Annotated in this window: 45 protein-coding genes and 1 other RNA gene; 15 read left to right on the top strand and 31 right to left on the bottom strand. The window is 63.6% G+C overall.

Features of this window, described 5'->3' with window-relative positions:
* Both cqsA and sppA read right to left on the bottom strand, forming a co-directional pair.
* Window positions 1-1,088, bottom strand: a 1,088-nt coding sequence (gene cqsA, locus AC52Q4_RS06125; RefSeq protein ID WP_495535919.1) for an alpha-hydroxyketone-type quorum-sensing autoinducer synthase, incomplete at its 3' end; no start/stop codon positions are given.
* A gap of 471 nt (window positions 1,089-1,559) precedes the next feature.
* Complete coding sequence (gene sppA / locus AC52Q4_RS06130; protein ID WP_495535920.1) at window positions 1,560-3,413, bottom strand: signal peptide peptidase SppA; 1,854 nt, start codon at window positions 3,411-3,413, stop codon at window positions 1,560-1,562.
* 763 nt (window positions 3,414-4,176) lie between these two features.
* Here sppA and AC52Q4_RS06135 point away from each other — a divergent pair.
* From AC52Q4_RS06135 to AC52Q4_RS06155, 5 genes are all read left to right on the top strand, one after another.
* The gene (locus AC52Q4_RS06135) at window positions 4,177-5,358 is read left to right on the top strand and encodes an MFS transporter (RefSeq protein ID WP_495535921.1); all 1,182 of its coding nucleotides are present in this window, start codon (window positions 4,177-4,179) and stop codon (window positions 5,356-5,358) included.
* Window positions 5,359-5,447: 89 nt separating this feature from the next.
* Entirely contained in the window at window positions 5,448-7,220 is a 1,773-nt protein-coding gene (locus AC52Q4_RS06140) for an IucA/IucC family protein (RefSeq protein WP_495535922.1), read from the top strand.
* The gene (locus AC52Q4_RS06145; protein ID WP_495535923.1) at window positions 7,217-8,209 is read left to right on the top strand and encodes a GNAT family N-acetyltransferase; all 993 of its coding nucleotides are present in this window, start codon (window positions 7,217-7,219) and stop codon (window positions 8,207-8,209) included. Before AC52Q4_RS06140 ends, AC52Q4_RS06145 begins: the two co-directional genes overlap by 4 nt.
* Entirely contained in the window at window positions 8,206-9,987 is a 1,782-nt protein-coding gene (locus AC52Q4_RS06150; RefSeq protein ID WP_495535924.1) for an IucA/IucC family protein, read from the top strand. Before AC52Q4_RS06145 ends, AC52Q4_RS06150 begins: the two co-directional genes overlap by 4 nt.
* Window positions 9,980-11,302, top strand: a complete 1,323-nt coding sequence (locus AC52Q4_RS06155) for a lysine N(6)-hydroxylase/L-ornithine N(5)-oxygenase family protein (protein WP_495535925.1) — start codon at window positions 9,980-9,982, stop codon at window positions 11,300-11,302. Before AC52Q4_RS06150 ends, AC52Q4_RS06155 begins: the two co-directional genes overlap by 8 nt.
* A gap of 99 nt (window positions 11,303-11,401) precedes the next feature.
* Here AC52Q4_RS06155 and AC52Q4_RS06160 read toward each other — a convergent pair whose 3' ends face one another.
* Window positions 11,402-12,202, bottom strand: a complete 801-nt coding sequence (locus tag AC52Q4_RS06160) for a calcium-binding protein (RefSeq protein ID WP_495535926.1) — start codon at window positions 12,200-12,202, stop codon at window positions 11,402-11,404.
* A gap of 483 nt (window positions 12,203-12,685) precedes the next feature.
* Here AC52Q4_RS06160 and AC52Q4_RS06165 point away from each other — a divergent pair, with 483 nt between their 5' ends.
* From AC52Q4_RS06165 to AC52Q4_RS06175, 3 genes are read left to right on the top strand one after another with little or no spacing between them, the layout of a single operon-like run.
* A complete protein-coding gene (locus AC52Q4_RS06165) occupies window positions 12,686-15,145 on the top strand; it encodes a TonB-dependent receptor (RefSeq protein WP_495535927.1) in 2,460 nt (819 codons plus the stop codon).
* Window positions 15,146-15,161: 16 nt separating this feature from the next.
* On the top strand, window positions 15,162-16,334 hold the full coding sequence (locus tag AC52Q4_RS06170) for a PepSY-associated TM helix domain-containing protein (protein ID WP_495535928.1): 1,173 nt from the start codon (window positions 15,162-15,164) through the stop codon (window positions 16,332-16,334).
* Window positions 16,331-16,516 (top strand): hypothetical protein, encoded by a 186-nt coding sequence (locus tag AC52Q4_RS06175; RefSeq protein ID WP_495535929.1) that lies wholly within the window; start codon window positions 16,331-16,333, stop codon window positions 16,514-16,516. The genes AC52Q4_RS06170 and AC52Q4_RS06175 overlap by 4 nt, the downstream gene beginning before the upstream one ends.
* Window positions 16,517-16,598: 82 nt before the next feature.
* On the opposite strand, the gene AC52Q4_RS06180 is transcribed toward AC52Q4_RS06175, so the two are convergent.
* The 6 genes from AC52Q4_RS06180 to AC52Q4_RS06205 form a co-directional block, all read right to left on the bottom strand.
* Entirely contained in the window at window positions 16,599-17,966 is a 1,368-nt protein-coding gene (locus AC52Q4_RS06180) for an HlyD family type I secretion periplasmic adaptor subunit (RefSeq protein WP_495535930.1), read from the bottom strand.
* Window positions 17,967-19,745: a type I secretion system permease/ATPase gene (locus AC52Q4_RS06185; protein ID WP_495535931.1), complete on the bottom strand. Its 1,779-nt coding sequence runs from the start codon at window positions 19,743-19,745 to the stop codon at window positions 17,967-17,969.
* A 615-nt stretch (window positions 19,746-20,360) separates the two neighbouring features.
* Complete coding sequence (locus AC52Q4_RS06190) at window positions 20,361-21,608, bottom strand: aspartate aminotransferase family protein (protein WP_495535932.1); 1,248 nt, start codon at window positions 21,606-21,608, stop codon at window positions 20,361-20,363.
* Window positions 21,609-21,644: 36 nt separating this feature from the next.
* Window positions 21,645-22,979, bottom strand: coding sequence for an N-succinylarginine dihydrolase (astB, locus tag AC52Q4_RS06195; RefSeq protein ID WP_495535933.1), 1,335 nt, complete (start codon window positions 22,977-22,979; stop codon window positions 21,645-21,647).
* Window positions 22,976-24,451 carry a succinylglutamate-semialdehyde dehydrogenase gene (gene astD / locus AC52Q4_RS06200; RefSeq protein WP_495535934.1) on the bottom strand — a complete coding sequence of 492 codons (1,476 nt, stop codon included), beginning with the start codon at window positions 24,449-24,451 and terminating at the stop codon, window positions 22,976-22,978. Before astD ends, astB begins: the two co-directional genes overlap by 4 nt.
* Window positions 24,424-25,206 carry an ABC transporter substrate-binding protein gene (locus AC52Q4_RS06205; RefSeq protein ID WP_495535935.1) on the bottom strand — a complete coding sequence of 261 codons (783 nt, stop codon included), beginning with the start codon at window positions 25,204-25,206 and terminating at the stop codon, window positions 24,424-24,426. Before AC52Q4_RS06205 ends, astD begins: the two co-directional genes overlap by 28 nt.
* A gap of 459 nt (window positions 25,207-25,665) precedes the next feature.
* Here AC52Q4_RS06205 and pilB point away from each other — a divergent pair, with 459 nt between their 5' ends.
* The 6 genes from pilB to AC52Q4_RS06235 all read left to right on the top strand — a co-directional run bounded on the left by pilB (window position 25,666) and on the right by AC52Q4_RS06235 (window position 31,372).
* The gene (gene pilB / locus AC52Q4_RS06210) at window positions 25,666-27,381 is read left to right on the top strand and encodes a type IV-A pilus assembly ATPase PilB (protein ID WP_495535936.1); all 1,716 of its coding nucleotides are present in this window, start codon (window positions 25,666-25,668) and stop codon (window positions 27,379-27,381) included.
* Between the two features lie 4 nt (window positions 27,382-27,385).
* Window positions 27,386-28,615, top strand: a complete 1,230-nt coding sequence (locus tag AC52Q4_RS06215; protein WP_495535937.1) for a type II secretion system F family protein — start codon at window positions 27,386-27,388, stop codon at window positions 28,613-28,615.
* A 38-nt stretch (window positions 28,616-28,653) separates the two neighbouring features.
* Window positions 28,654-29,556 (top strand): prepilin peptidase, encoded by a 903-nt coding sequence (locus AC52Q4_RS06220; RefSeq protein ID WP_495535938.1) that lies wholly within the window; start codon window positions 28,654-28,656, stop codon window positions 29,554-29,556.
* 128 nt (window positions 29,557-29,684) lie between these two features.
* Entirely contained in the window at window positions 29,685-30,284 is a 600-nt protein-coding gene (gene coaE / locus AC52Q4_RS06225; RefSeq protein ID WP_495535939.1) for a dephospho-CoA kinase, read from the top strand.
* A gap of 67 nt (window positions 30,285-30,351) precedes the next feature.
* Window positions 30,352-31,140, top strand: coding sequence for a cell division protein ZapD (zapD, locus tag AC52Q4_RS06230; protein WP_495535940.1), 789 nt, complete (start codon window positions 30,352-30,354; stop codon window positions 31,138-31,140).
* 19 nt (window positions 31,141-31,159) lie between these two features.
* Window positions 31,160-31,372, top strand: coding sequence for a DNA gyrase inhibitor YacG (locus AC52Q4_RS06235; RefSeq protein WP_495535941.1), 213 nt, complete (start codon window positions 31,160-31,162; stop codon window positions 31,370-31,372).
* 27 nt (window positions 31,373-31,399) lie between these two features.
* Here AC52Q4_RS06235 and AC52Q4_RS06240 read toward each other — a convergent pair whose 3' ends face one another.
* The 3 genes from AC52Q4_RS06240 to secA are packed head-to-tail and all read right to left on the bottom strand — an operon-like array spanning window position 31,400 to window position 36,374.
* Window positions 31,400-32,383: a Nudix family hydrolase gene (locus AC52Q4_RS06240; RefSeq protein ID WP_495535942.1), complete on the bottom strand. Its 984-nt coding sequence runs from the start codon at window positions 32,381-32,383 to the stop codon at window positions 31,400-31,402.
* Between the two features lie 40 nt (window positions 32,384-32,423).
* Window positions 32,424-33,641 (bottom strand): bifunctional glutamate N-acetyltransferase/amino-acid acetyltransferase ArgJ, encoded by a 1,218-nt coding sequence (argJ, locus tag AC52Q4_RS06245; protein ID WP_495535965.1) that lies wholly within the window; start codon window positions 33,639-33,641, stop codon window positions 32,424-32,426.
* Between the two features lie 15 nt (window positions 33,642-33,656).
* Window positions 33,657-36,374, bottom strand: a complete 2,718-nt coding sequence (gene secA, locus AC52Q4_RS06250; protein WP_495535943.1) for a preprotein translocase subunit SecA — start codon at window positions 36,372-36,374, stop codon at window positions 33,657-33,659.
* Between the two features lie 163 nt (window positions 36,375-36,537).
* Between secA and AC52Q4_RS06255 the strand changes: the two genes are divergently transcribed.
* Window positions 36,538-37,005, top strand: a complete 468-nt coding sequence (locus tag AC52Q4_RS06255) for a DciA family protein (protein ID WP_495535944.1) — start codon at window positions 36,538-36,540, stop codon at window positions 37,003-37,005.
* Between the two features lie 5 nt (window positions 37,006-37,010).
* Here the strand turns inward: AC52Q4_RS06255 and lpxC are convergent, their stop codons facing one another.
* The 19 genes from lpxC to rsmI form a co-directional block, all read right to left on the bottom strand.
* Window positions 37,011-37,919: a UDP-3-O-acyl-N-acetylglucosamine deacetylase gene (lpxC, locus tag AC52Q4_RS06260; protein WP_495535945.1), complete on the bottom strand. Its 909-nt coding sequence runs from the start codon at window positions 37,917-37,919 to the stop codon at window positions 37,011-37,013.
* Between the two features lie 255 nt (window positions 37,920-38,174).
* Window positions 38,175-39,317 (bottom strand): cell division protein FtsZ, encoded by a 1,143-nt coding sequence (ftsZ, locus tag AC52Q4_RS06265; protein ID WP_495535946.1) that lies wholly within the window; start codon window positions 39,315-39,317, stop codon window positions 38,175-38,177.
* A gap of 60 nt (window positions 39,318-39,377) precedes the next feature.
* The gene (ftsA, locus tag AC52Q4_RS06270; RefSeq protein ID WP_495535947.1) at window positions 39,378-40,616 is read right to left on the bottom strand and encodes a cell division protein FtsA; all 1,239 of its coding nucleotides are present in this window, start codon (window positions 40,614-40,616) and stop codon (window positions 39,378-39,380) included.
* A gap of 133 nt (window positions 40,617-40,749) precedes the next feature.
* Window positions 40,750-41,550 (bottom strand): cell division protein FtsQ/DivIB, encoded by an 801-nt coding sequence (locus AC52Q4_RS06275; RefSeq protein WP_495535948.1) that lies wholly within the window; start codon window positions 41,548-41,550, stop codon window positions 40,750-40,752.
* Window positions 41,547-42,488, bottom strand: a complete 942-nt coding sequence (locus tag AC52Q4_RS06280; protein ID WP_495535949.1) for a D-alanine--D-alanine ligase — start codon at window positions 42,486-42,488, stop codon at window positions 41,547-41,549. The genes AC52Q4_RS06275 and AC52Q4_RS06280 overlap by 4 nt, the downstream gene beginning before the upstream one ends.
* The gene (murB, locus tag AC52Q4_RS06285; protein ID WP_495535950.1) at window positions 42,481-43,383 is read right to left on the bottom strand and encodes a UDP-N-acetylmuramate dehydrogenase; all 903 of its coding nucleotides are present in this window, start codon (window positions 43,381-43,383) and stop codon (window positions 42,481-42,483) included. Before murB ends, AC52Q4_RS06280 begins: the two co-directional genes overlap by 8 nt.
* Window positions 43,380-44,828, bottom strand: coding sequence for a UDP-N-acetylmuramate--L-alanine ligase (murC, locus tag AC52Q4_RS06290; RefSeq protein ID WP_495535951.1), 1,449 nt, complete (start codon window positions 44,826-44,828; stop codon window positions 43,380-43,382). The genes murB and murC overlap by 4 nt, the downstream gene beginning before the upstream one ends.
* Window positions 44,825-45,910, bottom strand: coding sequence for an undecaprenyldiphospho-muramoylpentapeptide beta-N-acetylglucosaminyltransferase (murG, locus tag AC52Q4_RS06295; protein WP_495535952.1), 1,086 nt, complete (start codon window positions 45,908-45,910; stop codon window positions 44,825-44,827). Before murG ends, murC begins: the two co-directional genes overlap by 4 nt.
* On the bottom strand, window positions 45,907-47,109 hold the full coding sequence (gene ftsW / locus AC52Q4_RS06300) for a putative lipid II flippase FtsW (RefSeq protein WP_495535953.1): 1,203 nt from the start codon (window positions 47,107-47,109) through the stop codon (window positions 45,907-45,909). Before ftsW ends, murG begins: the two co-directional genes overlap by 4 nt.
* Window positions 47,102-48,439, bottom strand: coding sequence for a UDP-N-acetylmuramoyl-L-alanine--D-glutamate ligase (murD, locus tag AC52Q4_RS06305; protein WP_495535954.1), 1,338 nt, complete (start codon window positions 48,437-48,439; stop codon window positions 47,102-47,104). Before murD ends, ftsW begins: the two co-directional genes overlap by 8 nt.
* Window positions 48,440-48,455: 16 nt before the next feature.
* Window positions 48,456-49,538 carry a phospho-N-acetylmuramoyl-pentapeptide-transferase gene (mraY, locus tag AC52Q4_RS06310; RefSeq protein ID WP_495535955.1) on the bottom strand — a complete coding sequence of 361 codons (1,083 nt, stop codon included), beginning with the start codon at window positions 49,536-49,538 and terminating at the stop codon, window positions 48,456-48,458.
* Between the two features lie 2 nt (window positions 49,539-49,540).
* Entirely contained in the window at window positions 49,541-50,902 is a 1,362-nt protein-coding gene (locus AC52Q4_RS06315) for a UDP-N-acetylmuramoyl-tripeptide--D-alanyl-D-alanine ligase (protein WP_495535956.1), read from the bottom strand.
* A complete protein-coding gene (locus AC52Q4_RS06320) occupies window positions 50,902-52,416 on the bottom strand; it encodes a UDP-N-acetylmuramoyl-L-alanyl-D-glutamate--2,6-diaminopimelate ligase (RefSeq protein ID WP_495535957.1) in 1,515 nt (504 codons plus the stop codon). Before AC52Q4_RS06320 ends, AC52Q4_RS06315 begins: the two co-directional genes overlap by 1 nt.
* Window positions 52,413-54,143 (bottom strand): peptidoglycan D,D-transpeptidase FtsI family protein, encoded by a 1,731-nt coding sequence (locus tag AC52Q4_RS06325; RefSeq protein WP_495535958.1) that lies wholly within the window; start codon window positions 54,141-54,143, stop codon window positions 52,413-52,415. The genes AC52Q4_RS06320 and AC52Q4_RS06325 overlap by 4 nt, the downstream gene beginning before the upstream one ends.
* A gap of 45 nt (window positions 54,144-54,188) precedes the next feature.
* The gene (gene ftsL, locus AC52Q4_RS06330) at window positions 54,189-54,467 is read right to left on the bottom strand and encodes a cell division protein FtsL (protein ID WP_495535959.1); all 279 of its coding nucleotides are present in this window, start codon (window positions 54,465-54,467) and stop codon (window positions 54,189-54,191) included.
* Window positions 54,464-55,375: a 16S rRNA (cytosine(1402)-N(4))-methyltransferase RsmH gene (rsmH, locus tag AC52Q4_RS06335; protein WP_495535966.1), complete on the bottom strand. Its 912-nt coding sequence runs from the start codon at window positions 55,373-55,375 to the stop codon at window positions 54,464-54,466. Before rsmH ends, ftsL begins: the two co-directional genes overlap by 4 nt.
* 34 nt (window positions 55,376-55,409) lie before the next feature.
* Complete coding sequence (mraZ, locus tag AC52Q4_RS06340) at window positions 55,410-55,862, bottom strand: division/cell wall cluster transcriptional repressor MraZ (RefSeq protein WP_495535960.1); 453 nt, start codon at window positions 55,860-55,862, stop codon at window positions 55,410-55,412.
* A 293-nt stretch (window positions 55,863-56,155) separates the two neighbouring features.
* An RNA gene (gene rnpB / locus AC52Q4_RS06345) (RNase P RNA component class A) lies at window positions 56,156-56,509 on the bottom strand.
* Between the two features lie 44 nt (window positions 56,510-56,553).
* Window positions 56,554-57,420 (bottom strand): 16S rRNA (cytidine(1402)-2'-O)-methyltransferase, encoded by an 867-nt coding sequence (gene rsmI / locus AC52Q4_RS06350; protein ID WP_495535961.1) that lies wholly within the window; start codon window positions 57,418-57,420, stop codon window positions 56,554-56,556.
* Window positions 57,421-57,671: the final 251 nt, after the last annotated feature.

Below are 57,671 nucleotides of genomic sequence, written 5' to 3' on the forward strand. Positions count from 1 at the left end.
GGAGCACAGAAAACCCAGCCGACGATTCCTCTCGATCCCACCGCGTCCCGCAGCACTAGGGTTCGCGGCACCGCACCCGACGCGAGGCCAATCATTTCCGATCGACTCTCTAAGTTGTACCCGACCCGCTTGAGCTCATAGCGCAAATATTGGGCATTGCTGTGTAGCCGCTGCCGACGCCATTCCTCCCGGCGAATCACCTCCAATGCGGCACGCAGACCGGCGACTTCGTGCGGAAGCAGCGTAGAGCTAAAGATCGCCGGACGCGCGGTACACCGGAAATATTCGGCAAAGCGCTGCGAACAGGTAATCAGGCCGGCGCGCCCAGCAAAAGCCTTGGCGAGGCTCGCGGTGCGGAAATGAACCTGATCGCTCAGGCCGCAGGCCGCTACCAGACCCGCGCCATTCGGCCCATGGGTTCCCAGGGAGTGCGACTCATCCACCACCAGCACACAGCCGTAGCGCCTGCCGAGGCCGACGATCTCCGGTAGTGGCGCCATATCGCCGGTCGTACTATAGATTGAGTCCACCACGATGATGCCGGGACCGTGATGCCGGATCTGCCGCTCCAGATGATCCGCATCGTTATGCCGAAACGGACGAGCCGGAGCACCGGCGCACAAGATCCCCTGATGCAGCGACATGTGGGCAAGCATATCCACGTACACGGGCACGGATGCATCGGCAATCGCCTGGATCAAGCCGACATTGGCGCACCAGCCCGACTGGCACAGTACCGTGGCCTCACTGTCAAGGTAATGGGCGAACTCGGCCTCGAGCTTTGGCTGTGGCTCATCTCCCTGGAGGAAGATCGCGGACATCAGCAGACCGTTGCCGGCGCGCTCGATCGCCTCCGTCTGGGCACGCAGGATAGCCGGATGCCGGGCAATGGATAGATAGTCGTTGCTCTGAAGCAACACCGAGTCGCTACCCGGCCGCCGCCCGCGCATGATATGTCCGCCACGCCAGGACTTCTCGACCCGCTCGCGGTAGTACGCCTCGATGCGATCCTTGAGGAAAGCCGGCTCCCACGCGGGTTCATCCCAGGCCCCTCCTGCGCGAAGCTCTGCATAAGCCGTCTGGATCATAAGCGCCTCCGTAACTGGCCCGCCTCACGGCCGCGAAAGTGCCGTGAACGGAACGGATCCATTTGCTTGCGACGATGGGGGGCGGTGCCAAGGGTATGGATATCTTTATACTTCTGCGTTTTTCGTGGTCGGGCCAACAACAGCGAGCGACGTCAAGAGAATATGCACTCGACTGTTCCGTTTGCCCGATCAATGCGTCCGCATGGCCTCTTCAGCCGCTCTCCCTCGGCTCGACCACGGGGACAGACTGACCTTTCTCCCTCACGGGGTCATAGGCTAGGTAAGTGTGAACTGTTAAAGAGTGACGTAATCCCTATCTTCAGCATGGGAGGTCTTCCGTGATCACCGATTGTGGGCGGTGACACGCGAACCACGGCGGCCGCACCCAGAGGACGAGGGCTGACCATGCGAGGGCTCAAGGGGATGGAAAGATCCGGGCTCGCCTACGCGTTCACAGAACGCTGCCGATCATCAACGAACGCCCCGATCGTCGAGCCGCGGCCAACAGGGACAATAGGCATACGCGCCCTGCGGGTCCTGCAGCCATACGAGCGGCATGATTTCCTGCTCCAGAGGTACCAACGCCTTCAGCCAATCCGCCACGCCCAAGTCCGTCGCTGCGAGCCGATTCTGAGCTCGCGCGACGAACCGCTGCAGCATACGCTCCCCGAAGCTCCTGGTGGCTGGCACCGGGACCAGCACGAATCGGCCTTTCTGCAATCCCGCAAAACCGGCGGCGGCGGCGGCGGCCTGATCCAAACCGCCCAAGCGGTCCACCAGACCCACGCGCTTGGCGTCCCGACCGGCCCAGACACGTCCCTGGGCGATTCGGTCCACGGCATCGACATCCATACCGCGTGCCTGAGCGACGAGGCGAATGAAGCGCTGATAGCCTTTTTCGATAACCAATTGAACAACGCGCGCGCCCTCCGAGCTCAATGCCCGATCCGGGCGCATTGCTCCGGTAAGCGTGTGCGTACCTACGCCATCGGTGTGAATCCCCAGCTTTTGCAGAGAACTCTCGATATTGGGAAGCAAGCCGAAAATCCCGATCGAGCCGGTCAGGGTGCTGGCCTGGGCCCAGATCTGATCGGCGCTCATCGCCGCCCAGTACCCGCCCGAGGCCGCCACCGCTGACATGGACACCACCACGGGCTTGCCGGCATCGCGAGTTGCAGCCACTTCGCGGCGAATCACCTCGCTTGCCGTGGCGCTGCCGCCGGGGCTGTTTATGCGGAGGACCAACGCGGCGATGCTGTCATCGCGACGCGCATTACGGATTTGATAGGCCACGGTGTCGCCGCCCACGACGCCGGGTTTGCTCTCACCATCGGCGATCGGACCCTCCATCACCACCAAACCCACCTTGCCGGACCGATCGTCTGCCTCGAGCCCGCCGGTTGCCGCCAGATAGCCACGATTGTCGATCTCTCGGAAGCCACCGGTTTGCGGGTCCACGCCCACGATGCTCGCCACTTCGTCCCGCAGCTCAGCCGGCGTGACGAGCTTGTCGACCAGCCCGGCCGAGCGCGCCAGTGCCGCGGTATCACCATCGTGCGCCGCCAGCTCCGCAGGCAGGCTGTCGATGTAACGATCGACAGCGCTCGGTGATAAACCACGCGCCTGCGCCACATCGGTCTTGTAGACATCCCACAGCGTCTGCAACCAAGCCAGATTGTCCCGGCGTGCCTGCGGCGACATGTCGTTGCGCATGAACGGCTCTACCGCCGCCTTGTACTCGCCCACACGAAATACGTGAACCTTGACCCCGAGCTCTTCGAGGCCCTCCTTGAAGTAGTGCTGATATACACCGAATCCTTGCAGCGCGACTGCACCCATGGGGTCGAGATAGACCTTGTTCGCCAAGGCGGCCAGGTAGTACTGCGGCTGGGTATAGGACTGGGCATAGGCAATCAGCTTCTTGCCGCTGGAGCGGAAATCGCGGATTGCGCTCGCCAGCTCCTGCAGCTGCGCCATACCGACCTGGTTCAGCTCGTCGAGGCGCAGCACGGCCATGGAGATGCGTGGGTCTTGCGCCGCGCGCCGCAGCGTCACGACCAGGCCACGCAGGAGCGTTTGCTGCGGCTTGTCTTCGACCATGCGCCTCATCAGCACCCCCGGACCGAGCTCGCTGTGCTCCACGACATCGCCCTGCGGTGCCCAGAGCAGCGCGACATGCTCGCCCACGCGAGGCGCCGGCGGACCGTGGAGGGTAAAGAATACAAGCGCCACAAACAGCAGGATGGACAGGACGAGCAGCGCACGCCATACCCCGACGATTAAATACCAGAGCGTGGCAAAGATCCGCTTAATGATAGCGGCCATCAGTCTCTCTCCTATTGCCGGGCACGGTGAACTCGCGGCGGCAAGCCCCGCTAAGCTCAATTCGTCGGCGACGGCGCCGTTTATTGTTCAAATCGATGGCTCGAAGCGTCGGTGGCCGGCATGGCGGGAGCGCCCTGCCGGCACAGACGATCAGCACGCATGCAACCTGCGCCCGTGTCGCGCGCTGACGGCCCAGGCGCCTTGTCGGCGGCGGCCGCCCGCGGCCGACGACACTTGAATTAGCGGCTTCGTCATACCTTGCCGCAGCCCACGGACCGTCACACCGTAGCGTCGCGACAACACCCAGGCAATATGCTCTCGCTTTTTAGGCTTTGGCCAGGCCTCGACATCGCGTTGCCGCCTCGCGGAGCGTCGCCCGCTTCGACCGGGGCCCATAGGGGTGCTCAGGGCATCATCGCAATGGCAGACCAATGACCCTCTTGCCGACGGCGGCGAGCGTTCCGAACGGCTGTCTCGGAAAGCACGGCCAGCGCGCACGCAGCGCTTGAAGCACCGGGCTGAAGCGTAACCACCACGCCGTGACCCGAGTAATCGAACGCCGATGCACGGCTTAGCAGACGCTCAAGCAATGCCGCACGAGCGCTTCCGCCTCGCACCAGGCGCTGTCTTGTCCGCCGGAGCAGCGGGAAGGAAGTATCAATCGCAGTGCGTAACCAAAAGAGTTATGGTAATACTACTGACTCGTATTCGCGCTGTTTCCGCAACCCTATGCCCTTGACGTTCCAACCCACCCTGGCAACCGATGCCCAAAACCACTACCCCCGCCTCGCCGATCGCCCTCACCTTACCGGCCGCTTGCACCGGGGCAACGCAGAGCCTGTTGATCATCGCTCTGCCCACGATGCTCGCTCTGAGCGAATTGCAGGTCGGGCAACTGACGCCGTTGCTCGGACTCGCGGCTGTGGGATATCTCTTTGGCGGCTATGCGTGGCCACGGCGGGCCGCGCGAGGTCAACGGCGTCGGCTTTTAGCCCGTCTCCTGTTTGCCGCGACAATCAGTCAGGCGTTGTTTGTCGCGGCCCTGCTCGCTGGCACCTCCGGCATGATCGGCGCGGCGGCGATGGCCTCCGCACTTTTCGGCACACGCCTTGCCTACGCGCTTACGGCATCCGGCATCTTTCCCACCGTGCAAGCCTGGCTGCTTACCGAGCACCCCGCGCAAGCACGTCATGCCGCACTGACAGCCATGAGCGCCACGGTCAACACCGCCCGCGTACTCATACCCCTTGTAACGGCCGGACTGGCGATGTTTTGGCCCGCGAGCGTACTCGTTCTCCTGGTCGCGCTGCCCCTTGCCGCGCAACTGCTCTTGCCGCATGAACATGAATGCGCGGAGATGGCAGCTGTGGCGCCTGGTGGACGGATGCGGCACTTGCCCGAAACCAGCGTCGTCGTTCCAACGGCCCTAGCCCATATGAGCCTCGGGCTCGCGGAATTCATCATCGGTCCCTATCTCACCGCCGAATGGGGCATCTCACTTGAGCGCGCACCGGCGTATACGGCGTTATTCCTCGCCGCGGCCGCCGCCTGCATGGTGGCAAGCCAGATCGCAAGCCTTCGCCTGCGTCCTGAACCCGCCGCGCTGCTCATCTGGGCCCCGCTCGGCATGGCGCTGGGCGCGGGTTTCGCTGTCTACTGGCCAGCGGCTTTACCTCTTGGACTGGCACTCATCGCGGTTGCATTCGCGCTATTGATACCGGCGTTAGCCGCTGGTGCCACCGCCGGCCGAAGGCCAGATACGCAGGCATCCACCAGCGCCGACCTTTACATTGCCCGTATTCTCGGTCACCTGCTCGGCGTGACGGCCGCGGGCCCGTTGTTCGAGCTGGCACCACGCCTACCGCTCGGCGCGGCCGCAGCGCTCGCGCTCATGGTCGTCCTAAGCGGCACGGCCTTACGGCGAACCTTGGCCCTCGGTGCGTGAGCCAGCGGAATTGACGCGGCACCACGGAGCAGCGCTAAGCGGTGTTGATATTGTAATCACGAATGCATTGTATTATCGTTTTTCCCTTCATGCGCGTAACCGTCCAACAGAGTATGCCGATCGCCAACGCATCGAGAAACAGCCGCGTCGGCCAGCACGACACCGCCGATGCCCTCACGCGCCGCGGCTTCCTCAACGCGCTGTTGCGCGAATACAAACATTGGCACACCTCGCCGGACGGTGCCGCGCTGTCTCTTGTTTTGGGTGACGCTGAGCGAATCACCATACCCGTGGTCTATTGGTCCCGGGTGGGCCGACACGTACTCGGCACACCACGCGATGCCGCGGGGCGGGCCCTGGACGTCACGGCCCTGGCCGCACTCGTCTGCCGCACTCCCGCGTTGGCGGATACGCTGCCGCTGGCCGCAGATCGCTTCTGCGCGGACGTCGGCGCGAGTGTCGCCACGCTGGAAGCTGCCCTCGTCCATCGGCATCAAGCACATGGCAACGACTTCCTCGCGGGCGAGCAACAGCTGCTCGTGGGTCATGCCGTTCATCCCGCGCCGCGGGCTCGCTTCGGCTTCACCAGCGAGGATCATCAACGCTACGCGCCAGAGTTCGGGGGGCGCTTCCCGCTTTATTGGTTTGCCGTCGCCCCAACGGCGATCTGGCAGAGCGCAGCACCTGGCCATGATCCGCAAGCGGCCGCGGCCGCGCTGGTGGCGAGCGATCCACGCCTGACCCGCCTGCGGGCAAACCTGCCCAGCGGCTGGACCCTTCTGCCGGCGCATCCCTGGCAAGCCCGCCGGCTACTTGCGCATCCCCGTGTGCAAGCGCTCATCGCAGCGGGGCAAGCGCGTGCGCTCGCCGAGGCCGGTGCCCCGTGGGCGGCCACGTCCTCGGTGCGAGCGCTTTATCGGCGCAGCGCGCCATGGATGCTGAAATTCTCGCTCTCGGCCCGGCTGACCAACTCCGAGCGCGTGCTCACCTCCAGCGAAGTCGCGCGAGGATTCTCCGTGCACGCGCTGCTCGATGCCGGCTTGCGCGAGCGACTGGCCCAACTGGCGCCCAGCCTGGGCATCATCGGCGAGCCCGCCGCGCTGGCGCTCGACGACGGCCGCGGCACTCCCCTGGCCGAAAGCTTCACCGTGCTGCGCGAGAACCCGTTTCACGGCGAACGCGGCGCGGGCGTCGTCATGCTCGCGACGCTGTGCGAGCCCGAGGTTCACGCAGGCGGCACACCCCGGCTTGTGCAATTCGTGCACGAACTCGCCGCCGCACAGAATATTCCAAACTCGCAAGCCGCCCGTGTCTGGTTCGCAGCATTGGTCGAGGTACTGGTCGCGCCCCTGATTGAAATCGCGGGGCAATATGGGCTGCTGTTCAGCGCTCACCAGCAGAATACGCTGCTGCGCCTGCAGGACGGGCTCCCGGTCGGCGCCTATTACCGCGACTGCCAGGGTACCGCCTACAATGAGCGACACGCCGAGATGCTCGCCGCTATCTGGCCTGCCTTCGCCGCCGAAACCGGCAATCTGCTCGCTCCGGCCACGGCCGCCGGGTTATTCGGCTATTACCTCTTCGTCAATAACGTATTCGCGGTGATCGGCGCACTCGGCGAGGCGGGGTTGATCCCCGAGCCCACCTTACTCGCGGATCTGCGAGCGCGGCTGCACGCCTTGACGGCTACCCCCACGCTCTGCCCGGCGGTGCGCAACCACCTGCTCACCGCGCCATCACTTTGGTCCAAGGGCAATTTCCTCGCCTGCCTGACACGTTTCGACGAGGCCGCGGCGGGCGCTCACCGCCTGGTGCGCTACTTCGATTTCCCCAACCCGCTCAGCAAGGAGACTGCCGCATGAGCACAGGCGCCGCCACGGCGACACCGAAGGCCTCGGCCACCCCTGACCTGGACCCAACCCCCTGGGTGGAGCGCCGCAAGTCGGGGCGGATCACGACGTACCGCTTCGACGAGGCCGAGGCTCAGCTACAGCGTAACGCGGCCGGCTACGAGGTCCATCTTGCCAGCGCGCCGCACCAGCTGAACGCGGCGTTGCTCTCCGCCATATTCTGCGACCACCCGGAGGCGGCGGCAGTCCAATTGCGCGGCGACGAGCCTCACGCACTGCACGCCGCCGGCTTCATCGCCCAACCGGAGACCGTCGCCGCCTGCCCACGCGCCGGCTTTTTCCAGTTGCCCTGGCTCTGGCATGCCATGGGCGTCCACCCGGCGCTGCCCCCTCTGCCGGGCGAGGCAACTCATCCACCCCGGCCGGCACAGCCGCAGGGCACGGTCTATCAGCGCCATGACCCCGTGATCGGCGCGCAGCTCGGCTTTCGCGTGATCGACCCGGACATCGATCTGGCACGATTCCATGCCTGGATGAACCAGGGCCGCGTGGCCTATTACTGGGAGAAGGCCTGGAACGAGTCGGCGCTCCATGACTACCTACTCGAGCTTGCCGCCACGCCTCACACCTTCGGCCTGATCGCCTTGATGGACGGCGAGCCCATTGGCTATTTCGAGCCCTACTGGACGTTGGAGGACCGCCTCGGGCCATACTATGAAGCCGAGTCTTGGGACCGCGGCTGGCACGGCCTCATCGGCAGCCGACGTCATCTCGGGCGTACACGTACCCACGCCTGGGCCCGCGCCTTGTTTCATTACCTCTTCCTGGACGACCCGCGCACGCAGCGGGTGGTCGGCGAGCCGCGCGTTGACAACTCCAAGCTGGTCAAAGCCCTCGAGCCGTTGGGCTGCAGCGTCGATTTTGCCTTCGATTTTCCCCACAAACGGGCTTGGCTGATGCGCTGCGAGCGCCGGCGCTTCTTCGCTGAGGGGGGGCTGTGACGGCCGCCAGCGACCCGCTCGCGGCGTTCACGCCGCATCGCTGGGAACGCGTCAACCGACGTCTCGTCACGCGAATGCTCGCCGAATTCACCTATGAGGGACTGTTGAGCGCAACCGCCTCCGGCGACGGCTGGCGCATCCGCCTGGGCACGTCAGGCTACGTTTTCACGGCGGTACGCGGGCTTTGGGGGCAGTTGCGCATCGACCCGCCAAGCGTGGAGCGTCAACCGAGCGCCGGTCCCATTCGCGTAACGACACTGATGTGCGATCTTGCCACGGCCCTGGATCTTGACGGCGCCACGACCGGCAATTGGCTGCACGAGCTGCAACACACGCTGCTCGCCGATCTGCAGATCGATGCGCGTCGCGCAACGTTACGCCTGGCCGACCTCGATGATATCGAGCAGCAAGCCTTGCTCTCGGGGCATCCCAAGCTGGTGGCGTCGAAGGGACGCATTGGCTGGGGGCTCGAGGAACTCGCGCAGTTCGCGCCGGAATCAGGAAAAGCCGTCCAATTGCACTGGCTCGCGGTGGCGCGCACCCTAGCGAGCGAGGCGCCCGGCCACACAGTCGATCACTGGGGCTTGCCCCCTGGCTGGTTGGATGAGAAGAGCCGGGAAGGGCTCACCCACCAAGCGACCAATGCGGGTGCCGATCCGCAACGCTACCGACTGCTGCCGGTCCACCCGTGGCAGTGGCAGCGCTGGGTGATGCCTTTGTATGCAGACGCGCTCGCCAGCGGCGAGATCATCTCGCTGGGACCCGCCGGGCCGGCGATGCGGCCACTGCTCTCGCTGCGCACCTTCGCGGATGCCCACACCCCTGAGCGCGCGCACGTCAAGTTGCCGCTCACCATCCGCAACACCTCCTGTTACCGCGGCCTTCCCGGTGAGTCGCTCAAAGCGGGAATTCGCTTGTCCGAGTGGCTGGCCACGCTCGCCCGCAATGACCCGGCACTCTATCCGCGGCTGCGGGTACAGTGCGAGGTGGCGGCCGTGCACGTGCCTCACACGGCCTATCAATCGCTCCCCGGCGCCCCGTACCGATTCCATGAGAGCCTGGGCGCCGCCTGGCGCGAAGCTCCCGCCACGCATCTCGCCGCGGGCGAGCGAGCCGTGCTGCTCGCCACCCTGGCCGAATGCGAAGCCGACGGGACGCCGGTGCTCGCGGCCTGGTGCCGGGAGGCCGGCTGCTCGGTTGAAACATGGGTCGGCGCGCTGTTTCGCAACGTCACCGCACCGCTCTATCATCTGTTGTGCGCGTACGGCGTGGGTTTCATTGCCCACGGCCAGAATGTGGCCGTGATCCTCCGCCATGGGTTCCCCGCAGGCGCCCTGATCAAGGACTTTCACGGTGATCTGCGCCTCGCCGAGGACGCCCCCGCCAATGGCTTGGATACGGCAACGATGAGCGCCGTGAAACGTCTCTCAGCCGAATACCTGAAACACGACCTCTATACCGGCCACCTGGTCACGGCGCTGCGTTTCGTCGGCGACGCGCTCGCCACGAGCGGCCTGCTCGGCGAGGAGCGCTTCTACGGAGCGCTCGCGCGCATTCTGCGCGAGCACGAGGCCAGGCATCCTGAACTCGCGCAGGCGTTTCGGCGCTACGACCTGCTCGGCCCACGCATGGCGCGGGTGTGCGTCAACCGGGCGCTACTCGCCGTGGGCTACGACGACCGCGCCGAGCGGCCGCTGCCCGTCCTCGGTCCGCCGCTGGACAATCCGCTGCACACGGTCGCTGCCCACCACCGCGCCATGGAGGCGAACCATGACTGAGACGCCGTACGATCTCGTTGGCATCGGCGCCGGTCCGTTCAATCTGGCGCTCGCCGCCCTGCTCGACGGCGAACCGAAGCTGCGCGCGCGCTTTTTCGAGCGTAAGGCCGCCTTCGAGTGGCACCCGGGAATGCTCCTGCCCGAGGCGAAGCTGCAAACCTCCTGTCTCAAGGATTTGGTCACGGCGGTGGCCCCCACCAACCCGCACTCGTTTCTTGCCTACCTGGTGGCGCACGGGCGGTTTTACCAGCACCTCGCAGCGGACTTCGCCAACATCGATCGGCGTGAGTTCGCCGACTATCTGCGCTGGGTGGCCGAGCGACTGCCGCGCGTGGCTTTCGGGCACACCGTACGCGAGGTAACGCTCAGCGCGGAGGGGTTCCGAGTGCACCTCGATGGCGCTCGCGTGACTGCGCGGCAATTGTGCGTGGCCACCGGCTGCTGCCCCGTTCTGCCCGAGTGGGCCGCGCAGCTGCCGCCCGAGCGCGCCTATCACAATGGCGAGTACCTCTCACGCGAATTCCCGGCCGGCGTATGCCGAGTGGCGGTGGTCGGCGGCGGACAGAGCAGCGCGGAGGTGGTTCTGGATCTCCTTTCCAAGGCACATTCGCAAATCACGGAGATCGTGTGGCTGTCGAACCGCATGAACTTCGTACCGCTGGATGAGACCCCCTTCACCAATGAGTTGTTCACCCCCGCCTGGGTCGAGACATTTCACGGCCTGCCGGAGAACGAGCGCGACCGCCTCAACGCCCTCCATCGCCTGGCCGGCGACGGAATTTCACCGCAGACCCTGCGCGAAATCTATCAAGCCATCTACCGCCGGCGCTATTTCGAGGTGTCGGGCGCCCGCGCGAACCTGCGCCCGAGCCGCGACGTCTTCGCCGCGGAGGACTCGGGCGGCAGCCTGACGCTGTTTGCCCGCAACCGGCTCACCGGCGCGTGCGAGCACGAGAAAGTGGATGCAGTGATCTTTTGCACCGGCTACCGCAGCGCCCTTCCCGCCTGCCTGAGCCCAATCGCCGAGTATATCGCGCGGGACAGGCACGGCCGCCCGCAGGTGGATGCCAATTTCCAAGTCCGCTGGACCGGGCCCGGGGAAGGCCGGCTCTACCTGCAGAATCTGAGCGCCCACAGTCACGGCATCGCCGAACCGCAGCTCAGCCTAATGGCCTGGCGCGCCGGGGTCATCGCCAACGCGGTGCTGGGAGAGCAGCGTTTCCCCACGGCGGCGCCCCCCGAGTTGGTGCAATGGGAAGGAGAGTCGGAACGGGGTCCGCGGACCTCGGGGGCAACCCGCCGCGCGGCGCCCTAGCGAATCCAGGTTTCGGGGAATTGCAGCGAACAAGCTGAGAGGATCGCAAAAAAAAGCAAGGCTCAACGCGAGTTTCTCGCGTTGAGCCAATATAGCGGTTTACCCGACCGTAATATAATCGGACAGGTTGGCGGTGACGTCAGTGGACTCGACACCCGCCAGCAGGATGTTGTTGTCGGCGCCGAGATCAATGATTGCGCCCTCATCGGAGGCGCTCACGCGGGTGGCAAAATCGGCAGCGCTCTCAACGCCCGTACCATTGATATCGGCGGCAATCATGAGCTGATCGGATTCCGCATTGAACCGGTTCACCGTATCGTTGCCGTCGTTGCCGGTGTAGAAGAGTTCGGTCGCGTCGCCTTCCTCGGCATCACCGGAGCCGTAGAGGATGTCGTCACCGCCCTGGCCATAGATATCGTCATCGCCGTCGCCAGCGGAGATCCAATCGTCTCCGTCGCCTCCGGCCACGACGTCGTTGTCGTCACCGCCGAAGATGACGTCGGTCTGGTCGCCGCCGAGGATGGTGTCGTTGCCGGTCGAACCGTACAACGCGTTGGTGCCGCTCACGCCGTAGATCAGATCATCGCCTTCGTTGCCGAAAAGCTGATCGTTACCCTCGCCGCCCCAAAGGAAATCATTGCCTACGCCGCCGTCGACCCAATCGTTGCCGGATCCAGCGTATATGAAATCGTCGCCCCCTTCGCCGAACACCAGGTCGTTGCCTGCTTCGGCATAGGCGACGTCATTGCCCTCGCCCAGATAGGCCACGTCCTGGTCATAGCCCATTCTCACGCCGTCGTCGCCGGCACCGGCGAAAATGATCGATGGGCCCCTCGTCCGGATCACCTCACCCTCATCGGAACCGAAAACCAAACCGCTACCTTCTTGCAGAAAAGCCATTTGCAACTCCTTTCAATCAATGGCGCCGTCGTGACGCTGTCGTTTGACGTTACGTTATGCATCGATACGGGCGAAGATAAACCCCTTGTAACATCGGATAACGTCCCTGCTACGTCTTACCCGTAATAATAATAATAATAGTTATCATACCTGTTTGCCAATCATTTATTTGCTCCCGGTTAGATAGGGTCACCGCGTTACCCGCTTGCTCATGCGCCACCTTTGCAAAGGCCCTGCCGCAAGCCGCCCAAGTCTGGGCGCTTCGTTCGCATCGATTGGGTTGGCTACCCTACCGGAGGCTTCCGCCGACACGCCTCCCATAAGCTCCCGGTTCTCGCCTTTCAGGACTGCGGGTGATCGCTTGAGCGGTGCAGGCCTTGCAAGACCTGCACAGGCGATCCATTATATCAAACCGAAGTGCGGATCAATCTTATTATTCTTACAGTTTCGCGCTGGGCACATCAGCGGTAGGAGCATCGGAGCATGAAAAGGCGAATTAAACTGACGAGGGGGAAACGGAATCGACGCGGCCAGCCGGCGGCTTGTCTCCGCAGCTCCTCCATACTGCCCCTGGTCGTGGCGGCCCTGGCCGCTTCGTCCGAAGCCGTCGCAGAAGGCGCCCCGGCGCCTGAATTCAACTCCCCAAGCGAATACGGACCACAGCAGGCGCAAGCATCGGCACAAAGGACTCAGGCCGAGCAAGCCCAACCGATTCGCTTCGATGTCCCGCCGCAGCCCCTCGGCGCGGCGCTCGCTGCGTTTGCCAATCAAGCCGGCCTGGAGCTGGTGTTCACTCCCGAGCAGGTCGCGGGCAAAGAAGCCGAGGGTCTATCCGGCACCTACTCACCGGCCGCGGGGCTGCAGCGACTGCTCGCCGGCAGCGGGCTTCGCTACCGCTTCGTCAATGCCGAGACGGTCGCGCTGGAGAGTGGCGCCGCGCTCGTAGCGGGCAAGGTGAAGAATCTGGGTCCGGTCGTCGTTTCGGCAACGCGTACGGAGACGCCCATCTCCGAGCTCACCCGCTCGGTGACCGTGGTGACGAAAAAGGACATCGACCAGCAAAAGCGGATCGATCGCAATCTCGGTGATATGCTCTCCCAGACCGTGCCCGGCTTCAGTCAGAGCACGGAAGCGCTCAGCAATTTCGGTCAAACCCTGCGCGGCCGCGACTTTCTCACCCTCATTGACGGCATTCCGCAGACGACGCCGCTGCGCGGCGGCGCCCGCTCGCTCAACTCCATCGATGCGGACGCCATCGAGCGCGTCGAGGTGGTGCGCGGCGGTTCGGCGGTATACGGCTTTGGCGCCGCCGGCGGCCTTGTCAACATCATCACGCGGCGACCCGAAGAGGGAGCGCTCAACGGGCATTCCGAGGCGGGTCTCAAGTTTTCGACCACCCACCCCGATGACTCGCTGGAGTGGCACACCAACCATCGCGTCTCCGGGCGCACCAACGAGGTGGACTATCTCCTGAGCGGCACGTTCGTGCAAAGAAATGGCTTTTTCGACGCGGACGGGGACCGCATCCCGGCCAATCCCGTCGGCGGACAGGGCGGCCTCGCGGACACTGACGAATACAATGTGCTCGGCAAGCTCGGTTACGAGTTCGACGGCGGAAACCAACGCATCGAGGCCTCGTTCAACCGCTTCAGCATCTTGCAGGACAGCAACTGGGCCGGGCTGGGCTTCGGCGATCCGACGACCAATCAGAAAACGCCGGCGGTGCGCGGCAACATCAACGCCAAGAATCCTGGCACCAAGAACACAACCGCCAACGTCGAGTACCACAACAAAGATTTGCTGGGCAGCGATGTCAAAACGCAGCTCTACTATGGCGACCTCACCACCCGATTCCCGAAATTCCCCGGCTTCTCGCAGACCGAGATCAACTCCGAGAAATACGGTGCACGCTTGACGGTGGATACGCCCGTGCAGCTGGCGCCCGTTCCATTCAATGCGATCTGGGGCGTGGACTACCTGCACGATGAGACCGAACAGCCCGGACTCGATGGACCGACGACGACGCCGGAGATGAGACAGAATGCAATCGCCGGCTTCCTCCAGCTCGAGGTGCCGGTGGCGGATTGGGGGCTGGTGCGCGGCGGAGTCCGCCACGAGAGCATCTCGGTCGACGTCGACGATGTCTTGAACCGCCAGGGCGTATTCGTGAACGGCGGCAATCTGGATTTCAACAAAACGCTCTTCAATCTCAGCGGCACCGTTTTCTTGACCGACAACATCGAGCTCTTCGGCGGGTTCTCACAGGGCTTTTCGCTTGGGGATATCGGCCGCGCCATCCGGGACACGACCGCGAGCGAGGCCAGAGAGCTCCAGTCTGCCGTGCAGAAAGTCGATAATTACGAAGTCGGGCTGCGTGGGCATTACGGGCGTTGGGACGGCTCGGTCACCGGCTTTTTCAGCAAGTCCGACACCGGCACCACGTTCAGCCCGGATCTTTTCATCGCGAAACAGCCAGAGCGAGTCTACGGCGTCGAGCTTACCGCCAATGTGCAGCCAATTGATCCGGTGCGCATCGGCGGCACGGCCACTTGGCTTGCCGGCACGACCGATCTCGACAATGACGGCGATTATGAAGAAGACTTGCCGAGCACGCGGGTGCCGCCCGTGAAAATCACGGCGTACACCGAATACACGCCGTTTCCTTGGTGGACGACCCGCTTGCAGGGACTCTACTCGGGCAATCGCAACCCGGACAGCACTCAGTTCGGCAACGGCGACGTGAACGACTATATTGTCTTCGACCTCTACAGCAATTTCGATCTCAGTATTGACCGGCTGCAGTTGGGCAAGGTACAGGTGGGCGTCGGCAACTTGTTCAACGAAGACTATTTCCCGGTGGTGAACCAGGCCGGAGCGTTGCCGTTTGCCTTCTCCCAGGCACCGGGACGCACGGTATCCGTCACGTATTCGTACAATTGGTAAGGGGCTGGCAGGGCTCGTGCGGTTGTCATCGATCAAAGCGTGGCGATTCGTCCACACCTGGAGTAGCTTGGTGTGCACGGTGTTCCTGCTGCTGCTCTGCCTGACCGGTCTGCCGCTCATCTTCCATCAGGAAATCGATCAGGCATTGGGCTACCGCATCGAGCCGCCGGCCGCGGCCGGCGAGCGCGCTCGGGCGAACGTGGATGAGATCGTCGCCGACGCCCGGGCACGTCACCCCACCGGGGCGGTGCAGTTTTTGGTCCGTGACGCGCACGAGCCGGACGTGTGGACCGTGCGGCTCAGCGAGGCGGATACGTCCAAGGTATCCATCTCCTACAGCTACGATGCGCGAACCGGGCGATTTCTTTACGAATACCCGCTTCGCCAGGGCGTCATATACTTTTTGTTCAGCTTGCACCACGACATGTTTCTTGGCCTGCCGGGAACGCTGTTTCTCGGCAGTATGGGCTTGTTGTTCCTTGCCGCCCTGATCTCCGGTGTCGTCCTATACGCCCCGTACATGCAAAAGCTGCGCTTCGGGACCGTCCGGGAGAATCGATCGGCGCGTATCAAATGGCTGGATCTTCACAATCTCTTCGGCATCGTCACGCTGGTCTGGCTGCTCGTCGTGGCGGCTACGGGTGTAATCAACACACTCGCGGCACCGATCATTGGATTCTGGCAGGCAACCCATCTTGCAGAAATGACCTCCTCCTATGACGGCACGCCTAGACCGGATCAGCCGGCCTCGGCACGGCGCGCGCTCGCGGCGGCCCGGCGCGCGGAGCCCGATTCGGAGCTCAGCTTCATGGCCTTTCCGGGCAACACTTTTGCCAGCCCACACCATTTCACCGCCTTCATGCGTGGCACGGGCGCTTGGGAATCGAAACTGGTCAAACCGGTGCTGATCGATGCGCAAACGGGCGCGGTAACCGAAACCCGCGCCCTTCCCTGGTATGTCTCCGCCCTGCTGATCTCCCAGCCGTTACACTTCGGCGACTACGGCGGCCTGCCGCTCAAGCTCTTGTGGGCCGCGCTCGACCTGCTCGCGATATTGGTTCTCGTCAGCGGGCTCTATCTGTGGTTGAAGCGCCGCAACGTCTCGTTCGAGGAATGGCTCGAACAGTTCCGCAGCGGCAAAACCAGCAGTGAGCGCAACACGTCGAACCAGGCGGACGCGGCGCCGTGAACGCGCCTTTGCCAAAGACGCGAATCTGGGCTGCTCCGATCGCCCTCGCCCTGCTGAGTTGTGTCGGTCTGCTTGCGGCGTTGTTGAGCGACGACCTCGGGGACGCGGTGTCCTGGGCCGCACTGGCCGCACCGGTCGCGGTCGCTTTGTGGTATGCAACCGCCGCCCACCGCCTGCCGTGAATCCGACTAGGGAAACCTATCCAGGCGTCCACCGGGTCTTGGACGCCATAGCAGCGCTCAGCACGCAGCGTTCGGTCGACGGTCATCCCTCCCGCATGGCACGCGCAAGCATGTCGGCAATGGGCTTGACAACGTAACTCGCGAACGTTCGCTCACCCGTTTTGATCATCACCTCGGCCGGCATACCGGCGAGCAATTTCATCCCGTCGGTCATGTTGCGCCTGCCTTCCTCGGTGACCTTGATACGTGCCTTGTAATAGCGTGACCCGGTGACTTCGTCCTCGAAGCTGTCGGCGCTTACGTGGGTCACTTGGCCGTCGATGACGTTGGTCAGCCGCTGGTTGAAAGCACTGAAACGAATCTCAGCGTATTGCCCGGGATAAATGTTATCGATGTCGCGATCCGCAATACGTGCCTCGACCACGAAGCCATCCTGCGAGGGCACGATATCCATAATGGGGTCACCGGGACGAATCACCGCACCGAGGGTGTGCACCTTCATACCGACCACGGTACCGGCGACCGGCGCCACCACGGTGGTTCGCTTGAATTGGTCGCCGAGCGCGACGAGACGTTCTTCGGCATCGGCGATGTTGGCCTCGGTCTCGTGAAGCTGCTCGCCAACCGCTTTTTGGAATTCCTGCGCCTCGAGCTGTTTCTGCACCTGATTTTCGCTGATACGCGACTTGAGTCGTGCGATCTCCGCACGGTGTTGTGCGCTCTCGCCCTCGAGCTGCAGCATCTGCCGCTCCAAATCCCGCAGGCGCACGTTGTTGCTCATCCCCTTCTCGAATAGCTTGCGCAATCCCTTGGCTTCGGTCTCGAGGGAGGCCCTGAGCGATTGGTTAACGCGAACCATCGACTGCAGACCGTCGATCTGCTCGCGCATTTGCACGATCTGCTCATCGAGGACGCCGAGCGTCTTATCGAGTGCTTCGCGCCGCGCGCTGAACAGCGCGCGCTGCACGTCCAGGACTTCCTTCGCCTGCGGCAGATCACTCTGGAGCAGCTCGTCGGGGAACTCCATGGCATCGGCGCCCTGTTGCTCGGCGCGCAGACGCACCTTGGTGGCTTGATTGATCAGATACTGCGAGCGCACGATCTGCAACCGTGATAGCTCCTGCGTCTTGTTGAGGATCAACAGCGGGTCACCCGCCGCGACGTGATCGCCATCCTGCACGAGTATCTGCTCTACGATTCCGCCCTCGAGATGCTGCACGACCTTTTTGAACGACTCCACGGAGACCGCGCCGCTGGCCACCACGGCGACGGCAAGGTCCGCGGTCGTCGCCCAGCCGCCGAAACCGCCCAGGGCGACGAGCAAAATGACGACCCCGAGGCCGCGATAGCGCTTGTCCGACAGTGGCAGCGCGCTAAGGGATGACGGAGCCTCGACCGTGGCCTGCGGTTGAGGCGATCCGCCGAGGCGCGGAGTAAGCTCACCGGTCATTCAGTCGTGCTCCCGATGTCGCGCATCGCCACGCTGCGATGCGATTGCCGAGAAGTGCCTGGAGGGAAATTTTTCCGCTGCGCCGAGGGGCCCGACGACATAGGGTCGGGCAAGCTGCGTCAGCACTCGATCGCGCGGTCCGAACATGCTGATTCGACCTTCTTTGAGCAGCAGGAGCTTGTCGACATGACGGAGCACGTTGCGGCGATGGCTGATCACGAACAACGTGACGCGCTGAACCTTGAGCTCCTCGAGCGCCTGGGCAAGGGCCTGCTCACCGCTGTCGTCGAGATTGGAGTTGGGCTCGTCGAGCACGACAAGGACCGGATCGCCGTAAAGGGCCCGCGCGAGGCCCACACGTTGGCGTTGTCCTCCCGAAAGCATGCCATTGGCGGCATCGATATAGGTGTCATAGCCGTCGGGCAACCGCAGAATCATCTCATGAACGCCGGCCCTCCTGGCCGCCGCCACGACTTTCTCAGCCTTCAACTCGCCGAACCGGGCGATGTTCTCGGCGATGGTGCCGTCAAACAGCTCGATATCCTGAGGCAGGTAGCCGACGTGAGGCCCGAGCTCCGAGCGGTTCCAGTGGCCGATATCGGCGCCATCGAGGCGCACAGCGCCAGCCTGCACCGGCCATACGCCCAACAGCACGCGGGCCAACGTCGACTTGCCGGCACCGCTGGGACCGATGATGCCGATATGCTCGCCCTTGGCCACAGTGAAGCTGATCCCGCGAAGCGTGCTCGCGCGCACGCCGGGCGGTGCCGCTGCAAGCGCTGCGACGGCGACTTCCCCTTCAGGAGCGGGCAGCGACATACGCTGCGGTTCGGCGGGAATCTGCAGCAAAAGCTCGTTGAGACGCTGGTAGGCCGTGCGGCAACCGGCAAAGCCTCTCCAGCTTGCGATCATTTGATCGATGGGCGAAAGCGCACGACCCATGAGGATCGAGCCGGCTATCATCATGCCCGGCGTCAGGCCCCCGTCGAGCACCAAATACGCCCCGAGGCCAAGGATCAGCGACTGAAACAACAACCGGAGGCTCTTGGAGAGACTGATGAGCGTGCCCGCGCGATCGCTCGCCTGCGACTGCATGGCGAGGAACTCGTGATGCGCGTCGGCCCAGCGCCCCATTATCGCCGGAAGCATTCCCATGGCGTGCAACACCTCGGCGTTGCGCAAGTTGGAATCGGTCAGCGCCTGGCCTCTGATGTGCTCGCTGTTCGCCTTGGCCAAGAGCCTCGCGGTGCCCTTTTCGTTGGCGATCGCCAGCACCAGGAGGATCAACCCCGCGGCCGTCGCCAAAATTCCCAGCCATGGGTGGAAAAGATACAGCACCGCCAAATAAATCGGCGCCCACGGTGCATCGAAGAAGGCAAAAAGCCCGTTTCCGGTAAGAAACTGGCGCAGATTGGTAAGATCATTGATCGGCTGCGCCGTCTGCTGGCTGCGGCTGAGCACACTGCGCCGGAACATGGCGCTGAAAAGGCGCATGTGAATCCGTGTATCGAGGCGGTTGCCCACGCGAACGAGAATGCGCGAGCGCACCAGTTCCAGCCCGCCCATGACAACGAAGAAAAACACCGTCACCAAGGTCAGCATCAATAACGTGGCCTCACTTCGGGTCGGGATGACCCGGTCGTAGACCTGCAGCATATAAAGCGGCGGAACCAGCAGGAGGAGGTTTATGAACAGGCTGAAAAAACCGACCGCGAGGAAGGAAGCTCTGCAGCCATCGAGTGCCTGCCTCAGGTCTGAGCGTTCTTGTTGTCTACCCATGAATTGACTCGTCAGAGGGGTCGGCGCTGGCGTGTATTGCCAGCTCAATTGGCGCGCATTGCGGTGTTTCGACCCAACGCATGATAGGAGCAAATACAAGTAATCGCAAGTTATTCGTATTGCGTTTCGCGTTTGCTTCAGCCGGCTGCGCCCGCCGCGCGCGCTGACCAGTCGGCGGGTTTCGTGGTCGCGGCAGGGTTGCGCGCCCAATGCCTCGGCGTGAGGCAAAACGACAGACGCTTTACCGATTCACCGGCTCACTCAGGAGGGCGGTCAGGGATTGTCGGCGGGGGATATCCGATTGACCCGTGATGGGAACACGCCTGCGGGTCGCGCAAGCGGGCGCTTACCTGCATGGCGGCCTCATGGCCGGGCGAAGGCGCCAAAAAAGAGGCCGGCGCTTGGCCGGCCATGGGACTGCCCTACATCGAAGAGGAGGTCGATTGCAGCTTGCCGCCTTTTCGCTTCGCATTCCGCGCAGCACATCACGGTCTCGACGGCTGCAGTTCACAGGTTCGTAGTCCGAATCCTGGCCTGCTCACCTCAATAGACTCTTCTCCGATGATTTTGGTTCCAGAAGCGATTCTCTGCTCTCGCCTTGCCGTGCCGGCGAGCTCAGCCGCCTTCGCCGCGCCGGCCGGAATCGTTTGCCGCCGCCCGCGCCAGCAGCCGCTCGACCCGGCGCACCCCTTCGTCCAGGTCGGCTTCGGGAATCACGAGCGATGGCGCCATTCGCAGGGTGTTCGGCCCGGCCACCAGCAACATCACCCCCTCATCCAAGCCCAGATGCAAGAGCTCGCGGGCCCGCCCCCGCCACCGTTCGCTCAGCGCGCAGCCAATCAGCAGGCCGCGGCCGCGGACCGTCTCGATGACTCCATAACGGGCGGCGAGCGCTTGCAGCGCCTCGGTGAGTTGCTTGTGACGCTGCTGGACGCCGGCGAGCACCTCCGGCTCGCTGACGATCGTCAAGACTTCGTCAGCCACGGCGCAGGCGAGCGGATTGCCGCCGTACGTACTGCCGTGACTGCCGACGCCGAAGCTCGCAGCAAGCGCCGCGCTCGTGAGCATGGCAGCAATCGGGATACCGCCTCCGAGCGCCTTTGCCGTGGTCAGTATGTCCGGCGTCACTCCCAGACCCATGTAGGCATAGAGTTGCCCCGTGCGGCCCACGCCGGTCTGCACCTCGTCGAAAATCAAGGCCGCCGAGTATCGGTCGCAGAGCTTGCGAAGCCCGCTGAAAAACGCCGGGTCGCCCGGCACGATGCCACCCTCGCCCTGTATGGGCTCGACGATGACCGCGCAGGTACGCTCGGAGATGATCGCTTCCACGGCCGCGAGGTCGTTGTACGGCGCATGACGGATCCCCTCCGGCAACGGCTCGAACCCCTCGGTATACTTTTTCTGTCCGCCCGCGGTGACGGTGAACAGAGTGCGGCCGTGAAACGCCTGTTCGAAGGCGATGATCTCGTACTTCTCTGCGCCGAAATGCTGGTTTGCATGCCGACGCGCCAGCTTCAGCGCCGCCTCGTTGGCCTCGGCGCCGGAGTTGGCGAAGAACACCCGCTCGGCGAACGTCAGCTCGCAGAGGCGGCGAGCGAGATTCAGCGCCGGTTCGTTGGTCATGACATTGCTCAGGTGCCAAATTCTCGCCGCCTGCTCCTGCAGGGCCGCTACGAGACGGGGATGGGCGTGTCCCAGGCACGTGACCGCGATACCGCCGGCGAAATCAATGTATTCACGCCCTTGCTGATCCCAAACGCGCGAGCCCTGCCCACGCACAGGGATTATCGCGGGCGGGTTATACGTGGGAACCATCACTTTGTCGAACAAATCGCGAGTTATGGGAGCTTTCCACGACGACATCGTTACTCTCCGGCAGCGTGCCCGGTCTCATGGGCTTCAAGCGCTAAGCCTCTGAAAGGGATAGAGCGAGCCCAACCGCAAGATTCCGGTGAGCTCGTCCAAAGCGGTGCGCGATTCCTCCAGCAGCGCCGGATCGGCCAGCTCGGCCGGCGTTAGACGGTCGCGATAATGGCGGTCGATCCAGGCGCTCAGCGTCTCCAACAAGCGTCCATCAAGCAGCACGCCGGCATTCATTGCCGCGAGCTCCGCGGCGCTCAACACGACGCGCAAGCGCAGGCAGGCGGGACCGCCCCCATTGCGCATGCTCTGGTTGACGTCGATCACCACCAGCCGGCGAATCGGCGTTTGCTGCTCGATGAGCTCGCAGAGCCAGTCCCACACCCGAGGCGCGCGCCGGCACTCCTCCGGCACGATCAGTGCCATGCACCCGCTCGGCAACGTAACCAGCTGGCTATTGAACAGATAGGAGGTCACGGCCTCGCTTACGTCGATTCTTGCCTCGGGCACTTCGATGACGCACAATGCCAGCTCGCCGAGTGCCTCCCGCAGCTGCCGATGCAGCAAGTGAGAATCGAGAAAAGCCCTTTCGTGATACAGCAGCACCGGTCCATTGCCTACCGCTATCACGTCATTGTGGAACACACCGAGGTCGATCAGCTCTGGGTTTTGCTGCACAAAAAAAGTGCACTGGGGATTCAAGCCATGGAGCCTCGCCACCGCCTGCGAGGCTTCCAGCGTCTGACGCGCCGGGTAACGCGTGGGCGCGGGGCCGGGGGCGAATGCCGCCTTGCCGTAAACGAAGACTTCCACGCCGGCCGCGCCGTACTCGGAGCACAACCGGGTATGATTGGCCGCCCCCTCGTCGCCGAGCTGCGCGACCGGCGGTAACGGCGCGTGATGAAAGAAATGGGATTCATCGGCAAAAACGGCGCGCAGCACCCGCGCGGTCGCCGGCGGCTCGATCGCGCGGTGCAAGCCGTTGATCAGATTCGCCGGAGTAAAATGCACGCGCCCATCGGCCGTATCGGCGCCCGGCGATACCGTGGCGGCATTGGCTGCCCACATGCTGGATGCCGAGCTGCAGGCCGCCAGCAGCCGCGGCGCCGCGCTGCCGAGCACGGCCGCATCGCTGCCGCTGAAACCGAGCTGGCGCAGAAGCGCGATCGCCGGGCGCTCCTGCGGCGGCAGAACCGCCTGCCGAATCCCAAGCTCGTGCAGGGTCTTCATCTTGTATAAGCCCTGATGGGCCGCGGCCCGGGGGTTGGAAGTCACGCCGGCGCTTCGCTGCGAGGCGAGATTGCCCACCGAGAGCCCGGCATAGTTGTGCGTAGGCCCTACCAGGCCGTCGAAATTCACTTCCACCGCGTTCACAGCGTGATTCCGGGGCTTAGCCGCTCGGGTAATGTCAGCCTGTCGGCCTGCAGCGAGGCGACCGGATAGGCACAGTAATCCGCGGCGTAATAGGCGCTGGGACGATTGTTACCGCTGACTCCCACGCCACCGAACGGCGCCGCGGAGCTCGCCCCGGTGAGCGGGCGATTCCAGTTGACGATACCGGCGCGAATACGCTGCAAAAAACGCTCGAAGTCAGCCTGCCTGCCACCGAGTAATCCCGCGGACAGCCCGAAACGGGTAGCATTGGCCAGGCCGATGGCTTGCTCAAAGGTATCGTAGCGCGCCACCTGTAGGAATGGACCGAAGTGCTCCTCGTCGGGCAACTCGGGTATCGCCTCCACGTCCATGAGCCCCGGGGACAACAGGCCGGTTGCCTCGCGCAACCGGCGCATTGCCAGCAGAGGCCGTCCGCCCTGCTGCTCCAGAGCGGCCTGCGCCGCGATCAGCGCCGTGGCCACGCTCGCCGAAATCACCGGCCCCATGAAAGGCGTCGCGGCATCCTGCCAGCTACCGACCTGCAGCGCCCTCGCGGCCTCGGTCAGGGCCTGCAGCAGATCATCTCCCGCCTTGCCCCGGGGAAGATAGAGCCGTCGGGCACAACTGCAGCGCTGTCCGGCCGTCAGGAAAGCCGACTGAATGATCGCGTAGACCGCCGCTCGGGTGTCGACCCCCGGCATGACGACCAGCGGATTGTTGCCACCCATTTCCAAGGCCAGGATCTTCTGCGGCTGCTCACAAAACTGACGGTGCAACAAGCGCCCGGTCGCCGCGCTGCCGGTGAAGAACAAACCGTCGATTCCCGGTTCGCCGCCCAGCGCTTCGCCCACCTCCCGACCGCCCTGCAGCAGGTTGATCACGCCGTCCGGCAACCCGGCCTGCAGCCATCGGTGCATGATGTGCTCCGCACACAGCGGGGTGAGCTCACTGGGTTTGAGTACCACGGTATTGCCAGCGAGCAGCGCGGGGACGATGTGGCCGTTCGGCAAATGCCCGGGGAAATTGAACGGTCCAAAGACCGCGACCACGCCATGCGCTTTATGGCGCAGGACGGACAGGCCCCCGCCTACCTTGCGCTCCCACACCCCGGTTCGCTCCTTATAAGCGCGTGCCGAGATGTCGATTTTGCCGATCATGGCCGCCACTTCGGTGAGCGCCTCCCAGGTAGGCTTGCCCGTCTCGCGGGATATGGTCTCGGCCAATGCACGCTTGTCCGCCTCAAGACGGTTACCGAAACGGCGCACGATTTGCAGTCGCTCAGCGAAGCCGCGCTCGTTCCAGGCGTCAAAGGCGCCTCGGGCCGCCTGCACTGCCTCCCCGACCTGCTCGGCACCAGCCTGCGCGCCCTCCCAGAGCAACTCATTGGTGGCGGGGTCACGCGAGTCGAACGCCGGCCCGTCACCCGCCACCCAGTCCCCGCCGATCAGCTGATCCTTTTTTTTGCTCTGCATTGAACGGCTCCCTGGGCTGCGCTGCTTTGGCTATCAAACAGGCTCGCATCGGCTGTGGCTATAGAGGCGTAGCGGCGCGAGGCAGTCGAATGCTCATCTCCCGTATAACGAGGCTGAACGCGCACGGCGCGCTCGGGAATTGCTGCCCCGCCGACGCTGCGCGCGGGTGCACCATGCTGCTCACCTGCCATACGGGAGACCTTGCGTTGCAACTCCTCGAGCAACGCCGCGAAACCATGGTCGCGAATAAACGCGGTGTACTCCGAGCGTTTGATTGCCAGCTCACTGACCCCGTCAGCAAGAACGTTGACGATCTGCCACTGGCCATTCTCCAGATGGAGCAAATAGTCGAGACGTATTCGAGAGCCATCTCGTAGCACCAGCCTGGTCTGCACCAAAAACTTGTCGGGGGACAAGCGGCGCTGCCCCGAGTGAATGAAACGCTCACCGCCATACTCATCGAAGCGATCAGCGTACGTGGCGATCGTCAAGCGCCGAAACGCGGCCAAAAAACGCTGGCGTTGCGGGCCATTCAACTCCTGCCACCGGTTGCCAAGGGCGAATCGGGCCATGGACGCCAAGTCATGGCTCGCCTCGATCGGGGGGGCGAGGGCTTCAAAACGCTCATCGAAGCCCGCCTCCGAGCGCCAGACCGCGACGAGCTTTTGCTGCAAGTCCCCCACCACCGCCGCAGGGGTTTGCTCCGTCGCGGCCGAATGGACGCCCGCTCCCGCCAGACTCAGCCAGAGCAACACGGCCCATATAGCCCTTCTAGCTGCACCAGCGCTTGCGAAATTCCGGCGAAGCATGTTTGTGCCCTCCTCATTCATCGCCAAATGAGCAGCGTCACCTTCGGTTCGGCTGTATCCGGAGTCACTGGCCGGCGACGGCAAGATCGGGCGGTCGCGCACCGCAAAGACAGGCGTCCGATCGACGTTCCCGGGGGCAAACTGCGAACTGCTGGGCGGAACAGCGGCCATTATCCTGTTGAAATATGGAAATTACCACGACCCCTTTGATGGGGATGTTCAGGAAATCGGCCTGTGTGAGCTTGCTCCGGCACTCGCAGGCGCGCTCCGGTTGGCGGCTGTGCATTGATTAACGTTATGAACCATAAGTTATTAATTTTACCAACTGTCGCTGCTTCGAGGTAGCAACATGTTGCTCAGCGCTGTAGATAAACCCACTGCCCGTAAACGGAGAAGGGTCCGCATATGGCCACGGCCAACCCCTCGCTGAAGCTCGGCGGTCTCGCTCGGCGCCTTGTTCAGAACCGCTTGATCGGAGAAGACGAGGTGCGGCAGGCGCTAATTGATTGCAAAAAATCGAACACGCCGTTCGTCACCTACCTCGTCGAGCAAGGCCTCCTCGGAGCACGCAGCATCGCTGCCGCCGCGTCAACCGAATTCGGTGTACCGCTGCTCGATTTGACTGCCCTGGAGCTCAATCCCAGCGTGGTTTCCTTGGTCACGGAAAAGCTGATCCGCCGCCACCGCGCCTTGCCGATTATCAAGCGCGGCAAGCGCCTCTACGTGGCCCTATCCGATCCTACCAACCTGCAAGCCCTCGACGAGTTCAAATTCCAGACCGGGCTGAGCACCGACCCGGTCCTCGTTGAAGACGATCAACTCGGGCGGACCATTGATGCGGCTCTGGAGCGTGCGGGCGATGTTCTCTCGAAAATGGACCTGGACGAGGATCTGGAGAACCTCGATATCAGCTCCGGAGACGCCGAGCGCGAGCCGGATGTCGCCGAATCCGATACCGAAGACGCCCCGGTGGTGCGTTTCGTCAACAAGGTGCTGCTCGATGCGATCAACAAAGGGGCCTCCGATATTCACTTCGAACCCTACGAGAAGCAATACCGGGTGCGCTTCCGCCATGACGGCGTGCTTCGCGAGGTCACCGCGCCGCCCATTCAGCTCGCACCGAGACTGGCCGCACGCCTGAAAGTCATGGCCCGGCTCGATATCGCCGAGCGCCGGGTGCCCCAGGACGGGCGGATCAAGATGAATCTCTCCAAGCGCCGGGCCATCGAGTTCCGCGTCAACACCTGCCCGACGCTGTTCGGCGAGAAGATCGTTCTGCGCATCCTGGATCCGACGAGCGCTCAGATGGGGATCGAGCATCTGGGCTATGAGGAGGATCAAAAAGAGCTTTTCCTCAATTACATCCACAAACCCTACGGAATGGTGCTGGTGACGGGGCCCACCGGTTCGGGCAAGACGGTCTCCTTATACACCGCCTTGAACATCCTCAATACCGCCGATCGCAACATTTCAACGGTCGAGGACCCAGTCGAAATCAACGTCCCCGGCATCAACCAGGTCAATTTGAACATGAAGGCCGGGCTCACGTTCGCCGCGGCCCTGCGCGCTTTCCTCCGCCAGGACCCGGACGTCATCATGGTGGGCGAAATCCGCGACCTGGAAACCGCCGAGATAGCGATCAAAGCGGCACAAACCGGCCATCTCGTGCTCTCGACGCTGCATACCAACGACGCCCCGCAAACGCTCTCCCGCATGGCGAACATGGGTGTCGCGCCGTACAACATCGCCTCCTCAGTCAGCCTAATCATCGCCCAGCGCCTGGCCCGACGGCTTTGCAAGCACTGCAAACAGCCGGTCGATATCCCGCGGGAGGCGCTACTCAAGGAGGGTTTTCGCGAGGACATGCTCGAGGGCCTGGCGATCTATGCAGCGAAAGGCTGTGAGCAATGCACCGACGGCTATCGGGGCCGGGTGGGCATCTACCAAGTCATGCCGGTGACGGAAACCATGGGGCGCATCATCATGGAGGGTGGCAACGCCCTGCAACTCGCCGAGCAGGCAAGCCGCGACAAAGTCAGCGATCTGCGCCAATCGGGTCTGTTGAAGGTCAGGCAAGGCATCACGAGCCTGGAAGAGCTCAATCGGGTAACGGTGGAGTGACGCGATGGCGGAAAAGGCAATCAAGCTGACGAGTTTCGCGTGGGAAGGCATCGATCGCAACGGGCGCAAGATCACCGGCAACAGCCAGGCCGAGAACGCCACGAAATTGCGGACCAATTTGCGTCAGCAGGGCATCGCCGCACAGAAGATTCGCCGCAAATCGACGCTTCTGAGCCTGGGGCAGGGGAAACGCAAGAAAAAAATCACACCTGGGGATATCGCGGTCCTTACCCGCCAGCTCTCCACCATGCTCAACTCGGGCGTCCCGCTGGTTCAGGCGTTCGACATCATCGGTCGGGGACACGAAAATCCCAGCATGCAGAAACTGGTGCTGGGCATAAAGGATGACGTCGAGGCCGGTGTCAGCCTCTCCGACGCACTGCGCAGACACCCGACGCATTTCGACGAATTGGTGTGCAACCTGGTTGCCGCCGGCGAGCAGGCGGGTGTACTGGATACTTTGCTCGACAAGATTGCCACCTACAAGGAGAAGACGGAATCGATAAAAAAGAAAATCAAAAAGGCGCTGTTCTATCCAACGGCCGTGCTCGTCGTCGCGTTCATCGTCACGGCGATCCTGTTGATTTTCGTCGTACCGCAATTCGAAGAGCTCTTCCGCGGTTTCGGTGCGGACCTGCCGGCCTTTACGCGTCTGGTCATCGAGCTCTCGGATGCCTTTCAGAAGTACTGGTGGCTGATTCTCGCCGGGATCGGGGCTTCGGCAGCGGCTTTTGCGCAAGCCCACAAACGATCGCAGCGGGTGGCCTACAACGTGGATCGGGTATCCTTGCGCATCCCGATCGTCGGTTCGATACTGCGCAAGGCCGCACTGGCGCGCTTTGCCAGAACGCTCTCGACGATGTTCGCTGCCGGCGTGCCGCTGGTGGACGCGCTCGAATCCGTCTCGGGGGCCACCGGCAATCGGGTTTACGGTCAAGCGGTGCGCGGCATGCGTGAGGAAGTGGCCGCGGGACAGCCGCTGCAATGGGCCGCAAGCCGCACGGAGCTCTTTCCGCACATGATGGTGCAGATGATTGCCATCGGCGAGGAAGCGGGCTCTTTGGATGCCATGCTGGCCAAAGTCGCCGATTTCTATGAAGAGGAAGTCGACAATGCGATCGACAGCCTGAGCAGTCTGCTCGAGCCCCTGATCATGGCCATCCTGGGAATTCTGGTCGGTGGCCTGGTCATTGCGATGTATCTGCCGATCTTCAAGCTCGGCGCGGTCGTCTAGCATCATGCCACGCCTACCGTAGCCGACGAAGCGCCAGCATGAGCCTATTGCCCCTCATCGATCACCTGCGAAGCAACACCACTTCACTCTGGGCCGTGAGCTTCATTCTCGGCCTCCTGGTCGGCAGCTTCCTCAATGTGGTCATCTTGCGTCTGCCTCGCAGGCTCAATCGGGAGTGGCAGGCGCAATGCACCGAGTTTCTGACGAACGGCGAGTCGGGTGTGCTCATCGAGCCGCCCGAGCTCGAGCGCTTCGACCTCCTCACGCCGCCCTCGCAATGTCCCCAGTGTCAGCACCGCATCCGAGCCTGGGAGAATATCCCGCTGCTGAGCTATCTGCTTCTGCGCGGACGGTGTTCGAGCTGCAAAGCACGCATATCGCCACGCTATCCAACAGTCGAGTTACTCACGGGCATCCTCTCGGTCCTGGTGGTGGCGCATTTCGGCTTTTCGGGAGCGGCGCTTGCGGCCCTGATCCTGACCTGGGTGCTCATCGCCCTCGCCGGTATCGATCTGGACCATCAGCTTCTGCCCGACGATCTCACACTGCCGACTTTGTGGTTGGGCCTGCTGCTCGCGCTGGTACCCGTCTTCGTCCCCACCGGCACGGCCATCATTGGCGCCGCAGCGGGTTATCTCGCTTTGTGGAGCGTATATCATGTATTTCGCTTGCTTACCGGGAAACAGGGCATGGGCTACGGTGACTTCAAGCTACTCGGCATGCTCGGTGCCTGGCTCGGCTGGCAAGCACTGCCCCTGATCGTGGTGCTCGCCTCGCTGGTGGGCGCGGTGGTCGGGATCGCGATGATCACAGGCCTTGGCCGGCATCGCGATCAGCCCATACCGTTCGGCCCTTTTCTCGCGGCCGCCGGCTGGGTATATCTGCTCTGGGGCGAAGACCTCATGCGCTCTTACCTCGCGTTTGCCGGCGGATTGGGCTGACCGGCCGATGCAATCCACTAGCCGCCCGCGGTAGCCGCACGGCCGGGGACGTCGCCATCGAGCTGCACGCGTGGTGAAATAATATCGGGAACGATGGAACCGAACATTCGGATGCACGAGCTGGCGGAATGATTATCGGGCTCACGGGAGGCATCGCGAGCGGCAAGAGCGCCGCAACGACGCTTTTCGCTAGCCGCGGCGCGCAGATCATCGATACTGACGAGCTGGCTCGGCAGGTGGTGCGTCGGGGCAGCGAGGGACTGCGGCGGGTAATCGAGCACTTCGGCGATACGTTCCGAACTTCGCGTGGTGGCCTGAACCGGGCCCGGCTACGAGCGCGCGTATTCGCCGACCCAGAGGAGCGCGTGCAGCTCGAGCGCATCCTTCATCCCCTGATCCGCGCCAAGGCCTGTGCACGCCTCGAGCGCCGCCAAGGCCCTTATACGATCCTCGTCGTCCCTTTGTTGCTGGAAAGTGGAATGACCGACCTGGTCGAGCGAATCCTCGTGGTGGACGTGCCGCTGGCGATTCAGCGCCAGCGGCTGCTCGCCCGCACGCCAGCGGCCGGCGAGCACCTCGAGCGGATATTCGCGGCACAGGCGTCCCGTGCCGCCCGGCTGACCCGCGCCGATGACATCATCGACAATTCCGGATCGCTCGCCGAACTGGACGCGGCAGTAGAGCACCTGCACGCGCGTTATCTGCGCTTGTCGCAGCCGCCGACATAAACCCATCCCGGTTGGATATCAGAAAAAATTGCAGGACAATAAGAGTGAGCTTCCAGCGGGCGAAAGCATGAAAGACACGGCCCCGCGAGTGCCGACCATCGCCTACGAGCAGCCGCTCAACGAGCGTATGCGCACGTTGCTGCGCGTGGAGTTCTTATACGAGCAAGTCCAGTTCGGCATCGCCGGTGAGTCACAATGGCATTCCCGAGTCGCGCTGAATACGTTCGTCGAGCTCGCGGGCCTGCTCGGTCGAGGCGACCTTCGCGGAGAGCTTCAAAAAGAGCTGGAACGACTGGAGAAGACGCTGCGCGCGCTGCAGCAAGCCCCCGGCGTCGACCCGAGTCGCTTACAGACCGTCCTCGCGGAGTGTGATCAGCTCTGCAATCGTTTGCGCGCCGCGCCTTACGGCATCGGCAGTGAAATCAAAGACAATGACTTCCTCAACGCGGTATCGCAGCGTAGCGGCATGGCGGGTGGCGCCTGCAGTTTCGATCTGCCCGCCTACCATCGGTGGCTGAACCAGCCGCCCGAGGTTCGCCGTGCGGATCTGGCATATTGGTTTGGCGGCTTCGATGCCACAGCGGAAGCGACGCGGCTCGTCCTCCGGCTGCTACGCGAGAGCGCCGACGCCGTTCCGGAGGTCGCATACGGCGGGACGTTCCAGACGAATCTGGATCGCGCCATACCCTACCAGATGCTCCGGGTCATACTGACCGAAAACGACTCGTGTTTCCCTGAGATCAGCGGCAATCGGCATTTTTGCACGATTCGCTTTCTGGAGCAGGCATCCTTCCAGGATCGCCCCCAGCAAGTAAGCGAGGACGTGGAGTTCCGACTCGAGCGCTGTGTTGTGTGAGCCCGCGAGGAAGGTGCTGATGCCCGAGAAGACGGCGATCATAGAATGTCCTTCATGCAAGCGCCGCGTCGAATGGTCACCGCGCTCCCGCTATCGGCCCTTTTGCTCGCGACGCTGTAAACTCATCGATCTTGGTGCTTGGCTTGACGGCAGCCACCGCATCGCGGGCCCGGAACTCGATGACGAGTCTGTCAGCAGCCACGAGGATGCAGACAACGACGCCCACCGGTAACGCGCATTGCCGTCGTTGCCGTGTGCTTCACTCAGGCGCGGCCTTTAGCGATCCCCTCCCGCCACTTGCCGGCCAAAGTCCCCGAATCCCGGCAACTCCTTGAGCGCGTGCCCGCCAAGCGCGCTGTACATCCATGGGACCGAGCCCACCCAGCGCGTAAACAGGTAAGGGCACGTCTCGGACCCACTCAGCAAAGGTCCGCCAACCTATGGGTTTGCGCCCGACATGGCTCGGCGTCTCGCGCACCGGCGAGAGAACCGCGAAGTCGACGCCCACCGTGCAGGCATGGGCGAGATCCGCAGGATTATGGCAAGAGGCGCCGACCAGGCAACCCGGCGGTAACGGTCGCGCTTCGAGTGAGCGCAACTGCGCCGAGGACAGATGCACGCCGGCGGCATTTACACGCTGGGCGATGTCCAGGTGGCGGCTGATCAGCAACCGTCCGCCAGTTGCGCGGGTCGGCGCCGACAGCGAACGCGCCAGCGCCTCGAGCTCTCCTTCAGCGAGGCCGCCGCTGCGCAACAGCACGAGCTTGTAGCCGTTATCCAAGCTTTGGCGAATCCCGCTGTGCAGACGTTCGAGATCGGTCAGAGGCGGAGTGATGAGGTAGCGGCTCGGCAAGCGCGCGGCCGCCACGATGACCCGGTTTGCCGGCGGAAAGCAAAAATCAGTCAGCTTATCGCGCCTAACCCATTGGCATTTCTGGCCTTCCCGGCCATAGGGCGTGCCCGTGAAGCGCGCGATACGCCAGACATCGAGCAACACCTCCTTATCCGGGTAGCGGTAGGGCACACGGATCAGTGGCCAGGCCTGCTGCGGGCGGATGCCGACTTCCTCGACAAGCTCGCGTTCAAGCGCCGCGCAGGCATCCTCGCCCGGCTCCAATTTGCCGCCGGGGAACTCCCACAGCCCACCCTGGTGGCGGTGCGCTGCCCGCTGACAGATCAATATCCGCGATGCGGCGTCGCATATCACGCCGACCGCCACGTGCACCGGATTGCGCGAGCCCACGTTCCCCCGCCTGCTACCCTGCTATCTGCGAACCCGCGCCTCAGCTGCGGTATTCGGCATTGATCCGAACATAGTCGTAGGAAAGATCGCAGGTCCAAACGGTCGTCGAGACGTCACCGCGGCCCAACACTACGCGAATCCTGACCTCCAGCCCGCTCATGCGAGCAACGCCTTGAGATTCCTGGTAACGCTCGCTGCGGGCGCCGTTTTCGACCACACAGAGATCATCCAGGAAAATCCGGACCTGATCGAGGTTCAGATCGTCAATGCCGGCACGGCCGACGACCGCCAATATACGCCCCCAGTTCGGGTCACCGGCGAACACCGCCGTTTTGACCAAAGGAGATTCCGCTATGGCAAACGCCACCCGCGCCGCCTCAGCTTCGTCCGCCGCCGCGGCCACCTCGACATGGATCAACCGCGTGGCGCCCTCGCCATCGCGGACAAGTTCAAGCGCCAATGCCTGGCAAACCTCGGTCAATGCGGCAGCAAAGCGCCGTGCGCTCTCGTCCGCGGGGTCGATGCGGATACCGGCGCATCCCGTCGCCGCCAGCACGCAGGCGTCATTGGTGGAGGTGTCGCCGTCGACCGTGATTCGGTTGAACGACACATCGACCGCCGCACGCAGCGCCTGCTGGGCCCATGCGGGGTCGAGTACGGCGTCGGTCGCCAGAAACGCAAGCATGGTAGCCATGTCGGGGCGTATCATACCCGCCCCCTTGGCGATACCGGTCACTGTCACCGGTCGGCCGTCCAAATAGATGACCCGGGAGGCCCCCTTCGGGCGCGTGTCCGTGGTCATTATGCCGCGGGCAGCGGCTTCCCAACCCTCATCGGTCAACGCGGCGAACGCAGCCGGTAGGGCGCTCGCAATTCGATCCACCGGCAGAGGCTCGCCGATCACGCCGGTGGAGAAGACCAACACCTCCGGTACCGTGCACTGACCCTGCTCAGCGACCCGACGGGCGCAACTCAGCGCCGCATCGATGCCCTGCGCGCCGTTGCCGGCATTGGCGTAACCCGTGTTCACCAGCCAGTAGCGGGCATGACGATTCGCCGTCAAGTGCTGCTCGGTAAGCACGACCGGGGCGGCGCGAAAACGATTGCGGGTCAGCACGGCACTGCAGTGAGCGCCTTCGCAGAGCTCAAATAGCACCAGGTCCGGGCGACCCGCCTTGCGGATGCCGGCGGCCACCGTACCCAGACGCACGCCCGGCACCGCTCTCAGGCGTTCCAAGGAGCGCTCACCGACTGCCATGGCCAAAGCAGCGCCTCACTGGAGCTGTCCATGACAATGCTTGTATTTCTTCCCCGAATCGCAGGGGCAGGCCTGATTGCGCCCGACCTTGCGCTGCTCACGCACAAAGGGTTTGGCCGCCGCCTCCTCCTCCACGGCCGCCGCGGCCCCGCCCCCCTCATCGGCGGCGAGGCTATTGGCTTGCTCATGCTGAAACTGCATCGCCCCTTGAGGCTCAGGCGGCTGTTCCAGCACCCGTGTGTCCTCCTCGGTACGCACTTGCACATGGCACAGGATCTTGACCGTCTCACGCTTGATGCCCTCCAGCATCTCCTGGAACATCGCAAATCCCTCGCGCTTGAACTCCTGCTTGGGATCCCGCTGTGCCATGCCGCGCAGCCCGATGCCTTGACGCAGGTAGTCCATTGCCGCGAGGTGGTCTTTCCAGTGAGAGTCCAACACCTGGAGCAGAAAACTCTTCTCGACCTGACGCATGACCTCCGGCCCGATCTGTTCCTCCTTGATCTCGTATTGCTCCTCGATCGCCTGCTGAATCCGCTCGCGCAGCGCCTCCTCGTGCAACGCCTCCTCCTGCTCGAGCCACTCTTGCACCGGCAGGCGGATGCCGAACTCCGCCTGCAGCGCCTGCTCCAGGCCGGGGATATCCCACTGCTCATCGACGCTGTTCGGCGGAACATGCTCGTCGATGACGCTGCCGATCACATCTGCGCGCATCGCCGCGATGGTATCCGAGATGTCTTCGGCCTCGAGCAGCTCGTCGCGCTGCTGGTAGACCACCTTGCGCTGATCGTTGGCGACGTCGTCGAACTCCAGCAGGTGCTTGCGTATATCGAAGTTATGCCCCTCGACCTTGCGCTGAGCGTTCTCGATGACCCGGGAGACCATGCCGCTCTCGATCGCCTCTCCTTCCTGCATGCCCAAACGCTGCATCAACGAGGAGACACGCTCCGAGGCGAAGATGCGCAGCAAGCTGTCCTCGAGCGAGAGGTAAAAACGCGTGGAGCCGGGATCCCCCTGACGACCGCAACGCCCCCGTAACTGGTTGTCAATGCGGCGCGACTCGTGACGCTCGGTACCGACGACATGCAAGCCGCCGGCCTCGATCACCTGATCATGGCGTTCCTGCCATTCGTGGCGCAGTGCCCTTATTTTCCCTTCGTCGGCTTCCTCGAGGGCGGCGACCTCGACCTCGACGTTGCCGCCCGGAACGATGTCGGTTCCGCGTCCGGCCATATTGGTCGCAATTGTCACGGCACCCGGGCGTCCGGCCTGAGCAACGATCCCCGCCTCGCGTTCATGCTGCTTGGCATTGAGGACCTCGTGCGCAATGCCCTGCTCCTGCAGCCGGGCGGAAATATACTCGGAGTTCTCGATGGACGTCGTACCGACGAGCACCGGTTGGCGGCGTCGATTGCAATCTTTAATGTCCTCGACGATCGCCGCGTACTTCTCCTTTTGCGTAAGGAACACGAGATCATGCAAGTCTTCCCGGATCATTGGTTTGTTGGTCGGAATCACGACCACTTCGAGACCGTAGATATGCTGGAATTCGTAGGCCTCGGTATCCGCCGTCCCGGTCATGCCGGAGAGCTTGTCGTACATGCGGAAATAGTTCTGAAACGTAATCGAGGCGAGCGTCTGGTTCTCGGCTTGAATCGGCACGCCCTCCTTGGCCTCGACCGCCTGATGCAGCCCTTCTGACCACCGCCGCCCCGGCATGGCTCGGCCCGTGAACTCATCGACGATGACGATCTGCGCATCACGCACCAAATAATGGACGTCGCGCTGGAATAGTGAATGCGCGCGCAACGCGGCGTTCAAGTGATGCAGCATCGAGATATTGCGGGCATCGTAGAGCCCCTCTTCGGGCTGGAGAAGGCCCGTTTTCCTGAGCAGTTCCTCGGCTCGTATCTGGCCGTCCTCAGTGAGGAAGGCCTGGCGCGCCTTTTCGTCGACGTAGTAATCGCCGGGACCGCCCTCTTCCTTTTGCCGTTTGAGCTTGGGCACGAGCGCATTCATCCGCTGGTAGAGCTCGCTGCTCTGCTCGGCCTGCCCCGAGATGATCAGTGGTGTGCGTGCTTCATCGATGAGGATGGAGTCGACCTCGTCGACGATTGCATAGTGACGGGGGCGCTGCATACGCTCCTCGATACGCAGCGCCATATTGTCACGCAGGTAATCGAAGCCGAATTCGTTGTTGGTCCCGTAAGTGATGTCGGAGCGGTAGGCCTCACGTTTGGCCTCCACGTCCATGCCCGGCACCACCACGCCGACGGACAAACCGAGAAAACGATAGATCTTGCCCATCCATTCGGCGTCGCGGCGGGCGAGATAATCGTTGACGGTGACGATGTGCACGCCGGCGCCGGTCAACGCATTCAGGTAAGCGGCCAATGTGGCCACGAGGGTTTTACCCTCGCCCGTTTTCATCTCCGCGATCTTGCCCTCATGCAGAACCACCCCGCCGATCAGCTGCACGTCGAAGTGGCGCATTCCGAGCGTGCGTTGCGCCGTCTCGCGAACAACCGCAAACGCTTCCGGGAGCAGGTCGTCGAGACTCTCGCCGTTACGGTAGCGATCACGGAACTCATCCGTTTTTCCGCGCAACTCGTCATCGCGCAGCCCCTGGACCGTCTCCTCTAGCGCGTTGATCTGCACGACCGCCTTGCGCATTCTGCGAATGACTCGATCGTTGCGGCTACCGAATACCTTCTTCGCGATGGCGTTCAGCATAGGGTACTCACCCGAGTGGATTTGGCTCGCATGGAAACGCGGCGCTCGAACCTCCGTTAGAAGGTCCGCCCGCGCCCCGGATGGGAAGAAGCTGTACTATAGCCTATTCGCCGATTAATTATTAATCGTAACATTGGCTGAACGGTTGCCGAGTTATCGTTCCATGAGTGCGTCTGACGAGCACCCAAGACGCGGACGCCGTCCGCAGAGCCTGCATTGGTGGCTTCGGGAGGACCGTGGGCTATTATCGCGCATTGCTCAGCAAGCCCGCACCAGCGCCCAGCTGCAGCGGCAGCTGCAGGCCGTGCTGCCGCGGCAATTGGCCGGGCATTGGCGGGTGGCGAAGCTCGACGACCAGGCGTTGTGCCTGGTCACCGAAGATCCTCTCTGGGCTACCCAACTGCGCTATCGGCGCACCGTATTACTGCGCTGCGCCGAAAGCCTGCTGGGAAAGCAACCGCGCAAATTCCAAATACGGATCGAACCGCGCGTTGGCACGGCCCAACCGCGCCCACCTTCACGGCTGTCCGCCACGGCGGCCGAGACGTTGCGGCATAGCGCCCAGTGCATGGAAGAGGGCCCCTTGCGCACGGCCCTGCTTCGACTGGCATCCCGCCACCGCAAAACGTGAGGGTCTCAGACCGCCACCGGCTGTTCGAAGGCAATCGGCACCTCGGCGACGTGGTCGAAGCTGATCCGCTCCCAAGCGTCGGGTTCGCACAGCAGCCGGCGCAGTAATTTGTTGTTCAGGGCGTGTCCGGACTTGTAGCCCTGGAAGGCACCGATCAGGCTGTGGCCCAATAAATACAGATCGCCGATGGCGTCCAGAATTTTGTGCTTGACGAATTCGTCACCGTAACGCAACCCGTCCTCATTGAGTATGCGGTGGTGATCGACCACGATCGCATTGTCGAGACTGCCCCCCAGCGCCAGCTTACTTTTCTGCAACTGCTTGATGTCACGCATGAAACCGAATGTGCGCGCGCGGCTTACCTCCTTGACGAATGAGGTGGTAGAGAACTCGAGCTCCCCGTGTTGCGGCCGGGATCTGAACATCGGATGGTCGAACTCCAGGGTAAACGAGACCTTGAGGCCATCGAATGGCGCCAACGCCACCCACTTGTCGCCATCGCTGACGCGCAACCGACGTTTAATGCGGATGAATGACTTGCCTTCCGCCTGCTCCCGGATCCCCGCCGAGCGGATCAAAAACACAAACGGCCCGGCGCTGCCGTCCATGATGGGGACCTCGGGGGCACTCACATCAATATAGGCATTGTCTATCCCCAATCCGGCCATGGCGGAGAGCAGATGCTCGACCGTGGACACTCGCACACCATCTCGGACCAAGCAGGTCGAAAGCGACGTATCACCGACATTATCCGGATGGGCACGGATCGCCACCGGTATCGCCAAATCGATCCGGCGAAATACGATCCCGGAATTGGGCGGTGCCGGCCGCATGGTCAGACACACCATCTGTCCCGTGTGCAGGCCGACACCGGTTGCCCGGATACTGTTCTTGAGCGTGCGTTGCGGTATCATCTTGCTTCCTTCTCTTTCCCGTATCCGTGGCGTTGATCGACTCGATAAACGCGCCGGCAGGGGAGCCGAGATCTCCCTGACGAATAATTACGTGTATGAACCGGCGCGGCGCGACAACCATTCCGTCAAACGCCCACATACCTTGCCTCCGCCCGCCTTCCACAGCCGGCAACACTCGGCAGCCTCCCTGCGCCCGGCTAGTGCACGCGGCCTCGCTCTCCGGGGCCCGCATTTCCAAGCGCCTCGAGCTCAGCCTCAGTCGGCCTGACGGCGCAAGAAAGCCGGAATATCGAGATAGTCCAGATCGCCGTCGTTCTGTACGGGGTAACGATCATTGGCGGCTTGCTTGCGGATGACCGTCGGCCGCTCGAGCTTGCTGTAATCGATATCGCCGCTTGCCGTACGCGCAACCGAACGTACCCGCGGCTCGGAAGCTTCCATCGGATTGCCGAGCCCGGTGGCCACCACTGTGACTCTCAGTTCGTCCTCGAGCTCCGGGTCGATCACGGTGCCCACAACCACGGTGGCATCGTCAGAGGCAAGTTCCTTGACGGCATTGCCGACCTCATCGAACTCGCCGATCGAGAGTTCCAGCCCGGCAGTTACATTGACCAGGATGCCACGCGCACCGGCGATATTCGCATCCTCAAGCAGCGGACAGGCGATGGCCCGCTCTGCGGCTTCGCGCGAGCGCCCCTGTCCGGATGCCGCACCCGAGCCCATGACGGCCATTCCCATCTCCGACATGACCGTGCGCACATCGGCGAAATCGACATTGATCACGCCCGGACGCGTAATGAGCTCGGCAATGCCCTTGACCGCGCCGAGCAACACGTCGTTGGCCGCCTTGAAAGCGTTGAGCAGCGTCAGTTCCTTGCCGAGTACCGTAAGCAGCTTTTCATTGGGAATGGTAATCAGCGAGTCGACGTAGCGGCTCAGCTCCTTGATGCCCTCATTGGCCACCTGCATCCGCTTGCCCGCTTCGAAGCTGAACGGCTTGGTGACCACCGCCACCGTCAGTATACCCAATCCTTTGGCGATCTCCGCGACCACGGGCGCCGCACCGGTACCCGTTCCGCCCCCCATTCCGGCGGTGATGAACACCATATCGGCGCCTTCCAGAACCTCGGCGATGCGATCCCGATCCTCGACCGCAGCTTCCCGACCGATACTCGGATTCGCTCCCGCACCGAGCCCCTTGGTGATGCTCGAGCCCAGCTGCAGCGCTGTCTTCGCGGACGTGTTCTGCAGCGCTTGGGCATCGGTATTAGCATAGATGAAATCGACACCTTCGATATCGGCCGCCGCCATATGCTGCACGGCGTTACCGCCGCCGCCGCCGACGCCAATGACCTTGATGACTGCACTCTGGCTATAGGAGTCCATCAACTCAAACATGATCGCGCCTCCTGTTTGCTATTCAATCGTCTGTCTGTCTATCGCGAACTGCGTGGGCAATTAGCAGTTGCCCTGAAACCAACCTTTCATGCGTTTCCATAGGGCGGCGACTCCCCCGTCCGCCGCGTTCAGATCGGCACTGTGATCGCCACGGTTGTTGCTGCCGAACAGCAGCAAGCCGAGGCCCGTTGCGTAAATCGGGTTGCACACGACATCGGTAAGACCGGTTGCGTGCTTGGGCATGCCCAAACGCACCGGCATGTGAAAAACCTCCTCGGCGAGATCGATGACCCCCTCCATCTTCGCGCTGCCGCCGGTCAGCACGACCCCGGCGGCAATCAAATCCTCGAACCCGCTGCGCCGCAGCTCCGCCTGCACAAGACTCATCAGCTCCTCGTAGCGGGGCTCGACAACCTCCGCGAGCGTCTGCCGGGACAATCGCCGGGGCGGGCGATCGGCAACCGAGGGCACCTCGATCGTCTCCTCCGCGCTCGCCAGCTGCGAGAGGGCGCAGGCGTAGCGGACCTTGATCTCCTCGGCATACTGGGTCGGCGTGCGCAACGCCACCGCGATGTCGTTGGTGACCTGATCGCCGGCGATCGGGATCACCGCGGTGTGGCGAATGGCGCCGTCGGTGAATACCGCCACATCGGTAGTGCCCCCGCCGATGTCGACGAGGCACACCCCGAGTTCCTTCTCATCGTCGGTGAGCACGGATTGGCTGGAGGCAAGCTGCTGGAGAATGATGTCGTCGGCTTCCAGCCCGCAGCGGCGCACGCACTTGATGATGTTCTGTGCGGCGCTCACGGCTCCGGTCACCATGTGAACCTTCGCCTCCAAACGTACCCCGGACATTCCGATCGGCTCGCGGATGCCCTCCTGACTATCGATGAGAAACTCTTGCGGCAGGATGTGGATGATTTTCTGGTCCGCGGGTATGGCGACCGCGCGCGCGGCATCGATCACGCGGCTGACATCTCCTGCGGAGACCTCCTTATCCCGGATCGCGACGATGCCGTGCGAATTCAGCGAGCGCACGTGGCTGCCGGCAATGCCCGCGTAAACCGAATGGATCTGACAGCCGGCCATGAGCTCGGCTTCCTCCACCGCGCGCTGGATGGACTGCACCGTCGATTCAATATTGACCACCACTCCCTTTTTCAGTCCGCGCGAGGGGTGCGAGCCGATACCCACCACCTCCACCTCGCCCGAGGGCTTGATTTCACCCACGATCGCGGCCACTTTCGAAGTCCCGATATCCAGTCCAACGAGCAAGCTGCGTTCCTGTTTCTTCGTCATGCGCTCAATCCTTCCGGACCTCCAGGCCCCTGACTTCCTCGGCGCGGGCTCGCCCGCCCCGCGGCTTCACGACCGAGCGGGCGACACGTCGTCGGGGCCATCTCTTGCGCCCGGGCCCGATGCATCCAGCTCATCATTCGCGTCCTCGTCGATCATCCGCTGCGGGCACATCGCCCCAACGTATGGACAAACCGTTCGGATACCGCAGGTCAGCGACGCGCAGCGCGCGATCGTGCTGAGCGCTGATCCGCGGCCACACCGCGGCGAAACGCCGCACTCGCGGCTCGACCTGATCGCGGCCGATCCGGATCACCGCCTCGTTTTCCAGTTCCGCGGTCCACGAGCGGCGCGCATCCAGTGTCAGGCCCGCCAAGTTCAAACCGATCGCGTGCAACCGATCGCGAAGGTGCTGAAAACGTCGCAGGACCCGCTCCTCGCTGCCTTCCGGACCGGACAGACGCGGCAATCCTGCGGGGAGCGCACTCGGCCGGAAGATTTCGCCGCGCTCATTGAGCAATGCCGCCTCGCCCCAGCGAGCCACCGGCACCTGTTCGACCAGGCTCACGCGCAGCGCATCCGGCCAGACCCGATGCACCGTCGCGTGATCGACCCAAGGCAGAGCCTCCACCGCCAAGCGAACGGCGGTGACGTCCACGCCCAGCAAGCCGCCGCGCAGTAACGGCCCGATCGCCGCGCGCAAGTGCGCCTCCGAGACATGGACAAGATCGCCCTGCAACGCCACTGAATTAAGCGGCAGCCAACGCTCCACCGGCAACCTCTGCCAAGCCAACGCGGCGCTGCCCAGAGCGATTAGCGTCAGTACCGCCAAGGCACCGCTGCGCGCCGCCGCGAATCGTACCGGCGCCACCTGTCCTCCTCGCCTCGCCTCAGCGTCCCAGCGCTCGATGCCAGGCTCCATGCTCACCGCGCTCATTGGAAACCCCGCCGAATGAAACTCGTGCGCAGGATCCGCCACACAAGCTCTTCCATTTCGATACCGGCGGCGCGGGCGGCCATCGGCACCAAAGAGTGGTCCGTCATACCCGGGACCGTATTGACTTCCAATAGCCAGAAGGCGCCCTCGGTGTCGCGCATTAGATCGACCCGCCCCCACCCGCTGCCGCTCACCGCGTCGAAGGCCGCCGCAGCAAGCTCAGCGAGCGCCGCTTCCGCTTGGCCCGAGAGGCCACACGGGCAATGCAAACGCGTCTCGGAGGCCCGGTATTTGGCGTCGAAATCGTAGAACGCGCTGGCCGACTCGATCCGGATCGCGGGCAGTGCCTGGGCACCGAGCAAGCTGACCGTATATTCCAGACCGTCTATCCATCGCTCGGCGAAGACCGCGTCGTCATAGCGAGACGCGATGCGCCAGGCGTTCAACAGCGCGGCGCTGCCGTCCACCCGTGTCATACCCAGACTGGAGCCCTCGCGACTCGGCTTAACCATGACGGGGAAGCCGAGCTCGGCTTCCACCCGGCCGAGTGCCGCCTCCGAGTCCAATCGCACGAATGGCGGTGTCGGCAGCCCCAGACCGTGCCAAATCAGTTTGGAACGCAGCTTATCCATGCCCAGCGCCGAGCCCAGCACGCCCGTGCCGGTATACGGCAGCCCCATGACCTCCAGAGCGCCCTGGCTCACACCATCCTCGCCACCGCGGCCATGCAAGGCGATGAAAACCCGGTCAAATTCGGCGAGCGCCGCAAATGCCTGCTGCGCCGGATCGAAGCAATGGGCGTCCACACCGCGCCGGCGCAACGCTGCCAATATGGCCGCGCCACTTTTCAGGGATATCTCGCGTTCGCCAGACCAGCCACCGGCCAATACAGCCACCCGGCCCGCGTCCGCGATTGCCTCGCTGCTGGAGTCAACCATCGCCGGATGCCTCCCCCACGATACAAACCTCCGGCTGCAACGCCACGCCATGGAATTCGTGTACCCGGCGGCGCACGTAGGTGATCAGACGCTCGATATCCGTGGCGGTGGCACCGCCGAGGTTGAGTATGAAGTTGGCATGCTTCATCGAGACACAGGCCCCGCCGATACGCTGTCCTTTCAGGCCCGCCTGATCGATCAACCGGGCGGCGAAATCGCCCGGGGGATTGCGAAACACCGATCCGCAGCTGGGCCTGCCCAGCGGTTGCGACGCCCCGCGCTGTGCCAGCAGAGCTCGGACACGCGCGCTCAGGGCCTGCGCATCATCACCGGGGGCGAACTGCAACGTGGCACTCAGAAAGGCTTCCGGGCCCGGGCCGGTCACTGTGCGGTAGCCGACGCGGTATTCAGCAGGGGTGCGGTGGTGATGCACGCCGTCGCGGTCGAGCGTCTCCACTGCCACCACATGCGACCAGGTCTCGGCACCCCACGCCCCCGCGTTCATGGCGAGCGCCCCACCCATCGTGCCCGGGATACCCGCCAGAAATTCCGCACCGGCCAAGCCCCAGCGCGCGCATGCCCGCGCCACTTTCGCGCATGCCACACCGGCCCCAATGCGCACCCGGCGCTCCTGCAAGCGCTCCAGCTCAGTCAAAGCGCCGCGCATCTGGATTACCGTTCCCCGCACCCCGCCGTCACGCACCAGGAGATTACTGCCCAACCCGAGCCAAACGACCGTCTCCTGCGCCGATAGCTCGCGCACGAACGCCGCCAAGTCCTCCGCGTCAGCTGGCTCGAAAAACCGCTGCGCCTGTCCGCCGACCCGCCAGGACGTGTGTCGTCCCATCGGCTCGTTCTCGTGCAGGCTGCCGCGGATTCCACAGCGACGCGTCATCGCTCGCCCTCCACGGCGCCGTAACGCGCCCGCAGGAGAGCCGGGACAGTGCCGATACTCCCGGCCCCGAGAATGATCAGTAGATCCCCGTCGCTTACCACATCCGGGAGGAGCTCGATCAACTCCTCCACGCTCAGCGCGAACACCGGATTCACCTGCCCACGCGCGCGGATCGCCCGACACAAGCTGCGTGCGTCGGCGCCGGCGAGAGGCGCCTCGCCCGCCGCATAGACTTCCGTGAGCAGCAGCGCATCAGCCCCGGAGAGCACGCGGGCGAAATCCTCGAACAAATCCCGCGTCCGGCTGTAGCGATGCGGCTGGAAAGCGAGCACGACCCGCCGCCCCGGCCAGCCTTCCCGTGCCGCCTCCAGCACGGCCGCGATCTCGCGCGGGTGGTGGCCGTAATCGTCCACTAGACGGACACGCCTGCCTTCGAGATAGAGATCGCCGCAAGGTTGAAAGCGCCGGTCAATTCCGGCGAACTCCGTTAGACCCTGCACGATGGCCTGGCGCGATACACCGAGCTCCGAGGCCACCGCAATCGCCGCCAACGCATTCAGGGCGTTGTGTCGACCGGGCAAATTCAAATCCACCGCAAAGGGCGACTCGTCATCGATACGAACCGTGAAGCGGGTACGCAGGCCGTTTTGCACGAGGTCGGTGGCGCGCACGTCAGCATCGGTACTGTAGCCGTAGGTGCGGGCAGGGCGCGTAATACGCTCCATGAGGTGACGAATTTCCGGGTCGTCGATGCAAAGCACCGACAATCCGTAGAAGGGCAAGTGGTGCAGGAATTCGAGGAAGCTCGCACGCAGACGGGCGAAATCACCCTGGTAGGCACCCAGGTGATCCGCATCGATGTTCGTGACCACGGCCATCATTGGCTGCAGATAGAGAAAAGAGGCATCACTCTCGTCGGCTTCCGCCACCAGATAGCGGCCCGCGCCCAAGCGCGCGTGGCTTGCCGCGCTGTTGAGCCTGCCGCCGATCACGAACGTCGGGTCCAAGCCGCCCTCGGCGAGCAGACTCGCGATCAGACTGGTTACGGTGGTCTTGCCGTGCGTACCCGCCACGGCAACCCCGTAGCGAAAGCGCATCAGCTCCGCGAGCATTTCGGCACGCGGGACGACTGGTATGCGGAGCTGGCGCGCAGCCACCACCTCGCTGTTATCCGCGCCGACGGCGCTGGAAGTCACCACGGCGTCCATGTGCGCCACCCGCCGGCCATCGTGCTCATACCAAACACAAGCGCCGAGCTCGCTCAGGCGTCGGGTCACCGCGTTCTCGCGCAGATCCGAGCCGTAGACCTCATAACCAAGGTTCAGCAACACCTCGGCAATCCCGCCCATTCCGGAGCCGCCGATACCGACGAAGTAAATGCGCCGTACTCGCCTCATGGCGCCGGGGGCGTTCGGATCCCATGTGCCGTTCACTGCCACGCTCATGCCGCCCACTCCAGGCACAACGCCGCCACGGACGCCGTCGCCTGCGGACGCCCCTGCTCGCGCGCGCGCTGTGCCATGACCGAGAGTCGATCGCGATCATCGAGCAGGCTCCCGAGCACCCGGCTCAGATGCGCAGCGGTAAGCTCCTGCTCCGGAACGACGACCGCCGCACCCGCGCGACTGAGATAGCGGGCATTGGCCGTCTGGTGGTCATCCACGGCGTGCGGGAACGGCACCAATATCGCTGGCACACCCGCGACAGTCAGTTCGGCGACAGTCAGCGCGCCGGCGCGGCAAACCACCAGGTCGGCCCAGCCGTACGCTTCGGCCATATCATCGATGAAGGCGCTCACCGTGGCGGCAACCGCACAGCGGCGATAGGCCTCCCGAGCCTGCGCCAAGGTCCGCTCACCCGCCTGATGCCACACGATGGGGCGCTGCTGCGCTGCGAGCGTGGCAAGCGCCGCGGGGATGACCGCGTTCAGCACGGCGGCGCCCTGGCTGCCGCCCAGAACCAGCAACCGCGGTGCGGCACCGCGGCGCGCCGCATAACGCAGCCGCGGGCTCGGAACGCGCGTGATCTCGGCGCGCACCGGGTTGCCAGTCCACACGCCGTTCACGCGCCCGCCTCCAAGGCTTCCCGGATAGCCCGTCATCACGACCCGAGCCAGCCGTCGCAGGAGCCGATTGGTCATGCCGGCAGTGATGTTCTGCTCGTGAATCAGCAACGGCCGACGCAGTAGCCAGGCCGCCAATGCCCCCGGCCCGGAGACGTAGCCGCCCATGCCCAGTACCGCTTTCGGCCGGTAGCGGCGCACCAATTGCAACGCCCCCCACAAGGCGCGCAACAGCATGGCCGGGGCGGCGAGCCAGCCTCGCCAGCCGCTGCCGCGCAAGCCCCGGACATCCAGCCACTCCATAGCGATTCCCGTTGCCGGGACCACCCGTGCCTCCAGACCGCGGCGCGTGCCCACCCAGATCACATCGACACGCCGCCGCCGCAACTCCTCGGCAACGGCAAGGGCCGGAAATACATGACCGCCGGTTCCGCCGGCTAGAATCATCACGAGCGCGCCTTTCATACCGCGCCCTCCCTCGTCACGGCGGTGGCACCCACGGCGGCCAGCCGATTCTCGTAGTCGACGCGCAGCAGCAGGGTGAGCATGAGCACGGTGATCACCAAGCTGCTGCCGCCATAGCTCATGAGCGGCAAAGTCATCCCTTTGGTGGGTAGCAACCCCATGTTGACGCCGATATTCAGGAAAGCCTGCAACCCCAACCAGATGCCTGCGGCGTAGGCGAAATAGCCGCCGAACCGCCGCTCCGCGATCATCGACTGCGCTGCGATCCGAAAGGCTCGCCAGACGACGAACCCATAAAGCCCGATGGTCACGCTCGCGCCGGCGAAGCCGAGCTCTTCGGCCAGCACGGCGAAGAGAAAATCCGTGTGCGCTTCGGGCAGGTAGAACAGCTTCTCCACGCTATTACCGAGCCCCACCCCCAACCATTGTCCGCGGCCGATCGCGATCAATGACTGCGTGAGCTGAAATCCGGAATGGAAGGGGTCGGCCCAAGGATCAAGAAAACCCGTCAAGCGCTGCCAGCGATATGGCTCCGTGACGATTAGCGCCGCGCCCGTCGCCGCGACCGGCACGAGCAGCAAAGCGAAGTGCGTCAACGGCACGCCAGCGGTGAACAGCAGCGCCAGACCGGTCGCCATGAGCACGGCGGCGGCCCCGAAATCCGGCTCGAGCAGCAATAGCAACGAAACCAGCGCTAGAACCCCGAACGGGATCAGCAGACCGCTCAGCGTCGCTCGTACCGCCTCACCGCGCCGGACCAAATAGCCGGCGAGATAGAGAAAGACACACAGCTTGGCAATTTCTGAGACCTGCAGATTGAAGATGAGCAACGGCAACCAACGGGCGCTGCCGTTGACCGAATGGCCGACCCCGGGCACCAAAACCAGAATCAGCAACCCTACTGCCAGTGCCAGAAGCGCCACGCTGAACCGCTGCCACTGCAGCATCGGGACCCTCAGAAGAGGCCAGGCCAACAGCGCCGCGAACAGCAGATAGCCGCCCTGGCGGCGCAAATAGAACAACGGCTCGCCAAGCTCGCGGTCCGCAACCGCGACCGACGCGGAAATCACCATCACGAGGCCCAACGAGGCAATTGCCGTAAGCACGCCGATTAACGGCCAGTCCAGATTGGCCGTCAAAGGCGGCTCACGTCGGGCGCGCTCGCTGCGCGTAGCGGAACTGAACGCGGTCTCAGCCATGGATTGCAGCCTCCACCGCCTCGCGGAACGCCTCACCGCGCTCGGCGTAGTTCGAAAACATATCGAAGCTCGCGCAGGCCGGAGAGAGTAGGACGATGTCGCCGGGCCGTGCCAAGCGCGCGGCGCCCGCGACCGCCGCGGGCAGATCCGCGGCCGCTTCGATCCGGCAGGCATCGCGCAGGGCGCTCGCAATGCGCTCGGCGTCCTGGCCGAGCACCACGGCGGCGCGCGCGCGCTCACGAACCGCGCCGCGCAATTCCCGGAAACACTGCCCCTTGCCCTGGCCGCCCAGGATCAGGATCAACGGCCGATCAAGCCCGGCGATCGCCGCCAAGGTCGCCCCGACGTTGGTGCTCTTGGAGTCGTTGATCCAGAGCACCCCGTCATGCTTGACCACCGGCTCCATGCGATGCGCAAGACCTTTGAATGTCCGCAAGCCGGCTAGCAGGCCCGAAGCTGGCACCCCCGCCGCGCTGCCGAGCGCCAGCGCCGCGAGTGCATTGGCCTGGTTGTGGCGGCCAATCGGCTGGAAGACAGCGCTCGGCGCGAGTTTGTTGCGACCGTGGCAAAACCACGGTTCGCCGTGCCGATAGTCGATACCAAAGGTGCACGACTCGCGCGGTGCGGCGAGCGTGAAATAAAGCGTCTCGCGCCCCGCCTCGGCCAAGGCGCTAACCGCCGCGTCATCCGCATTGAGTACCATGACCCCGTTGCCGCGGAAGATAGCCGTCTTGGCCTCGATATAGTCGGCAAAGCTCGAATACCGGTCCAAATGGTCGGGGGCAATGTTGAGAACGCTCGCCGCACAGGCGTTGAGACTGTGAACGCTTTCGAGCTGAAAACTCGAGAGCTCGAGCACATAGAGCTGTACCTGCGGGAGCCGCAACAAATCCAACGCCGGCGGCCCGAAATTGCCGCCAACCGCCACGTTGACCCCGCCCGCTCGCGCCATCTCGCCGAGCAATGCGGTGACCGTGCTCTTGCCGTTGGTCCCGGTAACGGCGAGCACCGGTGCCGAGGCGGTGCGGGCAAACAGCTCGATATCCCCGATAATGGGGATACCACGATCGCGCGCCGCGCACAGCGCAGGCTCCGTGAGCGGGACACCCGGACTGACGATGATCTCTTCGGCCCCCATCAACATACTTTGATCGATACCGCCGCTGGTAACGCTGACCTCCGGGAAAGCCGCACGCAAGGCGGCGAGCTGCGGCGGACGTGAGCGGCTATCGGTCACGGCGACCCGCCAGCCCCCGGCGAGCAGATGGCGCACGCACGAGAGGCCCGTTTCCCCGAGCCCGACGACCGCTTTGTCAACCCTGCCCGCCATCATCGACTCCCGGCGCTCAACGCAGCTTCAGCGTTGCCAGTCCAACGAGGACCAGAATGATAGTGACGATCCAGAACCGCACGATCACGCGTGGCTCCGGACATCCCTTGAGCTCGAAATGATGGTGCAGCGGCGCCATACGCAGCACGCGCTGACCGGTCAATTTGAAGGCGACCACCTGCAACATGACCGAAAGCGTCTCGACCACGAATACGCCGCCCATGACAAAGAGCACCAATTCCTGCCGCACCTCCACGGCCAGCACACCCAGCGCGGCGCCTAATGACAGCGCGCCTACATCGCCCATGAACACCAACGCTGGGTAGGTGTTGAACCAAAGAAAACCCAGCCCGGCACCCACCAGGGCCCCGCAGAAAACCACCGCCTCGCCCACCCCGCTGATGTAGGGAATACCGAGGTATTGAGCGAAGTTGATGTGGCCGGTGGCATAGACGAACACGGCCAGCGCGGCGCCAACCAGAAGCGTCGGCACAATGGCCAGTCCATCGAGACCATCGGTGAGGTTCACGGCGTTGGAAGAACCTACGATGACGAAATAGCTCAACGGCACGAATAGCCAGCCCAGAGGAATTTGCACGGACTTGAAAAAGGGAACGATCAGAGCGGTCTCGATCGGTGTTTGCGCGGTGGCGAACAGCACCAAGGCGACCACCAGCCCGAGCGCCGACTGCCAGCTGTATTTGATGCGCGCCGAGAGTCCCTTGCTGTTGCCATGGGTGAGCTTGAGATAATCATCCACCCCGCCGATCAAACCAAAGGCGAGGGTGGCGAGCAAAACGATCCACACGAAGCGGTTGGCGAGGTCGCTCCACAACAGCGTCGAGACGGTGATGCTCAGCAAGATCAGCGCACCGCCCATCGTCGGTGTACCGGCCTTGGAGAGGTGAGTCCGCGGGCCGTCCTGGCGAATCTGCTGCCCGACCTGATACTGCGTGAGCCAACGGATGAGCACGGGGCCGACGGCCAGCGATATGATCAGCGAGGTCAGCGCTCCGACAATGGCGCGAAAAGTCAGATACTGGACGACATTGAATGCACCGTGGTATTGCGCCAACCATTCCGCCAGGATCAGCAACACGTTCAATCCTCCGACCCGGCCACGTTGGGCTTTTCGATCACCAAACGCTCCGCGATGCGGTCCATGACCGCCGCGCGTGAGCCTTTGATGAGCACCATCACGTCCGGGCCAAGCTCACTGGCGAGCGCTTCGACCAGCGATTCGCGATTATCGAAGCAAACGGCCCCGGCTCCGAACCCGACGGCGGTTTCCGTAGCAAGCTCACCGATTGCGAACAGGCGTTCCACGCCCCCTGCCCGAGCTAGCCACCCGGCGCGCCGATGCCGACGCCGGGCCGTATTGCCCAGCTCGGCCATATCGCCCAAAACCAGCCAGCGCCGGCCCGAACCCTCGGCTAATACCCGTATCGCCGCGGCCAGTGAGGCGGGGTTGGCATTGTACGTATCGTCAAGAATGCGGGCGCCGCGAATCCCCTCGCGCCAGCACAGACGCCCCGGCAGTGGGCGCATCGCTTCCAGCCCGGCACGGACCGTCGAGCCGGGCACCTCGAGCGCCAACGCCGCTGCCGCGCTGGCCAGCGCATTGAGCCGGTTGTGGCGCCCGGGCAATTGCAAACGGACCGGCAAGACCTCGCCGTGCCAGTGCAGCTCCAGCTCGCCCCCGGCAGCGTTGACGCCGCGGAGCTCGGCATGGCGGCCGAAGCCGAAGGTGATGCAGCGCCGGGACCCGGCCAGCCGCCGCCAAAGATCCGCAAAGGCATCGTCGGCGTTGATTACGGCGATACCGTCCTCGGGAAGCGCTTCGAAGAGCTCCCCCTTGCCGCGCGCGACGCCGGCCACCGATCCAAAACCGCCCAGATGGGCGGGACCGGCGTTGGTGACGACACCGACGCTCGGGCGAGCCCACTGCGCCAGGCAGCGAATGTCCCCGCGCGCTCCGGCACCGAGTTCGAGGACGGCGTAGCGATAGCCGCGCTGCAGACGACACAGGGTCAAAGGCAAACCGAGTTCATTGTTGTAATTCCCCGCTGTCGCGAGCGTCTCCCCGCTTTGCGAGAGGATCGCCGCCAACATTCCCTTTACGGTGGTTTTGCCGTTGCTCCCGGTAACCGCGACGACCCGAGTCGCGTTGCACTGCCGTCGCACCCAGCAGCCCAACGCAGACAGGGTCCGGCGCGCATCGTCGACGATCCACTGCGCCAAAGAATCGGATACGGCTCGCTCGAGCAATGCCGCTGCCGCACCGGCGCGACGCGCGGCGGTGACGAAGTCGTGGCCGTCGCTGCGCCGGCCGGAAAGGGCGACGAAGAGCTCGCCGGGCTGTATCTCGCGCGAGTCGATCGCGGCGCCGACGATTTCTCGGTCCGAACCGCGCAAATGCCCGCCGAGGTCCGCGATCAGACGGCTGAGCGGCACCGAGTCCATCAATGCAACTCCCTGAGTGCGCGTTTCACGCTCTCACGGTCGCTGTAAGGCAACCGCTGCGCTCCGACGAGCTGGTACTCCTCGTGGCCCTTGCCGGCAATCAGTACCGCATCCTCGGAGGCAGCCGCCCGGATGCTATGGATGACCGCTTCGCGACGATCGGTGATGACGCGCACCCGGCCGCCCGACCCGGGGCCGAGACCTGCCTGAATCTCGGCGATAATGCGCCGCGGATCTTCGGTCCGCGGATTGTCATTGGTTATGATGATTCGATCGGCGGTGGCGCCGACGAGCGCGCCCATGAGCGGGCGTTTCCCGCGATCACGATCACCGCCGCAGCCGAAAACGCACCAGATGCGCCCGGAAAAGTGCTCGCGCATTGCCCGCAACGCCGCCTGCAAACCTGCCGGCGTATGCGCGTAGTCGATCACCACCCAGGGGCGGCCATCGCCGCCGTAGCGTTCCATCCGCCCCCGGACCGGCTGCAACACCGACAGACACTCCAAGGCCTCGCGAAGCGGTATTCCCACTGCGAGCAAGACGCCGAGCGTCGCGAGCACGTTCGCCGCATTGAAGCGGCCCAGCAGGCCGACACGGACGGTGCCGCGAGCGCCGTAGGCGTCCAGCGCCAACTGCAGCCCGCCCGGCTGTGGCGTATGGCGTAAGCAGCGCAGCTCAGCCGCTGCGTCGCCGGCCACGGAATAGCCAATCACGCGCGCCTGACGCACGCCGGCTCGTATCTGCTGACCGAATTCATCGTCGACGTTGACAACGACGGTTGGCGGCTCGGGTCGCTGGAACAGCGAGGCCTTGGCCCGCGCATAGGCGGCCTGCGTAGGATGATAATCGAGATGGTCCCGGCTGAGGTTCGTAAGGACGGCGATGTCAAAATCGATCCCGGCGACGCGCTGCTGATGCAGCGCGTGTGAGGACACTTCGATCACGACCGCGCGCGCGCCACGATGACGCAATTCAGCCAGCTCGCGCTGCAGTGTTACCGGATCCGGTGTCGTCAGATTACTCGCCATCGCCAGATGGCCCGGCATTCCGCAGCCAAGCGTCCCGACGATCCCACAGCTCTGGCCGTAGTGGGCCAGGGCGTGGCCAATGAACTGGCTGACCGACGTCTTCCCATCGGTGCCGGTCACGCCGATCGTGGTCATGGCGGTGGCGGGCTTCCCGTAGAAGCGGGCCGCGATGAGGCCGAGCTGTGCGTACAAGCGTGGCACCGCGATGCACGGCACCGCCTGTTCCGCGCAGCGCGCGTTCAACGCCTCGCCATCGATCCCTTGCACCGGCTGCCATAGAACCGCGACAGCTCCGCGAGAGAGCGCCTCGGCGAGAAACTCCGCGCCATGATGGGACATGCCCGGGACCGCCAGAAAAAGATAGCCGGGTCGCACCTCGCGGCTATCCAATGCAACCCCCTGGACCGCACGCTCGTCGGCCTCGATCCCGAACGGCTCGAGCAGCCCCCGCAACGGATAGCTATGCCGGGCCGCGGAAAGGATCATGGCGTCAACTCCCCGGCCGCCAAAAGCGCGGGGCGTTGCCGCAAACGGTTATCGGGCGGCACGTTGCGCAGCCGCAGCGCCCCCTCGACCACCTGGCGGAAGATCGGCGCGGCCACGAGTCCGCCGTAATATGCCTTACCGCTGGGCTCGTTGACGATCACCGTGCAGACAAAGCGTGGGCGGCTGGCCGGTGCGATTCCAGCGAACAGCGCCACGTAACGGCGCTCCGCGTAGCCACCGGATACGGACTTCTTCACGGTCCCCGTTTTGCCGGCGATTCGATAGCCCGGAATGGCCGCCTTGGGCGCCGTTCCCTCGCCGGAGACGACCTGTTCCATCATGGAACGCACCGCTCTTGCGCTGTGCGCGCTCATGACGCGTTGTCCCTGCGGTGCGCCGTTCAGGCGCTGCAGCGAGACCGGCAGTAGGAGGCCGTCATTGGCGATGGCGGTATATGCCTGAGCGAGCTGCAACGCGGTGGTGGAGATGCCGTAGCCAAATGCCAGGGTGGCCCGATCGATCGGGTAACGCGGCGGCCGCCCCGAGAGATAGCCGGCGGCCTCCCCCGGGAAACCGCTGCCGGTGGGATGACCAAAGCCAACGTTACCGAGCATTCGCCATACCGTCCCCGGCTTGAGATCGAGGGCGATTTTTGCGGCACCGACGTTACTCGACTTCTCGATCACCGTCGTCACATCGATGACCCCGTAATTGCGTACGTCGTGCACCGTGTCGCTCGCCACGCGCAGCACACCGGGGGCCGTATCGACGAGCGAATGAGGAGCGAACCGACCGCTGTCCAGCGCCGCAGCGATCGTGAAAGGTTTGAGACTCGAACCGGGCTCGAAAGCGTCCGTGACGGCACGATTGCGATAATGACTGGGTATCAGCTCGGCACGGTTGTTCGGGTTGAACGCCGGTTGATTGACCATCGCCAGCGCTTCACCCGTACGGGCGTCCAGCAACACCACGGAACCGGAGCGGGCGCCATGCTTTTGGATCGCGGATTTGAGGGCGCGGTAAGCGATGTATTGAAGCCGGCGGTCCAGACTCAGATCCAGGGCACGTCCCGGCTTGGGCTCGCGCAGCCGCTCGACATCCTCTATCACCCGTCCGAGTCGATCCTTGATCACCCGCTTCGCACCTGGCTGCCCCTGTAACCAGCTGTCGTAAGCGAGCTCCATCCCTTCCTGACCCCGATCGTCGATATCGGTAAAGCCAACGACTTGCCCGGTCACCTCACCGGCGGGATAGAAACGCCGGTATTCGCGCTGCAGCGCCACGCCGGGCAGCCTCAAGCCGACCACCTTTTCACCCAGACTCGGCATGACACGTCGGCGCAGATAGACAAACTCCCGATCACGACGGGCTTGCAGATCCGCGAGGAGACGCTCAGGGGCAAGCCCCAGCATTTCACTCAGGCGGGTAATCTTATCTTTGCTTGCCAACAACAAATCGCCGGGATCAGCCCAGACCGAATCCACCGGCGTGCTAATCGCAAGCGGCTCGCCGTTGCGGTCGCGGATCATTCCCCGGTGAGCGGGAATTTCCAGCTCCCGCAAAAATCTCGTATCACCTTGATTGAGAAGAAACTCTCTTTGCAGGACCTGCAAATCCACGGCACGCCAGATCAAACCGCCGGCAAAGGCGACAAAGCAACACAGCAGCACTATTGGGCGCCACTTGGGCAGCGGTCGCGGCTTGCCGTCCGATGCATGCCTGATCAATTTTGGTCCCCCACTTCGCCCACCGCCTTCAGGACAGTCAAAAAGTTATTGTCTGTCGGTCGCTAAAATCACCACGTCACTCTGGTTCGGCATCCTCATTTCAAGACGCTCGCGAGCGATACGCTCGATGCGCCCGTGCGTTGCCCAGGCACCTTGCTCGAGCTGCAGCCTGCCCCACTCGGTGTTGAGCTGATCACGCTTTTGCTGCAGGTCTTGCAGCTCTATGAACAACCGTCGACTTTTATGTTTGCTGTAGACGACCCCGACAGCAGAGCCGACGACCAGTGCGACCAGCACGAGCGTCACCACGGGCCGGACCGTCACGGCAAACGTTCCGCCACGCGGAGCACGGCGCTGCGGGCCCGCGGATTGATGCTTATCTCATCGGGATCCGGACGTACCGGTTTGGCCGGGCGTCGAAACCGTGGCCGCATGGCTTGCGCCACGATAGGGATGCCCGGCGGTAGATCGCCGATGCGGCTGTTATCACGCATGAAGCGCTTCACCAACCGGTCCTCTAATGAATGGAAACTGATCACCACCAGACGGGCGCCGGAGCCGAGCAAATCGCAAATCTCCGAGAGCAACTGTCGCAACTCGCCCAATTCGTCGTTTATCGCGATTCGAATGGCCTGGAAGGTCCGGGTGGCGGGGTGCTTATCGAGTTCCCGGCGCGGAACGGCCGCGGCGATCAACTCGGCGAGCGCGCAGGTCGTGCGCGGCAGCTCTCCGGCTTGACGGGACGCAACGATGGCTTGCGCGATTCGCCGGGCGTAGCGCTCTTCGCCGTATTCCCTGATAACACCCTCTATCTCCGCAGGCGGCGCCTTGGCAAGCCACATTGCCGCTGACACGCCGCGGGATGCATCCATGCGCATGTCAAGCGGCCCTTCGCGCAAGAAGCTGAAACCACGCTGCGCCTGGTCAAGCTGCGGAGATGAGACACCCAAATCGAGCAATACGCCGTCGATGCGCCCGCGGATACCGTGCGCAGTGGCAAGCGTACCCAGTTCGGCGAACGAACCATGATGGACAAAGCAGCGTGAATCGGCCGCGAATTCCTGCCGCGCTCGGCTTATGGCGGCTGGATCCTTGTCGATCAGCCACATCCGACCGCCCGCGCCTAACTGAGCCAGGATCGCCGCAGCATGCCCGCCACAGCCAAAGGTTCCATCCACGTAAACTCCATTGGCTCGAACCCGCAAAGCGTCGACAGCCGCCTGGAGCAGCACCGGGCGGTGCCGTCCCGGAAGGCGCGACTGCGCCTCAGAGTGAGAGCGCTTCGAGTTCCTCAGGGAGTTCATTCTCCTGTGCGGCCTCCGCGAGCCATTGGTCGCGCCTCTCGTCCCAAGTCAGCTCATCCCAGAGCTCGAACTTGTTGCCTTGGCCGATTAGCACGGTGCGCTTTTCCAACCCCGCAAATTCCCGCAGTGGCGGCGGCACGAGAATACGGCCGTTGCCGTCGAGCTGACATTCTGTGGCATGGCCGATGAGCAGTCTCTGCAACCGTCGCGCCGTGCGGTTCAGGGCCGGGAGCCTGATCAACTTTTGCTCTATTCGCTCCCATTCGGGAAACGGATAAATAAGGAGGCAATGATCGCGATCCACTGTCACCACAACCTGGCCGTCGCTGCCCTGAATGAGCTTGTCGCGGTAACGGCTGGGAAAAGCCATCCGTCCCTTGATGTCCAGGTTTATTTGGGTGACGCCACGAAACACCCGGACCCCCTACCAAGCCCCCTTGGCTCCATTCATCACCACTCTTCCCCACTTTTGTCCACACTGTAGAATTACCTGCATCCAACGTCAAGCCACGCATTTTTTATTTATTCCTTTTTTAACAAAGCCTTATAAAACATAGCATTATATTGCATCGCAACATACAATGCCTGAATAATTCATTTAATTACGAAAATAGGGAGCTCAGGATCCGCAGGCGTAAACGCAAAAAAATACAACTGTATAATATGCCAGGCAGGAGGGCATTAAAGGCGAATCGGTCGCTGGAGTAGACGGGAAGCCAGCCTGTAAGCCGGGTTCTGTCGAGGGCAGCCAGTCCTCTGGAGTGCGCGTCACCGCGCACCTCAAGCGACCTACCCGGAAGCCGTGCGGGCCACACGCTTGCTTCCCTATTTGGTCTTGCTCCAGGTGGGGTTTACCGTGCCACGGAATGTTGCCATCCGCGCGGTGCGCTCTTACCGCACCTTTTCACCCTTGCCTGAGCCCGTCGCCGGGCCATCGGCGGTATGTTTTCTGCGGCACTTTCCGTCGGCTCACGCCGCCCAGGTGTTACCTGGCACCTTGCCCTGAGGAGCCCGGACTTTCCTCCACGCCGCAAGCGGCATAGCGACTGCCCGGCCGACTTCCCGTCCAGTGATCAGCTTAGCGCACCGCGGAGAAAGACGCACCGTCAATGCCGTCGTCCCAAGGCAAGGCGATAGAGCGTGTTGCGAGAGGCGCCGGTCAACCGAGCCGCCAAACGTGCCGCCTGTTTCACGGGCAGCTCTTCGAGCAACAATTCAAGTACCGTCTCGGGCGAAAGGCGAGCGGGCTGCGTTGGTTGCGCCTCAATACAAGCACCCGCCACGACGAGCACGAACTCGCCCCGCTCGCGCTCCGCCTGCGAGGCGACCCAGTCCGCCAATCCAGCCAGCGTGTCGAGCCGAACCGTTTCGTAACGTTTGGTCAATTCCCGGGCGAGCGAGGCCATGCGGTCCGGCCCGAAAACGGCGGCCAGATCCTGCAAGGCCGCCCCGATACGATGGCTCGATTCCAAGAAGCACAGGGTGCGCGGTTCGCGGCATAACTTCTCGAGATGGCGCCGACGCGCGCTCGCTCGCGACGGCAGAAATCCCTCGAAGACGAAACGATCCGTGGGTAACCCGGCCACCGAAAGAGCGGCAATGATACTGCAGGCACCCGGAATCGGCGAGACCGGAAGCCCTCTAGCGCGCGCCTCGCGAACCAAGCGAAAGCCCGGATCGTTGATCAGCGGCGTGCCGGCATCACTGACCAAGGCAACGGCCCCCCCTGCCTCCAGGCGCGCCAGAAGCGCAGGCAGACGTTGCGCTTCGTTATGCTCATGGAGACTGATCAACGGCTTATCAATACCGAAATACGAGAGCAGCCGGCGAGTGTGCCGCGTATCCTCGGCGGCAATCACAGCCACCTCAGCCAGCACCTCGAGCGCACGACGGCTGATGTCGGCGAGGTTACCGATCGGCGTGGCGACCACATACAACACCCCCGGGTTCGATTGACAGGCTGGCTCTTGCATCCGGATACTTGTGCTGTCGATTGGGAAGCGCTAGCGTGGCCCGCCTGAGAGCGTGGGCAAACGCTCCATGAGTTTGTGGCCTCCTCGGCGCGGAACCACCGCGCCCATTCTAATCCATACTGCCTGGCGGTTCGCTCCAATATCCGAGATGTCGAGCGATCCGGCTGATATTCGGCCTCAACCGCGCCGGAGGCGGTTAAACGCCGTGGCACAACCAGGGCTCTGCGTGATCCGTTCTGTGAGCAGGCTGC

The sequence above is a fragment of the Nitrococcus sp. genome, from assembly GCF_059432795.1.

Coding starts and splice junctions, on each gene's coding strand:
- AC52Q4_RS06320 (WP_495535957.1), bottom strand. CDS start 52,416: ATGATCCTTTCCGCGGCCCGGCATAGCTATCCGTTGCGGGGGCTGCTC.
- rsmI (WP_495535961.1), bottom strand. CDS start 57,420: ATGCAAGAGCCAGCCTGTCAATCGAACCCGGGGGTGTTGTATGTGGTC.
- ftsW (WP_495535953.1), bottom strand. CDS start 47,109: ATGGCTGAGACCGCGTTCAGTTCCGCTACGCGCAGCGAGCGCGCCCGA.
- argJ (WP_495535965.1), bottom strand. CDS start 33,641: ATGGCAGTCGGTGAGCGCTCCTTGGAACGCCTGAGAGCGGTGCCGGGC.
- AC52Q4_RS06155 (WP_495535925.1), top strand. CDS start 9,980: ATGACTGAGACGCCGTACGATCTCGTTGGCATCGGCGCCGGTCCGTTC.
- ftsZ (WP_495535946.1), bottom strand. CDS start 39,317: ATGTTTGAGTTGATGGACTCCTATAGCCAGAGTGCAGTCATCAAGGTC.
- AC52Q4_RS06185 (WP_495535931.1), bottom strand. CDS start 19,745: ATGGGTAGACAACAAGAACGCTCAGACCTGAGGCAGGCACTCGATGGC.
- AC52Q4_RS06280 (WP_495535949.1), bottom strand. CDS start 42,488: ATGGTTGACTCCAGCAGCGAGGCAATCGCGGACGCGGGCCGGGTGGCT.
- secA (WP_495535943.1), bottom strand. CDS start 36,374: ATGCTGAACGCCATCGCGAAGAAGGTATTCGGTAGCCGCAACGATCGA.
- astD (WP_495535934.1), bottom strand. CDS start 24,451: ATGCAGAGCAAAAAAAAGGATCAGCTGATCGGCGGGGACTGGGTGGCG.
- ftsA (WP_495535947.1), bottom strand. CDS start 40,616: ATGACGAAGAAACAGGAACGCAGCTTGCTCGTTGGACTGGATATCGGG.
- murC (WP_495535951.1), bottom strand. CDS start 44,828: ATGAGCGTGGCAGTGAACGGCACATGGGATCCGAACGCCCCCGGCGCC.
- coaE (WP_495535939.1), top strand. CDS start 29,685: ATGATTATCGGGCTCACGGGAGGCATCGCGAGCGGCAAGAGCGCCGCA.
- AC52Q4_RS06145 (WP_495535923.1), top strand. CDS start 7,217: ATGAGCACAGGCGCCGCCACGGCGACACCGAAGGCCTCGGCCACCCCT.
- AC52Q4_RS06315 (WP_495535956.1), bottom strand. CDS start 50,902: ATGGACTCGGTGCCGCTCAGCCGTCTGATCGCGGACCTCGGCGGGCAT.
- AC52Q4_RS06255 (WP_495535944.1), top strand. CDS start 36,538: ATGAGTGCGTCTGACGAGCACCCAAGACGCGGACGCCGTCCGCAGAGC.
- murD (WP_495535954.1), bottom strand. CDS start 48,439: ATGGCGGGCAGGGTTGACAAAGCGGTCGTCGGGCTCGGGGAAACGGGC.
- lpxC (WP_495535945.1), bottom strand. CDS start 37,919: ATGATACCGCAACGCACGCTCAAGAACAGTATCCGGGCAACCGGTGTC.
- murG (WP_495535952.1), bottom strand. CDS start 45,910: ATGAAAGGCGCGCTCGTGATGATTCTAGCCGGCGGAACCGGCGGTCAT.
- AC52Q4_RS06180 (WP_495535930.1), bottom strand. CDS start 17,966: ATGACCGGTGAGCTTACTCCGCGCCTCGGCGGATCGCCTCAACCGCAG.
- AC52Q4_RS06220 (WP_495535938.1), top strand. CDS start 28,654: ATGAGCCTATTGCCCCTCATCGATCACCTGCGAAGCAACACCACTTCA.
- AC52Q4_RS06165 (WP_495535927.1), top strand. CDS start 12,686: ATGAAAAGGCGAATTAAACTGACGAGGGGGAAACGGAATCGACGCGGC.
- AC52Q4_RS06135 (WP_495535921.1), top strand. CDS start 4,177: ATGCCCAAAACCACTACCCCCGCCTCGCCGATCGCCCTCACCTTACCG.
- sppA (WP_495535920.1), bottom strand. CDS start 3,413: ATGGCCGCTATCATTAAGCGGATCTTTGCCACGCTCTGGTATTTAATC.
- AC52Q4_RS06215 (WP_495535937.1), top strand. CDS start 27,386: ATGGCGGAAAAGGCAATCAAGCTGACGAGTTTCGCGTGGGAAGGCATC.
- AC52Q4_RS06140 (WP_495535922.1), top strand. CDS start 5,448: ATGCGCGTAACCGTCCAACAGAGTATGCCGATCGCCAACGCATCGAGA.
- pilB (WP_495535936.1), top strand. CDS start 25,666: ATGGCCACGGCCAACCCCTCGCTGAAGCTCGGCGGTCTCGCTCGGCGC.
- AC52Q4_RS06235 (WP_495535941.1), top strand. CDS start 31,160: ATGCCCGAGAAGACGGCGATCATAGAATGTCCTTCATGCAAGCGCCGC.
- zapD (WP_495535940.1), top strand. CDS start 30,352: ATGAAAGACACGGCCCCGCGAGTGCCGACCATCGCCTACGAGCAGCCG.
- AC52Q4_RS06190 (WP_495535932.1), bottom strand. CDS start 21,608: ATGTCGTCGTGGAAAGCTCCCATAACTCGCGATTTGTTCGACAAAGTG.
- murB (WP_495535950.1), bottom strand. CDS start 43,383: ATGACGCGTCGCTGTGGAATCCGCGGCAGCCTGCACGAGAACGAGCCG.
- AC52Q4_RS06275 (WP_495535948.1), bottom strand. CDS start 41,550: ATGAGCGCGGTGAGCATGGAGCCTGGCATCGAGCGCTGGGACGCTGAG.
- AC52Q4_RS06160 (WP_495535926.1), bottom strand. CDS start 12,202: ATGGCTTTTCTGCAAGAAGGTAGCGGTTTGGTTTTCGGTTCCGATGAG.